This is a genomic window from Bacillota bacterium (assembly GCA_012842395.1).
Taxonomy (GTDB): Bacteria; Bacillota; SHA-98; order UBA4971; family UBA4971; genus UBA6256.
Window position 1 is genome coordinate 403,700 of the sequence record DUSX01000034.1, and the last position, 57,671, is coordinate 461,370.

Annotated in this window: 42 protein-coding genes, 1 tRNA gene and 1 riboswitch (2 of these 44 running past the window's edge); of the genes, 5 read left to right on the plus strand and 38 right to left on the minus strand. The window is 62.5% G+C overall.

Features of this window, described 5'->3' with window-relative positions:
• Positions 1–1,252, plus strand: the 3' portion of a protein-coding gene (locus GX515_11615) for a sigma-54-dependent transcriptional regulator (protein HHY33641.1). Its footprint begins 548 nt before the window's first position; only the last 1,252 of its 1,800 coding nucleotides appear in the window; the start codon falls outside the window, past its left edge; its stop codon occupies positions 1,250–1,252.
• A gap of 220 nt (positions 1,253–1,472) precedes the next feature.
• Here the strand turns inward: GX515_11615 and pnp are convergent, their stop codons facing one another.
• The 11 genes from pnp to GX515_11670 form a co-directional block, all read right to left on the minus strand.
• Positions 1,473–3,644, minus strand: coding sequence for a polyribonucleotide nucleotidyltransferase (gene pnp / locus GX515_11620; GenBank protein HHY33642.1), 2,172 nt, complete (start codon positions 3,642–3,644; stop codon positions 1,473–1,475).
• 30 nt (positions 3,645–3,674) lie between these two features.
• On the minus strand, positions 3,675–3,944 hold the full coding sequence (gene rpsO, locus GX515_11625; GenBank protein HHY33643.1) for a 30S ribosomal protein S15: 270 nt from the start codon (positions 3,942–3,944) through the stop codon (positions 3,675–3,677).
• A 274-nt stretch (positions 3,945–4,218) separates the two neighbouring features.
• Positions 4,219–5,229 carry a bifunctional riboflavin kinase/FAD synthetase gene (locus tag GX515_11630; protein HHY33644.1) on the minus strand — a complete coding sequence of 337 codons (1,011 nt, stop codon included), beginning with the start codon at positions 5,227–5,229 and terminating at the stop codon, positions 4,219–4,221.
• 54 nt (positions 5,230–5,283) lie between these two features.
• A complete protein-coding gene (gene truB / locus GX515_11635; protein HHY33645.1) occupies positions 5,284–6,258 on the minus strand; it encodes a tRNA pseudouridine(55) synthase TruB in 975 nt (324 codons plus the stop codon).
• A gap of 12 nt (positions 6,259–6,270) precedes the next feature.
• On the minus strand, positions 6,271–7,242 hold the full coding sequence (locus tag GX515_11640; GenBank protein HHY33646.1) for a bifunctional oligoribonuclease/PAP phosphatase NrnA: 972 nt from the start codon (positions 7,240–7,242) through the stop codon (positions 6,271–6,273).
• Complete coding sequence (gene rbfA / locus GX515_11645) at positions 7,242–7,619, minus strand: 30S ribosome-binding factor RbfA (protein ID HHY33647.1); 378 nt, start codon at positions 7,617–7,619, stop codon at positions 7,242–7,244. The genes GX515_11640 and rbfA overlap by 1 nt, the downstream gene beginning before the upstream one ends.
• Before the next feature lie 33 nt (positions 7,620–7,652).
• Complete coding sequence (locus GX515_11650) at positions 7,653–7,934, minus strand: DUF503 domain-containing protein (protein HHY33648.1); 282 nt, start codon at positions 7,932–7,934, stop codon at positions 7,653–7,655.
• A 94-nt stretch (positions 7,935–8,028) separates the two neighbouring features.
• Positions 8,029–11,355 (minus strand): translation initiation factor IF-2, encoded by a 3,327-nt coding sequence (gene infB / locus GX515_11655; protein ID HHY33649.1) that lies wholly within the window; start codon positions 11,353–11,355, stop codon positions 8,029–8,031.
• Positions 11,356–11,375: 20 nt separating this feature from the next.
• Positions 11,376–11,696: a YlxR family protein gene (locus GX515_11660; GenBank protein HHY33650.1), complete on the minus strand. Its 321-nt coding sequence runs from the start codon at positions 11,694–11,696 to the stop codon at positions 11,376–11,378.
• Positions 11,697–11,719: 23 nt separating this feature from the next.
• Positions 11,720–13,330 (minus strand): transcription termination/antitermination protein NusA, encoded by a 1,611-nt coding sequence (nusA, locus tag GX515_11665; protein HHY33651.1) that lies wholly within the window; start codon positions 13,328–13,330, stop codon positions 11,720–11,722.
• A gap of 376 nt (positions 13,331–13,706) precedes the next feature.
• Positions 13,707–14,234: a ribosome maturation factor RimP gene (locus GX515_11670; GenBank protein HHY33652.1), complete on the minus strand. Its 528-nt coding sequence runs from the start codon at positions 14,232–14,234 to the stop codon at positions 13,707–13,709.
• Positions 14,235–14,639: 405 nt separating this feature from the next.
• On the opposite strand from GX515_11670, the gene GX515_11675 reads away from it, so the two are divergent.
• The 3 genes from GX515_11675 to GX515_11685 all read left to right on the plus strand — a co-directional run bounded on the left by GX515_11675 (position 14,640) and on the right by GX515_11685 (position 18,522).
• On the plus strand, positions 14,640–14,906 hold the full coding sequence (locus tag GX515_11675) for a DUF2619 domain-containing protein (protein HHY33653.1): 267 nt from the start codon (positions 14,640–14,642) through the stop codon (positions 14,904–14,906).
• 116 nt (positions 14,907–15,022) lie between these two features.
• Positions 15,023–17,113 carry an elongation factor G gene (fusA, locus tag GX515_11680; GenBank protein ID HHY33654.1) on the plus strand — a complete coding sequence of 697 codons (2,091 nt, stop codon included), beginning with the start codon at positions 15,023–15,025 and terminating at the stop codon, positions 17,111–17,113.
• 197 nt (positions 17,114–17,310) lie between these two features.
• Positions 17,311–18,522, plus strand: coding sequence for a LysM peptidoglycan-binding domain-containing protein (locus tag GX515_11685; protein HHY33655.1), 1,212 nt, complete (start codon positions 17,311–17,313; stop codon positions 18,520–18,522).
• A 241-nt stretch (positions 18,523–18,763) separates the two neighbouring features.
• Here GX515_11685 and GX515_11690 read toward each other — a convergent pair whose 3' ends face one another.
• The 14 genes from GX515_11690 to GX515_11755 form a co-directional block, all read right to left on the minus strand.
• Positions 18,764–20,044 (minus strand): hypothetical protein, encoded by a 1,281-nt coding sequence (locus GX515_11690; protein HHY33656.1) that lies wholly within the window; start codon positions 20,042–20,044, stop codon positions 18,764–18,766.
• Positions 20,045–20,756: 712 nt separating this feature from the next.
• Positions 20,757–20,981 carry a hypothetical protein gene (locus GX515_11695; protein ID HHY33657.1) on the minus strand — a complete coding sequence of 75 codons (225 nt, stop codon included), beginning with the start codon at positions 20,979–20,981 and terminating at the stop codon, positions 20,757–20,759.
• A gap of 351 nt (positions 20,982–21,332) precedes the next feature.
• Positions 21,333–22,664, minus strand: a complete 1,332-nt coding sequence (locus GX515_11700; GenBank protein HHY33658.1) for a GTPase — start codon at positions 22,662–22,664, stop codon at positions 21,333–21,335.
• Positions 22,618–24,084 (minus strand): DNA mismatch repair protein MutL, encoded by a 1,467-nt coding sequence (locus GX515_11705; GenBank protein ID HHY33659.1) that lies wholly within the window; start codon positions 24,082–24,084, stop codon positions 22,618–22,620. Before GX515_11705 ends, GX515_11700 begins: the two co-directional genes overlap by 47 nt.
• The gene (locus tag GX515_11710; protein ID HHY33660.1) at positions 24,078–26,354 is read right to left on the minus strand and encodes a LuxR family transcriptional regulator; all 2,277 of its coding nucleotides are present in this window, start codon (positions 26,352–26,354) and stop codon (positions 24,078–24,080) included. Before GX515_11710 ends, GX515_11705 begins: the two co-directional genes overlap by 7 nt.
• Positions 26,355–26,375: 21 nt before the next feature.
• A complete protein-coding gene (locus GX515_11715) occupies positions 26,376–26,738 on the minus strand; it encodes an ornithine aminomutase (protein HHY33661.1) in 363 nt (120 codons plus the stop codon).
• Positions 26,738–28,165: a PLP-dependent lyase/thiolase gene (locus GX515_11720; GenBank protein HHY33662.1), complete on the minus strand. Its 1,428-nt coding sequence runs from the start codon at positions 28,163–28,165 to the stop codon at positions 26,738–26,740. Before GX515_11720 ends, GX515_11715 begins: the two co-directional genes overlap by 1 nt.
• A complete protein-coding gene (locus GX515_11725; GenBank protein HHY33663.1) occupies positions 28,165–28,530 on the minus strand; it encodes a 2-amino-4-ketopentanoate thiolase in 366 nt (121 codons plus the stop codon). The genes GX515_11720 and GX515_11725 overlap by 1 nt, the downstream gene beginning before the upstream one ends.
• On the minus strand, positions 28,523–29,584 hold the full coding sequence (locus GX515_11730; protein ID HHY33664.1) for an NADP-binding protein: 1,062 nt from the start codon (positions 29,582–29,584) through the stop codon (positions 28,523–28,525). Before GX515_11730 ends, GX515_11725 begins: the two co-directional genes overlap by 8 nt.
• A 541-nt stretch (positions 29,585–30,125) precedes the next feature.
• The gene (lon, locus tag GX515_11735) at positions 30,126–32,591 is read right to left on the minus strand and encodes an endopeptidase La (protein ID HHY33665.1); all 2,466 of its coding nucleotides are present in this window, start codon (positions 32,589–32,591) and stop codon (positions 30,126–30,128) included.
• A 427-nt stretch (positions 32,592–33,018) separates the two neighbouring features.
• Positions 33,019–34,716, minus strand: a complete 1,698-nt coding sequence (lonB, locus tag GX515_11740) for an ATP-dependent protease LonB (GenBank protein ID HHY33666.1) — start codon at positions 34,714–34,716, stop codon at positions 33,019–33,021.
• A gap of 161 nt (positions 34,717–34,877) precedes the next feature.
• Positions 34,878–36,143 carry an ATP-dependent Clp protease ATP-binding subunit ClpX gene (gene clpX, locus GX515_11745; protein ID HHY33667.1) on the minus strand — a complete coding sequence of 422 codons (1,266 nt, stop codon included), beginning with the start codon at positions 36,141–36,143 and terminating at the stop codon, positions 34,878–34,880.
• An 11-nt stretch (positions 36,144–36,154) separates the two neighbouring features.
• The gene (gene clpP, locus GX515_11750) at positions 36,155–36,745 is read right to left on the minus strand and encodes an ATP-dependent Clp endopeptidase proteolytic subunit ClpP (protein ID HHY33668.1); all 591 of its coding nucleotides are present in this window, start codon (positions 36,743–36,745) and stop codon (positions 36,155–36,157) included.
• Between the two features lie 45 nt (positions 36,746–36,790).
• Positions 36,791–38,116 (minus strand): trigger factor, encoded by a 1,326-nt coding sequence (locus GX515_11755; protein ID HHY33669.1) that lies wholly within the window; start codon positions 38,114–38,116, stop codon positions 36,791–36,793.
• Positions 38,117–38,754: 638 nt separating this feature from the next.
• Positions 38,755–38,838, plus strand: a riboswitch (cyclic di-GMP riboswitch).
• Between the two features lie 71 nt (positions 38,839–38,909).
• On the opposite strand from GX515_11755, the gene GX515_11760 reads away from it, so the two are divergent.
• Complete coding sequence (locus GX515_11760; GenBank protein ID HHY33670.1) at positions 38,910–39,053, plus strand: hypothetical protein; 144 nt, start codon at positions 38,910–38,912, stop codon at positions 39,051–39,053.
• 7 nt (positions 39,054–39,060) lie between these two features.
• Here the strand turns inward: GX515_11760 and GX515_11765 are convergent, their stop codons facing one another.
• The 13 genes from GX515_11765 to glmS form a co-directional block, all read right to left on the minus strand.
• Positions 39,061–41,730: a UvrD-helicase domain-containing protein gene (locus tag GX515_11765; protein ID HHY33671.1), complete on the minus strand. Its 2,670-nt coding sequence runs from the start codon at positions 41,728–41,730 to the stop codon at positions 39,061–39,063.
• Between the two features lie 320 nt (positions 41,731–42,050).
• Positions 42,051–42,126, minus strand: a tRNA-His gene (locus tag GX515_11770).
• Positions 42,127–42,234: 108 nt separating this feature from the next.
• Positions 42,235–43,062, minus strand: coding sequence for a carbohydrate ABC transporter permease (locus tag GX515_11775; protein HHY33672.1), 828 nt, complete (start codon positions 43,060–43,062; stop codon positions 42,235–42,237).
• Positions 43,063–43,069: 7 nt separating this feature from the next.
• A complete protein-coding gene (locus GX515_11780; GenBank protein ID HHY33673.1) occupies positions 43,070–44,245 on the minus strand; it encodes a sugar ABC transporter permease in 1,176 nt (391 codons plus the stop codon).
• A 170-nt stretch (positions 44,246–44,415) separates the two neighbouring features.
• On the minus strand, positions 44,416–45,678 hold the full coding sequence (locus tag GX515_11785) for a carbohydrate ABC transporter substrate-binding protein (GenBank protein HHY33674.1): 1,263 nt from the start codon (positions 45,676–45,678) through the stop codon (positions 44,416–44,418).
• Positions 45,679–46,336: 658 nt separating this feature from the next.
• Entirely contained in the window at positions 46,337–47,659 is a 1,323-nt protein-coding gene (locus GX515_11790) for an MFS transporter (GenBank protein HHY33675.1), read from the minus strand.
• Positions 47,659–49,671 carry an alpha-galactosidase gene (locus GX515_11795; protein HHY33676.1) on the minus strand — a complete coding sequence of 671 codons (2,013 nt, stop codon included), beginning with the start codon at positions 49,669–49,671 and terminating at the stop codon, positions 47,659–47,661. Before GX515_11795 ends, GX515_11790 begins: the two co-directional genes overlap by 1 nt.
• Before the next feature lie 405 nt (positions 49,672–50,076).
• Positions 50,077–52,029: an ABC-F family ATP-binding cassette domain-containing protein gene (locus GX515_11800; protein ID HHY33677.1), complete on the minus strand. Its 1,953-nt coding sequence runs from the start codon at positions 52,027–52,029 to the stop codon at positions 50,077–50,079.
• A 363-nt stretch (positions 52,030–52,392) separates the two neighbouring features.
• On the minus strand, positions 52,393–53,802 hold the full coding sequence (gene lpdA / locus GX515_11805) for a dihydrolipoyl dehydrogenase (GenBank protein HHY33678.1): 1,410 nt from the start codon (positions 53,800–53,802) through the stop codon (positions 52,393–52,395).
• A gap of 63 nt (positions 53,803–53,865) precedes the next feature.
• Positions 53,866–55,014, minus strand: a complete 1,149-nt coding sequence (locus GX515_11810; protein ID HHY33679.1) for an alanine racemase — start codon at positions 55,012–55,014, stop codon at positions 53,866–53,868.
• Positions 54,977–56,599 carry an NAD(P)H-hydrate dehydratase gene (locus tag GX515_11815; protein ID HHY33680.1) on the minus strand — a complete coding sequence of 541 codons (1,623 nt, stop codon included), beginning with the start codon at positions 56,597–56,599 and terminating at the stop codon, positions 54,977–54,979. The genes GX515_11810 and GX515_11815 overlap by 38 nt, the downstream gene beginning before the upstream one ends.
• Entirely contained in the window at positions 56,580–56,990 is a 411-nt protein-coding gene (acpS, locus tag GX515_11820; protein ID HHY33681.1) for a holo-ACP synthase, read from the minus strand. Before acpS ends, GX515_11815 begins: the two co-directional genes overlap by 20 nt.
• A 19-nt stretch (positions 56,991–57,009) precedes the next feature.
• On the minus strand, positions 57,010–57,671 hold the 3' portion of the coding sequence (gene glmS, locus GX515_11825) for a glutamine--fructose-6-phosphate transaminase (isomerizing) (protein ID HHY33682.1). 1,171 nt of this gene lie beyond the right edge of the window; only the last 662 of its 1,833 coding nucleotides appear in the window; its start codon lies beyond the right edge, outside the window; its stop codon occupies positions 57,010–57,012.

Genomic DNA, 57,671 nt, shown 5'->3' on the forward strand with positions numbered 1-57,671 from the left:
GAGCATGCACATGAAGGTGCTTCGCACGCGGCTTCCCGTGCGGGGCGCCCACATGAAGGTCGGCCCGCGAAAGAAAGAGGTCATAGTCCATGCCGCGCCCATCATCGTTGATGACAAGCTCAAGGGGAGCGTGGCTGTGATTCACGATACATCCGAGATCCGGAGGCTCACCGAGGAGCTTGACAGGGCGAAAAGGCTCATCAGGCGGCTCGAGGCCAAGTACACCTTCGACGACATAGTCGGCGTAAGCCCGAAGATGGCACGGGCAATCGAACAAGCCAGGCGCGTGGCCGCGACGCCGGTCACCGTTCTCCTGAGAGGGGAGAGCGGAACCGGAAAGGAGCTCTTCGCACACGCCATCCACAACGCGAGCGACCGGGCACGAGGCCAGTTCATAAGGGTGAACTGCACGGCGATCGTAGATACGCTCCTCGAGTCGGAGCTCTTCGGCTACGAGGAAGGCGCTTTCACGGGCGCGAAGCGAGGCGGGAAGCGCGGCCTCTTCGAGGAGGCGAGCGGCGGGACCATCTTCCTGGACGAGGTGGGGGCCACGAACCTCGCGCTGCAAGCCAAACTGCTGCGAGTCCTTCAGGAGAAGGAGATCGTGCGGGTCGGTGACACACGTCCCATACCCGTGGACGTCCGCGTGATAGCCGCCACCAACACCGACCTCGAGAAGGCCGTCCGCGAGGGGCGGATGCGGGAGGATCTGTACTACCGGCTCAATGTGGTCCCCATTTTCATCCCACCCCTTCGGGAGCGCATCGAAGATATTCCTCTCCTGTGCCACAGCCTGATACGTCGGTTCAACCAGGCTTACGGGAGAAACGTGAGCCGCATCTCAGAGGAGGCCCTCGACATCCTCGCCGAGTACGATTGGCCGGGGAACGTGAGGGAGCTCGAGAACGTTCTTAGCCGCGCCATCATCAACATGCACTTCAGCGAGGTAGAGATCCTGCCGCGCCACCTGCCCGCCCTGGGCAGGTTCCAGCAGGGTCTTCAGGCGTGGCAAGCAGGCCAGGCAGTCCCGGGGAAGGGCTCCGAGGCCGAAGCAGAAGCCGAGGCGCTCGGGCGGGGCGGGCCATCCGCACAGGGCGTCCCAAGCCTTCGCGAGGCCGTCGAGCATGCCGAGAAACGGGCCATCCTTCGTGCCCTTCAGGCCTCAAAGGGCAGCAAGACCGCGGCCGCGAAGCTGCTCGGCATAGGCCTCCGCAGCCTCTACTACAAGATCAAGCGTTATCACATCTCGTGAGTCCTTAGGTGGGGAACGAATCAGTCGAACGAATCAGTAGAGGGGACATAAGCATGTCATGGTCCCGCGGGCGATAGCCCCAGGGGCGTTCCGGCGCGCCCCCCGCTCAACGCGTCAGCGTCGGGTGGGCGTTTGGGCAAGGCGGGCGCGCTATTCCCGTTCCCGTTCCCATTCCCGGGGCCTCGTGTGTTCGTTCTCCGCGACCTTGCTTTCGGCGACCTTACTTTCGGTGCCTGTACCCGCCGTGCTGTTCCGGCCGCCTTGGTGCCCCCGGCCTGCGCCCAGCCTCCAACGCGTGATCTCTCGGGAGCACGTCCTTGCGCGACAGGTTTATCCGGCCCTGCCGGTCTATCTCGGTCACCTTGACCTCGATGGTGTCGCCCACCTTAACGACGTCTTCGACCCTGGGCACGCGCGTGTGCGCAAGCTCGGAGATGTGGACCAGACCCTCTCTGCCCGGGAGTATCTCCACGAACGCGCCGAAGTTCATTATGCGGGTCACGGTCCCCGTGTACACCTTTCCGACCTCGACCTCTGCGGTGAGATCCTCGATCATCTTCCTCGCTTTCGCTCCCGCCGTCTCGTCCACGGCCGCGATGAAGACCCGCCCATCATCCTCGATATCGATCTTCGCACCGGTCTCGTCGATGATGTGTCGTATGACCTTGCCGCCGGGCCCGATAACGTCGCGGATCTTCTCCGGGTCGATGTTCATCCGTATGATCCTGGGGGCGTATGGTGAAAGCTCCTTGCGCGGCTCGGGTATCACCTCGAGCATCTTGCCGAGTATGAAGAGCCGTCCCTCCCTAGCCTGGGCAAGCGCTTTCGCCAGGATATCCCTGGTTATCCCGGGGATCTTGATGTCCATCTGGATGGCGGTGACCCCGCGTTCGGTGCCCGCCACCTTGAAATCCATGTCTCCGAGGGCGTCCTCGATGCCCTGAATGTCGGAGAGGATGACGACCCGGTCGCCTTCCTTGACGAGCCCCATGGCGATCCCCGCAACAGGCCGCTTGATTGGGACTCCCGCGTCCATGAGCGCGAGCGTGGACCCGCACACGCTGGCCTGTGAAGTGGAGCCGTTCGATTCGAGCACTTCCGATACGAGCCGGATCGTGTATGGGAACGTCTCCTCATCCGGGATCATCGCCGCAAGCGCTCTTTCAGCAAGTGCACCGTGGCCTATCTCGCGCCGACCCGGACCCCTCATGGGCCGCACTTCCCCTACGCTGTAGGGTGGGAAGTTGTAGTGGTGCATGTAGCGCTTGGACTCCTCTTCACCCAGCCCGTCGAGGAGCTGCTCCTCCCCGATTGCCCCCAGCGTCACGCTGGTAAGCACCTGCGTCTGGCCCCGGGTGAATAGCCCTGACCCGTGCACTCTTGGAAGCACCCCAACCTCGCACGATATCGGCCGGATCTCGTCAACCCTGCGCCCGTCAGGCCGGTAACCCTCCTCAAGGATCATCTTCCTGACCTCTTCCTTGACGATCTTGTCAAGGACCATGGTGACGTCCTTCTCGTACAACGCGAAGTCGGCGCCGAGGCTCTCCCTCATCTCCTCGACCACAGCCATCTTTACAGCGTCGGTCCGTTCCTCGCGCGCAAGCTTGTCTTCGCTCTTGAGCGCGTCACGCAACTCGGCTGTGGCCCGCTCTCTCACCTTCGCCTCGATGTCCGGATCGGGCTTGTACAGGGTGACCTCTCGCTTGGGCTTCCCGCACACGGCCACGAGCCCTTCGATGAAGTCGACGATCCCTCGGATAGCCTCATGGCCGAACATTATCGCCTCGAGGATGACGTCTTCGGGCACTTCGCTTGCGCCCGCTTCCACCATGAGGATGGCGTCTTTGGTTCCCGCAACCACAAGCGAGAGATCGCTCTTGAGGGATTGTTCGAGGGTCGGATTGATCACGAGCTGCCCATCGACCCTGCCGACTCGAACCCCGCCGATGGGCCCTCGGAACGGAATGTCGGAGATGCTAAGCGCGGCCGACGCGCCGATCATCGCCGTGACGTCGGGCTCGCAGTCCTGCTCCACCGACATCACCGTGCAGACCACCTGTACGTCGTGCCTGAACCCTTCGGGGAAGAGCGGCCTTATCGGCCTGTCGATCATGCGGGCTGACAGAGTGGCGACCTCCGAGGGCCTTCCCTCTCTCTTTATCCACCCGCCGGGAATCTTGCCCACAGCGTAGAGTCTCTCTTCATAGTCCACGAGAAGCGGGAAGAAGTCGATGCCTTCCCGGGGCTCCTTCGACATGCACGCTGTGACGAGCACGACTGTGTCGCCGTACCGGACTAACACAGATCCGTTAGCTTGTTTCGCAACCTTCCCGACCTCAAGCGAAAGTCTCCTCCCGCCCAGAATCATATCCAGGCAGTGGTGTTCCATTACAAATCGTTCCTCCTCAAGCTGTCGCTGCTACTTCCTGAGGCCGAGCCTATCGATGATGGCGCGATACCTTTCGATATCCTTCTCCTTAAGATAGTTAAGGAGATTGCGCCGTTGACCGACCATCTTGAGCAGCCCTCTTCTCGAATGATGATCCTTCCTGTGCTCCTTGAGGTGCTCCGTGAGGCTGTTGATCCTCTCGGTGAGGATCGCGATCTGCACCTCCGGAGACCCCGTGTCTTTCTCGTGAAGCCTGTACTTTTCTATGATCGCCTGTTTCTCGCCGGCGGGTAGAGCCACGCCGATCCACCTCCTTGAACCCTATCCCCCCATCGCCAAGAAACCCGTCGGAGGCTCGAGGAATCCTAGCGCTGGGTTCATCTTGTTCTGCGGCGGCATCGGGATTGCCGCCACGGACCAATTCTATCATACAACAGATCCGTTGTAAACGACGCGCGGCGCGCTCGCGGCTCACGGCTCCTGCGACTCCACCTCCGCGGCGCAGCCGCCATCTCGCCGCAAAGTGGGTGTGGGTCCCAAAGGTCCGACCCACTAAAGGTCACGCCTTCCGCAGTCAGCTTGGGGCCGTCTTGTCCCCGTTCACGCTCGCACCGGCCGCAGCGGCCATCGTCCTATCGTCAGTATTCCCCATGTGGAACGAAGAGAGCACCTTTCGAGCGTTCTTCACATCGTTGGCGATCTGGGACGCAAGGGCGAGCGGCGAGCTGAACCTCATCTCGTCGCGGAGCCTCTCGATGAAGGACACCCTCATGGTCTCGCCGTAGAGGTTGCCTGCGAAATCCATGACGAACACCTCGATGCCGGTGACCCGGCCGTCGAACGTGGGGCGCACGCCCACGTTGGCCACCGCCTGAAAGCATCCGCCCCTGACCTCCGCCAATACCGCGTATACCCCTCGCGCAGGAACGGCCATCGTCGAGCCGATCCCGATGTTCGCCGTGGGATATCCCAGGGTTCTGCCTCGCCCTTCGCCGGGAACGACCGCCCCCTTCACGGAGAACGGCCTGCCGAGCATGGCCCGTGCACCCGCCACGTCGCCCCGGGCAAGACGCGCCCTGATCTCTGTGCTGCCCACCGGCACGCCGCCGACGGAGACCGGCTGGGCGATCTCCACGTCAAACCCGTACTTCTGCCCGAGCTCAGCGAGGACGGTCGCAGTGCCGCGTGCCCGCCACCCGAAGGTGTAGTTGAACCCGACGACCGCCGCCGTCGCGCGTAGCCCGTCGACCAACACCCCGCGAACGAATTCTTCAGGCGTGGCGCGCGCGAACGCCTCGTCGAAACGCGCTATCACCGCAAGCTCGACCCCTGTCGCCTCGATGAGGGCCAGCTTGTCCCCAGTGTCCGTGAGCAGGGCAGGGGCGAGCTGGGGCCGGATCACTTGAAGCGGATGCTTATCGAAAGTGAAAGCCACGGCGCGTGCTCCGCAGCGCTTCGCACGGACCACGCACCGCCTGAGTATCTCCTGATGCCCGAGGTGCACGCCGTCGAACGTTCCGAGCGCGACTACAGACCTTGGAACATCGATGGCGTCAAGTTGCGCAAGATCCTGTACGACTCTCACTGAAGACCTCCTAACCCCGGCTGGGCAATCCGTCGACCTCTTGCCCGCGCCCGATCACCCAACAAACACCCTTATGGGGCGGATCATCGCCCGCCTCCCAGACATCTCCAGCTTCGCGACTCCGAGGAGCTCGCCGCCAGCCCCGTGCACTCTGACGATCCCTGCGGACGAGCGGTCGCACTCGCAGACCGTGTCCGCCTCCGGCCGCTCCTGGGTCACGCGTTCGTGTTCGGCGGCCGAAAGCTCGACCTGCGCCCCGCATGCCACCTTCCGTGCGTCCTCGCCGCTCACCGCCACCGCGGGCAGGTGGGACAGCCCCGCGGCGATCGGCAACACGAGCGCGCGAAGGCGGCCCTCCCTCGCAAGCGCCTCGACCTCATCCAGGGTGTGCGCGTCCGCCAATGTGAAGCGTCCCACGCGCGTTCGCACGAGCGACCCCAGGTGAGCGCCGCAGCCGAGCGCTTCGCCGATGTCCGCCGCAAGCTGGCGGATGTAGGTTCCTGAGGAGCAGACGACGCTCAGAGTTACCCGGGCACCCACGGTGAGCGGGTCGTCCGGCCATGACTCGACACGGATGTCGTACACGGTTACGCGCCTGGGGGCGCGTTCGACCTCGATTCCCGCACGCGCAAGCTCGTACAAGCGTTGCCCTTCGTGATGCACGGCGGACACCATCGGTGGCACCTGAAGGATCTCGCCTGTAAATCGCCGGGTCACGTCTTCAAAGAAGGCCCTCGATACCTTGACCTCGCTTGCGACTTGAACGACCGTGCCGGAAGCGTCGTGAGTATCAGTGACAATGCCCAAGACCATCTCGGCCCTGTAGGCCTTCGGTAATCCGAGCATAAACCGCATGGCGGCGGTCGCCCTGCCGAGAAGCACGACAAGGACACCCGTGGCATCAGGGTCGAGCGTTCCTGCGTGGCCGACCCGCCTCTGCCCCGTGGCGCGCCTTATTCGCGCCACCACGTCGTGGGACGTCATCCCCCCGGGTTTGGCTATGACCAGGATCCCGTCGATGCCGTTCATCGCCACCCGGACCTACCTGGCCGCCATCATCTCGTATACCTTGCTCAGGACCATCTGCCGCGCATCCTCCAGAGAAGCCGCGTCCACGCTGCACCCCGCCGCTCTCGAGTGGCCGCCTCCGTCAAACGCCTCCGCAAGCGCGCTCACGTCGAAGTCTCCCCTGGACCTCATGCCAACGCGGATCTTGCCCTCCTCGCTTTCCCGAAAGAGGAGGGCCACCTCAACGCCCTTGACCATGCGGGGGTAGTTCACGAAACCCTCGGTCTGCCCCTCGTCGACGCCGAACTCCGAGAGCCACTCGCGCCTGATCTCAACCCACGCCACCTTGCCTGCGTCATCGATCTTCAGGGTATCAAGCACGCGGCCGAGCAGTTTAAGGCTGCTCAGAGTCTTGGTTTCGTACACTTGCTCGGAGATCCTGAAGGGCTCCGCTCCCTTTTCAACTAACCGCGCGGCGATGCGCAGGGTCGTCGGGGTCGTGTTCGAGAACCGGAAGAAGCCCGAGTCGGTCCCGAGGGCTGTGAAAAGGCAGGTCGCCATATCCCTATCGACAGGCACACGCATGGCGGTCAGGATCCTGTACACCTGCTCTCCGACGGCTGCCGCGCCCGGATCGACGTAATTGTACGTGCCGAACATCTTGTTCGTAACGTGGTGATCCACGTTGATCACAGGCGTGCCTGGAGGGATCTTCCCGGCGATGTCTTCGATACGATCGAGGTCGCTCGAGTCAAGGACCACGACCGCTTCGAACTCCCCTGCGATGCGGTCGGGCGTGACTATCCTGTTCGAACCAGGCAGAAAGCTCAAGCTGTCAGGCACCCCACCCGGACACGACAGGATGGAGCGCCTTCCGGTCTTCTGAAGCCCGAAGCCCAGGCCGAGCGTGGAGCCGACAGCGTCCCCATCAGGCAGCACATGAGTCGCTACTAGAAACGTGCGATAACGCGTGAGGATGCGCGCGATGTCCTCGTGACTCTCCACTAGTCTCGGCCCTCCTCTTCCTTTCCCGTCTCTTTCTCGCTTTGGATCTCCTTAAGGAGCTCGAACACCCGCGCCCCGCGCTTTATCGACGTATCGTAGCGGAAAACGATCTCGGGAGTGTGCCGCAGCCTGATACGCCGCCCTATCTCGCTACGAACGAACCCGGTGGCGCTCTCGAGAGCCGCCATTGTCTCGTCAACCTGAGCCTTATCGCCCATAACGCTAACGAAGATCTTCACGTGCCGCAGGTCGTCCGATACCTCCACATCGGTGACGGTCGCGAACCCCAGCCTCGGGTCCTTGATTTCACGAGCCAGGATGTCCGCGACCTCGGAACGGATCGCTTCCGCAACTCTCTCAACCCTGAGTCGAGCCATCTCCCATCACCTTCCGGTGGTCAACGGTGGTCCTCAAATGATGGTCCTCTCCCAATTCGTGACCTCGAGGTCCGCATCGGTCTCGACGTCGCGCAGCACACGCGAGAGAACGCTGTCCACGAGCCTCGCCTCGTTGGAGACGCAGGCGACCCCGAGCGTGCAGCGCTGCCAAAGGTCACAGTCGGCTATCTCCGCAATAGCCACGTTGTGCCTTGCCCTCACCCTGTCGCAGACTCTCTTGACGACGCGTCGCTTGTCCTTAAGAGAGGTCGCCCCGCCTATGAAGAGCTCGAGCTTCAGAATGCCTACTATCATCGCACCCTTCCGACTCACCTGCAACCCCTCCGAAGCATCGGCACGGACCCGGCTGCACGGCCGCGAACCGCGAGATCACGCGTCCGCGCAGCCCCTAGAGCTCTCGGCGGGTCTCCTCCACCGTGAAAGCCTCGATGACGTCGCCTTCCTTGATGTCGTGGAAGTTCGCAAGGCCGATCCCACACTCGTACCCCGTGGCCACCTCGGGGACGTCGTCCTTGAACCTTTTCAGCGATTCGATCCGGCCCTCGTGGATGACCACGTTGTCGCGGAGGACTCGTGCCAACGCGTCGCGGGTGATCTTGCCCTCGCTTACCTTGCACCCAGCCACGACACCAACCTTGGGTACATGGAAGGTAGCCATGACTTCGGCGCGCCCGACGGTCACCTCGCGCCTCTCAGGCTCGAGCAAACCTTCCATGGCGGCCTTCACATCGGCCGTGGCGTCGTAGATGATGCGGTAGAGTCGGATATCCACGCCGTCACGCTCGGCCATCTTCTTCGCGTTGGCATCAGGCCGCACTTGGAACCCGATGATGATGGCACCTGATGCGGATGCCAGCATGACATCGCTCTCGGTGATCGCACCCACGCCAGCATGGATCACGTTCACCTTCACCTCGTCGGTGGAGAGGTGTTCCAGCGACTGGCGGAGCGCCTCGACCGATCCTTGCACGTCAGCCTTGATGATGAGATTGAGCTCTTTCACCTCACCTTCTTTGATCTTGCCGAACAACGCCTCCAGGCTGACGGGGCGGGCTCCCTGGATCTCCTCCGCCCGCTTCCTCTCAAGGCGTCTCGCAGCGAGCTGCTTGGCCAGCTTGTCTTCGGACACAACGTGAAGCACGTCGCCGGCCTGTGGCACCTCCGAGAACCCAAGCACCTCCACGGGCATGGAGGGCTCTGCGGCTTCGACCGGCTTCCCCTGGTCGTCGGTCATGGCTCGGACCTTCCCGAATACTTCGCCGGCAACGATGGGATCGCCCACGCGAAGCGTTCCCTTCTCCACGAGCACGGTGGCAACCGGTCCCCTTCCTCTGTCGAGCCGCGCCTCTATTACGGTGCCCTTCGCCGGTCTATTCGGGTTGGCCTTCAGCTCCCTCATATCCGCAACCAGCAGGATCATCTCCAAGAGTTCCTCTATGCCCTGCTTGCGGAGGGCGGATATCTCCACGGTGACCGTGTCGCCGCCCCATTCCTCGGGCACGAGACCCTGCTGGGCGAGCTCCTGCTTGACCCTGTCGGGCTGGGCGTTCGCCTTGTCTATCTTGTTTATCGCGACCACGATCGGTACCTTGGCCGCCCTGGCGTGATTAATGGCCTCCACGGTCTGCGGCATCACGCCGTCATCAGCTGCCACCACAAGCACCGCTATGTCTGTCACCTGAGCGCCGCGCGCGCGCATCGCCGTGAACGCCTCGTGACCGGGCGTGTCTATGAAAGTGATCTTCCTGCCGCCGAGCTCCACTTGGTACGCGCCGATGTGCTGCGTTATACCGCCGGCCTCCTGCGCGGTTACATTGGTTTGGCGAATCGCGTCGAGAAGCGAGGTCTTCCCATGGTCAACGTGTCCAAGCACCGTAACCACGGGCGGCCTCGGCTGGAGAGCCTCCGGAGCGTCAGGAACGTCCTCGATCCCGAATTCGCGAGCCTCCTTCTGCTCCAGCGGCTCGACATCAAAGCCGTGCTCATCAGCGACCAAGCTCGCAGCGTCGAAATCGATCTCCTGGTTTATGGTGGCAAGGACTCCCATGGTCATCAGGGACTTGATCACCTCGGCAGAGCCGATACCGAGCTTCTCGGCAAGCTCGCCAACGGTGATCCGGGGCGGGAGCGCGATCTTAGTTTGCTTCTTCGGGTGCTCCCGTCTCTTCGCAGCTGTCGCCGGCTGCACGGTGGCTCCTCGTTTGGGCATCCTCGCTCTGATGATAGCCTCCGCTCTCGCCTCACGCAGCTTCTCAGCGCCCTTGCCGGTCTTGATGAGCTCGAGCCTCCGTTCCGTTGGGCGCTCTCTCCGGTCCTTGCGCTCGTCCTTGTGTTCCCTTCTCGTCTCGGGCTTCTCGCGCCGCTCGACAGGCGCGGCCGAAGGCTTCTTAGCCTCCGGAGCCGCCGGACCTTGGTGACCACCATGGGCAGGACGGGGCCGCGCCTCCGCGCCTGCCTCAACACCTGCCGACGGACGGACTGACTCAGGGCGCTTGACCGCGGGCTGTCTTGGACCGCGCTGGCTCGAGGGGCTCTCGGCAGCCGCCGAGGGTTGCGGCTTCTCCGCACCCCGGACATGCTCGACCGCGCCCGCCGCGCCGGCTCGCTCTTCCTCAGGAGGCGTAAGCCCGGCGGCAGACAGAGCTTCCTGGTGAACCTTTTCAGCCGGTGCGGCGCTCGCGCCGGTCGGTGCGGGAGCGCTCGCGCTGGCGGAAGCTGCGGCCTTTGCGGTAGTCTCTCCCTCGCTTCCGGTCACCCGCACAACCTCTGGGGCCTTCTCCGGTGCCTTTGCGGCAACCTCCGGTGTCTCAGGCACAGCCCCGGCAGGGGCCGGCGCCTGAGGAGCAGGAGTCGTCGCGACCTGCGCAACCTGCGGAGTAGGCTTTTCCGGCTGTTTCCTGTGCACAGCCGCGTCAGCGCCCGCAACAACGGAAGGAGACGCGGAGGCGGTCCCAGCGGCTGTCTCCGGCGCCCGACGCTCCGGTGGAGGGGGCGGCACACTGGGGCGAATCTGCCGCGGCCTCCTCAGGACATCGGGTCTGCCATGCGCAGCACCGGGAGCCGTAGCAGGCCTCACGGTCGAGGCGCCAGCTCCAAGACCAGGCCGGGTGGGTTGAGCCTGTGGCCTCACCCCGGCACCGGGCACCGTGGGAGCGATCTGCGTCGGCCAATGCCTTGCCGGACCTGGCTTTTGAGCGACGGATGGAGCCCCTGCTGGAGTCCACCGCCGGTCCTCGCGGTCATGAGGCCGTCCGTGTGCCGCTCCAGGTCTCGTCTCGCCAGCCGGTCTCGGCGCCCAGCCCGGCCTCTGCGCAGATACGGGCAAGGCACCGGGATGACCTCCCCTCGCGTCGCCCGCAGTGGGACGAGGCCTGGCCGGACCGTGTGCCGACACGCCTCCGCGTGAGGCGGTCGGCCTCGGCAGAGGCACGGGCTTCGGCTTCGGTTTCGGCTTCTCACGGGCCGGCTGCTGCTCTTTCGGCGTCGGCTTCTCCTCCTCCGCGGCTGGCTGAGCACGTCCCGCGGCCGCGTTCTCGGGCTCCTTTCGCCCTTCCTTCTCCGCAAACCTGTTCTTTATGAACCTGACTACGTTGTCCTCCAGGGCGCTCATATGGTTCTTGTCGCGCACGCCCGACTCGGCGAGGAGATCAAGGATCTCCTTGCTGTTCTTGCCAAGCTCGCGTGCGAGCTCGTATACCCTGGTCTTCTTCCCCATACACCCACCACCTTCAAATCTTAGCGGCCTTCGGCGGGAGGCTTTCCACTCGTGAGCGAGGAGATCTCACGCATGAGGCTCTCCACCACTCCTTCTGGCACAGAGGCCTCGAGAGCTGCATCCAGCCGTTTGCCCTTCAACGCTAGCTCGAGGCACTTCGGGTCGGGGCAGATGTATGCCCCCCGCCCTGAGCGTTTCCCGGTGGGGTCCACCTCGATGACACCCTCCGGTGTGCGCACGATCCTGACGAGCTCCCTCTTGGGTCGGACCTGTCTGCATCCCACGCACGTACGCTGGGGAACCTTCTTTACTCTCTGCTGACGCGCCTTACCTCTCGCCATTGCGGCAATCCACCCGCCCCGCCTCACAGATCTACGTCCAGGTCCAGGTCATCGTCGAAATCGACGTCACGCTTGGACTTCTTCGGCACGCGGGTCTTCTTCGGTATCTCCTCGTCCAAGACCTCGTCTCTCTTCGCTTTGTCTTTCTTCTTGCGCCGGCCCGTAGTACCTTCGCCCGGGCCTTCCTTCTCCACCTGTTCGCCGCCCCTACCCGATGCTTCTGCGCCTGATGCTTCTGCGCTCGTTTCGGTGACAGGCTCCGGCCGCTCAACCTCCTGCTCGTTCGCCTCGGACGAACCCGCAAACGCGCCCGCCTCAGCGGATCTCGGGCCTGAAAGCTCTACCGCCCGCTGCGATTCGGCAAGGCCTGCGGTCTCCCCGGCCTCGGCAGCCTCTCCGGTCTTGGGCTCGTCGTGAGCAGGCGCGGCTACATCCGGAATCACGTCTGGCGTCGCAGGCGGCAACTCTATCTCAGGCTGGGCCCGGCCTGCCGTCTCGGGCGCGGCCGGGCTCTCCGGCACGCCCTCGCAGGCCTCGGCGCGTGGCTCCTGCTCCCGCGCGGCCTCCTCTGCGGCCAGGCGTTCCTCTTCCTCCTCGAGCGCTCGGGCCTGCGAGTCGCTCTTGATGTCGATCTTCCACCCGGTGAGCTTGGCCGCGAGCCGGACGTTCTGGCCTTCCTTTCCGATCGCCAGGGAGAGCTGGTTGTCAGGCACGATCGCCCTGGCGATGTGGTTCGCCTCGTCGACGCGCGTCAAGATGACGCGCGCGGGACTCAGAGCGTTGGACACGTAAATGCCCGGATCATCATGCCATTGAATGATGTCTATCTTTTCGCCCCGCAGCTCAGCGACGATCTTCTGGACCCGCATCCCCCGGGGGCCAACGCAGGCGCCTACGGCGTCCACATTCGGGTCATACGAAAGCACCGACACCTTGGCCCTGCTGCCAGCCTCTCTCGCAATGCCTTTTATCTCCACGGTCCCATCGTATACCTCAGGCACTTCGAGCTCCAACAGCCTCTTGAGAAGCCCTGGATGGCTCCGCGAGACGACCACCTGAGGCCCTTTGGGCGTCTTTCTCGCCTCCACGATGTAGACCTTGATCCTGTCGCCGAATGAGTAGTTCTCCCGTTGCACCTGCTCAGATGGTGGCATGACGGCCTCCACTCGGCCAAGGTCGACGATGACGTTGCGCATTTCCCGTCGCTGCACGATCCCCGTCACCACGTCGCCTTCCCTATTGCTGTACTCCTCGTAGATGACACCCCGCTCGGCCTCGCGGATCTTCTGCACCACCACCTGCTTGGCGGTCTGTGCCGCGATGCGCCCGAATTCACGGGGCGTGACCTCGACCTCGAAGACGTCGCCGATCTGGTGCGTCGGATCGACCGCCCGGGCCTCGTCCAGCGATATCTCCTGCCTGGGGTCCCGCGGCACCTCCACGACGTTCTTGTGAGCGTAGACGTTGATATCACCAGTTTCAGGGTCTATCTTCACCCTGACGTTCTGGGAAGAGCCGTAGTTGCGCTTGAACGCGGAGACCAGCGCTGTCTCAATTGCCTCAAGCAGCGCAGCGCGCGGGATCCCCCGTTCTTTCTCAAGTTGCGTGAGCGCCTGAATGACCTCGGAATTCATCGTAACCCTCCTCGCCACCCGGCGAATTATCCCGTATTCCGTATCACAAGCCGCAAAATGCGGGCATTCCGCCCGCCCACCGAAGACCACGATCCAGGTCTACCCGCAGCCCAAGGCCCCAAGGCCCCAAGCAGGTCACCGGAAGTCCGCCGCGCCGCTTCTCGGCGCACAAGTCCCGCTCAGGGTCGCCGGCCTTGCTCTCCAGCTCCAGGCCTTGCCCTCCAGGGAGAAGACGCCTGCGGTGCGCCTCACCGAATCTCGCGCACGCTCCGCCCGAATTCCAGCCGCCCGGCCGTGCGAGCACCGGCAATCCTGGTACCGCCAAGAACCCCACAAGAAAGAGATGAAAACCCGTGGCACCGTGCCGCTCAGACGCCTAGACCTCCACAACGAGCCTCGCGTGGCTGATCTTCTCGCGTGGCACCTCCACCGTGCGCTCTCCCGTGTCGAGCCTGACCTTCCCGTCGGCCACGCCTAGAAGCCGGCCTTCAAGCGACTTCCTCCCGTCTACGGGCGCATAAGTCGTGATGAGCACCATGCGCCCGCGGAACCGCTCGTAATCACTCTCCCGCCTCAAAGGCTTCTCCCCCGAGGACGAGACCTCCAGCACGTAGCTCTGGGGGATCGGATCGAGCTCGTCCAGCTTGGCGCCGAGCTCGTTGTTGAGCCACTCGCAATCATCCATGGACACTCCCTCGGGCCGGTCGATATATACCCTGAGGTACCACTGCCCGCCTTCGCGGACATATTCCACGTCTACGAGCTCAATCCCTTTTCCGTCCAACATCGGTCGCAGGATCTCCGTGACCAGATTCTCGACATCCTCAGCTTTCACGTGATTTCCTCCTCTGCTCGAACCCACAGTTCGAACGCACAGTGCAGGCCTCACGAGCCTGGTCTTCATCCCGGGCCGGGCCGCGTCGGGCCGCGTCGTGCAGGATGAAGCCAAACCACCTCACAACACGAGAGAGTGGGTTTCCCCACTCTCCACAATTGCTGCGACGTTCACAGCGCGAAGGCTCTGCCTTAGTATAACACACCAAGCGCCGCCGCGCAACAACAGAGGGCCGCAGGGGCGGCAAGGGGCCGCAACCTGCACGGATACAAAGCTCCAAGACCGTGTGTAAGGTCGCGAGGATTCCAAAGCGGCTGGCGGCGGAACGAGCTACGGTGCGCCTGAAGGCCGCTGGGCGGCGTGAGAGCTGTGGAGAACGCCCCTCGAACGGTCTCCATCTATCGCAGGGGAAGAAATCCGCGCGCAGAGCATATGATCGCTGTGACACGGCACAAAGCATCGGAGGCTTGTGGGATGGCAGAGGAAAACAAAGTGGTTGCGGCCATGGCGTGTCTCAGGGCAGCTGGCGCGCTCGTCGAGATCCTCGGCGCGCTGCTCATGCTCAAGTGCAGCCGGGTCTCTGCAGCCCTAAGGATCAACGCCGTTCTGGGGCTCCTGGGCCCCGCCGTCGTTGCGCTCGTGTGCGCGCTGGGGCTCTCGGGCATCGCGGGTCGCGTGTCATGGGTGAAGATGTTTATCATCCTCTGTGGCTCCATGCTGATCGTGGCAGCAACTAGGTAGTCCTGGCCCGGTGCGCGCCCCGGACGCCATTCTCTTGAAATCAAGCAGGTCCAAGTGTAGAATAAGGAAGGCAACAGAAGATTGGACGAGCGTTCGATAACAGGGAGGAGATGTTTTTGAAAAGATACCGGACGGAAGATCTCCGGAACGTGGCCCTCATCGCCCATGGCGGGGCGGGTAAGACCAGCCTTGCCGAGGCGATTTTGTTTGACGCCGGCGCGATCGACAGGCTCGGTAAGGTCGACGATGGAACCAGCACGATGGACTATGACCCGGACGAGATCAGACGGAAGATCTCCATTTCCACCTCGGTAGCTCCCCTCGAGTGGAAGGGCGTCAAGATCAACCTCATCGACACCCCCGGGTACGCGGACTTCATAGGCGAGGTGAAGAGCGGGCTGCGCGTGGCGGACGCGGCGCTCGTGGTTGTTTGCGCCGTCTCCGGCGTCGAGGTGGGAACAGAGAACGTGTGGAAGTTCGCCGACGAGCGGCAGCTTCCCAGGGCCATCGTCGTCACGAAGCTGGACCGCGAAAACGCCGATTTCTTCAAAACCGTCGATGCTCTGCGAAGCACGTTCGGCAATCGTTGCGTCCCCGTTCAAATCCCCATAGGGTCTCAGGACAGCTTCCGAGGAGTGGTTGACCTCATCACGATGAAGGCTGTCGTGTACGAGGACGGGTCGGGCACCAAGTTCAAGGAAGCGGATGTGCCCGGAGAACTCGCCGGGCGGGCGCAGGAGCTCCGGGACACGCTCGTCGAGATCGCAGCGGAAAGCGACGACGAGTTAATAGAGAAATACCTCGAGGGCAACGAGTTGTCCCAAGAGGAGATCGTGAGAGGGCTCAGGGCTGGGGTGATGCAGAGAAAGGCGTACCCGATCCTGTGCGCATCTGCGCTGCGGAACATCGGCGTTCAGCCTCTCATGGACGCCATCGTGTCCCTGTTGCCTTCGCCTGCGGACGCCGGCGCAGTTGAGGGTCAAGTGCCGGGGTCCGGAGAGAAAGCCGAGAGGCCTCCCGAGGACACCGCGCCGCTCGCGGCCCTCGTATTCAAGACCACGGCGGACCCGTTCGTGGGCAAGATCAGCATGTTTAGGGTTTACTCCGGCACGCTCAGATCAGACTCCCAGGTGTACAACATCACCAGAGACGCGCAGGAGCGTATCGGCCAGGTTTTCTTCATGAAAGGAAAGCAGCAGGAGCCCGCGGGTGAGGTGGGCGCTGGCGATATCGCGGCCGTGGCGAAGCTTTCAGTGACGGGCACCGGTGATACGTTTACGGACAAGGCGAACCCAATAGTGCTCCCGGCAATAGACTTTCCCAAACCCACGCTGGCGATGGCCATGAAGCCCAAGAGCAAGGGTGATGAGGACAAGATCAGCAGCGGACTTGCGAGGCTCGCCGAGGAGGATCCCACGGTCGTCGTCAGGCGGGACGTTGAGACGTCCGAAACCATAGTTGAGGGCATGGGTGAGGTTCATATCGAGGTCATCGCGGAGAAGCTGAAGCGCAAGTTCGGCACAGACGTCGTCCTCGAGACGCCGAAGGTGCCCTATCGCGAGACCATTCGTGGCACCGCAAAGGTCGAGGGCAAACACAAGAAACAGACCGGCGGCCGAGGCCAGTACGGGCACGTGTTCCTGGAACTTGAGCCGCTGCCGCCCGGCGGAGAGTTCGAGTTCGTTGACAAGATCTTTGGAGGCGCTGTGCCCAGGCAGTACATCCCCGCGGTAGAAAAGGGCGTCAGAGAGGCTCTCCAGGATGGGGTGCTCGCGGGTTACCCGATGGTTGACATCAGGGTCACCCTTTACGATGGTTCGTATCACCCAGTAGACTCGTCCGAAATGGCCTTCAAGATCGCGGCGTCAATGGCGTTCAAGAAAGGCGCCCTCGAGGCACACCCGGTGCTGCTCGAGCCCATAATGAACGTCCAGGTCGTGGTGCCTGAAAGCCAAATGGGGGATGTCATGGGTGATCTCAACAAGAGGCGTGGGCGGATCATGGGCATGGAACCGCACGGTAGATACCAGGTCATCAAGGCGCAGGTGCCCATGGCGGAGATGTTCAAGTACGCCATAGATCTGCGCTCCATCACGGGCGGCCGTGGGTCTTACTCCATGGAGTTCTCTCATTACGAGGAGGTTCCCGCACAGATCAGCCAGCAGATAATCGAGAAGGCGAAGAAAGAGAAGGAACAGCAGGGTTGATGGATAGCGTAGGCGGCACGCCACAACGCGGCGCCGTGCTCTAGCTGTTCTGAACGCCATCTCTTCACGCGACGACATCGGGGAGCTTGCCTCGGGCAGGCTCCCCGACAGCATGATCGGGCCCGTATAATAGCGACGGCTGCAGGGAATACGAAAACCAGGCGCGGGTTGCGAATTGGACCTAGGAGGTAGGGCTCATGCCTCTTCTCACTTATGATTCGCCCAACACCACCAGGGTTTTCGGAAGAGGACCGTACCAAACGAACGTCGCGGTAACGCAGCTTGTGTTCGGACGGCGATCCAATGCGGTGATACTCGCAAGCTCGGAGCATCCCTTGGACGCCGTGGCAGCCCTGTCGCTCGTCCATCAGCCGATCGACGGACCTGTGCTCCTTAGCCACCCGGGTGGTCTCGACCCCGTCGTCTTGGACGAGGTGCGGAGACTGGCACCAATCGGGGCAGAGGGACTTGCCCAGGTGATCATGATCGGGGCGCTCGACAGCGCGATTGAGCAGCAAGTGGCTTCCCTTGGCCTGTCGGTCATGAGGCTCACCGGTATCAATGCGTACCACACGGCGGCGGAGATCGCAAGGTTTCTTGGCTACCCTCGCGACGTGATGCTGTTGTCGGGGGAACACCCGCTTTCCGGCCTGTGCGCAGGCGCAATGGCGGTGCACGGTGGCGTGCCGGTGCTGTTTACGCTCAAGGATGCCCTGCCACAGGAAACGGTTGCCGCGTTACGCGCCTCAGGAACGTCCACGAACGTCTTCATTATCGGGAACCGGGAGCTGATATCGGACAAGGTCGAGGAGACGGTGCGCGACCTCACCACGGGGACGGTTGGACGAATCTCGGCTGAGGACCCGTTCGAGCTCGCCGTAAGGTTCGCGAAGTACCGTTCAGCAGACGGAAGGTTCGGATTTGGAAAGAACGACAAACAGGGCCATGCGTTCACCTTCGTGAACCCGGGGAGATGGCAGGACGCGATATCCGGCGCGATCCTAGCGCACATGGGGAAACACACCCCGCTCCTTTTCTGCCGCCGGGACGACCTCCCTGCGGTCGTCCGCGACTACCTCCTTCGGATCAACCCGGCGCAGGGCAGGCCGGAGCCTCCCTTCATGCACGCGTTCATCGTGGGAGATCTCGACGCCATATCCGCGTCGGTGCAACTTGAGATAGACGAGACGATATCCATAGACAGAAAGGCTGATCACGAAGTCGTTCACACTGTCGCACCAGGCGACAACCTTCTCCAAATCGCAAGGCGCTATGGCGTCCCGATCCGCGACATCGCCAGCGCGAACCAACTGTCGGGCGAGACCGGCCTTGCGCCTGGATCGCGACTGCTCATTCCCTATTCGGTGACGGGGTCGCCTCCCGCGCCGCCAGCGCAGGAGCTTCACTGAACCCGATCCCGTCGGATCGTCGCCCTAGATATACCGCTACAAGCTCGGGCTGCCTTTGAGCGCGCGAGCGCGAACCCTGCCTGGGGTCGCCGGTTTGCCCCTCCCCTCCGGGAATGGCGCGCTTGCGGCGTCCCTCGTTCGGATTTGACGTGCAGGTTAGCAGACTCTCTGCGCCCCATCCTGCAGGCATTGGCAATCCTAGCCTACTCAAGCAATGATACGAAAACCTGTAGCGCCATGCTCAGAATCTGTACACGAGGGTGATTCCGGATTCGAACCCGTGGAGGTTTTTCGCCGGTCTGAGAGGGTACTCCCGGCGCTTGATCTCGGCCTCGTAGGCCACGTCAAGATCGCGTGACAGGGAGTAGGAGAGTCTCCACGTGGCCGTTGCCTCGTGATAATCGCCATCTCTTTCCCCCGAGTCGGTGTAACCCCTTTGGACGAACGCGCATCCGGCCCGCAAGGAGAGGTTCTTGCTCAGGGAGGTCTCCGCTTCGGCTCCAACGCTGCGAGCCTTGTATTCGTTTTTCGGGGACGCAGGCGCCTTGCGCTCGAACAACGCCCCTTCAAGAGTAAGGGTGCCAAGCACCGTCTTCTTCAGGCCGAGAGACATGGAGAGCTCGCGGTCGTGGTGGTCCTTCGCTGCCGCGAACGGGAACCGCTTGTCTACGTCGGAAAGCGCCACGTCTACCGAAAGGCGCGCCACAGGGTCCCACGACAAGGCGACCTCTCGGGTCGTTTGGTCGTAGGTTCGCCCCGTGGACTCGGGGTACATCGCGCGTTTTCGCTCGATTCTGACCCGCCCCTCCAGAGCCTTGGCCCGTTCGCCCGCAAGCTCGAGCCAGCATGCCGTGGTGGCCGAGCTCTTCTTCGGTTCGACCCAGTAATCCCTGCTAACAACGTCGAAGCCCGCCAGAACCGACACCTGTGATACCGGGGCCATCTTCAACTCGCCTGCCACTTCCCGGCGTTCGTGGTCGCTCTCAGGTCGGGCTGGATACGCGGTTTGCTCTCGTTCCCACGCAAGGTTCGCGGACAATCCGGTGGCAAGAGGCTTCCACCCGAGCGCCGCCCTGACAATCGTCGAGATGCATTCCCTCCCCTGGCCGGCAGAGTCATCGGACTCGACCGTTCTGCTCTTCCTGGCGTCAAGGTCCAGGCTGAGCCCTCCCCCCATCTTGGCTGCAAGGGCCGCGGCCGCGTAGCCCAGCGCGCCGCGCCCGTCTGGAGCAGGCCGTGCGCCAAACGCGACATCGCACGACATCCCGCCGACGGACGGCAGGCGGAGCTTGCCGTCGAACGCCATGTCCAGCTTCATCCCATGGTTCGCGGGATCCTCGTGGAAAGAGAGGACCTCCAGCGTGAACTTGCCGCTTAGTCGCGCCGCCCCCAGTATCCACCAGCCGCCGGGATTTTCGTCGCCCGCCGCCGTCGCCTCTCCCGGAAAACAAGTCAACCACACCGCGAGTGCACACGCGACCACGCAGCCCAGCCTGATAACGCCCGCCTTGTTACTACCCATGCCCGCCGTTGCCTCCCCGATAGTGCTGAGGGTCGAAGCGCGCAGCCTGCGTCGGCCCCTACTGACCGATGGCCTCCGCTGACTCATGGACAGGTGTCTCCATAATACCATGACCTGCCATGGATGCCAATCCCACTTTCGGGTGATTCTCCCTTGCACTGGCAACGGCTTCTCGCCGCCAAGTAAATGCAAAGACCCCCCGACGCAGCAGACATGCGCGCATCGGGAGGCCTTTTAAGCGCCGACTTGACTCGTCTCTATCTAAGTATGTCGCCAAAAGTGCGCGCTACTCTCCGGCGGAGGGGATCCTGTCTAAGGCTATCGGCTTTGCCCTCCGGGGACCGCGCGCTTGCAGCGCGCCTCGTTCGAATTCGGCGCGCAAGCCTGCCGAATTCTCCACGCCCCGTCGTGCAAGCACCGGCAACCCTAACGCCGTCAAGAAAGGAGACGAAAACTTACGGCGCCATACTTAGAGCAGATCGCCACAAGCTCGCCATACTTACATCGCAACGCTAAGGTCCTGTCCGCGATTGCCGCTGCCGTCCTCAGGGGGACGGCGCGCTCGCGGCGCGCCGCCTCGTCAGGATTCGGGGCCTTGAGGCGCACTTGCGCCATACTCCATGCTCCCAAGCCGTGCAAGCACTCGCAACAATCCAGGCGTCCCGGGAACGGGAGGCGAGGATTCCCGGCTCCGCAAAACCCAGAGCCTCACCTATTTGCGCTTCTTCACAAGGCCCAGCGCCACAGCTTTTGCATAGTCCTTGCAGTGCTCGCAGTCCTTCCAGCAATCCAAGCACCCCTCGTCGGAATCCCAGCAGTTGTCGTGCCTGGCATAAACAGGGCAGATGAGGTAAAGGCTCGCAGGACACCCTCTCAACTGCCTGCAGCTTCTCAGGCTGGCAACGGACACTCCTTCCGGGAGCTCGACCTCGGCCACGCGTTATCACCCTTTCATGTCAGTTGGCCCAGATGTTTCCCCCGGTGGGAGTGTATCACAGGGCACCGCACGCGTCAACTTGGCCGCCGCCCAGCCCCACCGCCTTCGGCCGCGTGCTGCTGGCTTCCTGGCCTCATTCGCCGGTGTGCCCTCTACACGAGATGAGCTCTCGTTTCGTTGCATGGCGGTGTGCGGCTGCCGACGCTTGCATCACGGGTCTAGAGGATTTGCCCAGCTCGTGCGCGGAATTCGGGCGAAGCTCGCCCCGAGTGCGCCGTCCCCGGAGTGCAACGCCAGCACCCCCGCCACGACCACCGCTCCACAATGCAGCGCCGACTTCCGGCGATATGCTTAGAACAGCCTGCCCGTGAACCTTTCCACGATTATCTCTTCCAGGGTCGGATGCCCGATCTCCTCGAGCTCATACCGCACCCGGAGCGCTGGCTTGGTTATGTTTATCACGCGGCGTAGATCGATAGGCGTGCCGATGACAACTACGTCCGCGGGTGTCCTGTTGATCGTCTCCTCCAATTCCCTTATTTGCTCCCTCCCGTAGCCCATGGCCGGCAGCAATGGTTCCAGCTCGGGGTATTTCCTCAAGGTGGCCTTGATGGAGCCAACGGCGTAAGGCTCCGGATCCACAAGCTCCGCTGCTCCATGGCGCCTAGCCGCTATCACGCCCGCACCGTAGGTCATGCCGCCGTGGGTAAGGGTAGGACCATCCTCGACCACGAGCACTCTCTTTCCGCGTATCATGTCGCCCTGTTCGAGCACGACCGGGGATGCCGCGCGGATGACCACAGCCCCCGGATTGATCTTCCTCACCGCGGCCTCGACCCGGTCCACATCGTCGGGTTTCGCGGTGTCGACTTTGTTCAGGATGACCACGTCAGCCATGCGGAGATTGGTCTCGCCTGGGTGAAACGATGTCTCGTGCCCGGGCCTGTGCGGGTCGGCAAGGGTGATCAGGAGGTCCGGCTCATAGAATGGCATATCGTTGTTGCCGCCGTCCCAGAGCACAACCTCTGCCTCTTTCTCCGCCTCCCGCAGAATCGCGCCGTAATCGACGCCGGCGTAGACCACGAACCCCCTCGCGATGTGCGGCTCGTACTCTTCGCGCTCCTCGATCGTGGTGTCGTATCTGTCGAGGTCCTCAAACGTTGCAAACCTCTGCACCCTCTGCTTTATCAGGTCGCCGTACGGCATGGGATGCCGGACCACAACGGTCCTTTTCCCGTGTCTCTTCATGATCTCCGTCACCCTGCGCGTCGTCTGGCTCTTGCCAACACCCGTCCTCACAGCCGTTACCGCAATGACGGGCACCTGCGACCTCAGCATCGTGGTGGTGGGGCCCATAAGCCTGAAGTCGGGCCCCTTCGCAAGCGCGACCGACGCCTTGTGCATCACGTCCAGGTGAGAAACGTCACTGTACGCGAACACAACCTCGTCCACGCCGTGCTTCTCTATGATGGCCGGGAGCTCTTCCTCGGAGAGGATCGGGATCCCGTCCGGGTAACCGTCGCCCGCGAGCTCGGGCGGATATCGTCTCCCCTCGATGTTCGGGATCTGTGTCGCGGTGAACGCCACCACCTCGTACTCTTGGTTGCCGCGGAAGAATGTGTTGAAATTGTGGAAGTCACGCCCAGCGGCGCCCATGATCACTACCTTGGTCTTGTTGGCCACTTGAGACCTCACTCCCGTCTTTTCTTGAATGATACGGGCTCTCGCGAACGCCATGACAGCCCGCGAGCCCCAAGCTCCGAAGCATTATCGCTACGGCGGCGTCTGGATGGAATCTCGCAAGCACGCCGCATGATGCCATCACGTAGTCCCTGTCTATCACGCACCTCGCGTCAGGCGGCGGAAGGAGCCGGGTGTCACCCCGTCGCCCTTTCGCGCCCTCCAATATGAACCCGCCGCCCGGCAGCCTCGCCACCGCCCCGCCGGTCCCGATGATCCACTTGACCTTCGTCAGGTCCTTTCCCTCGGCCACCGTCACCCTGCCGAGCGGGCCGTACAGGTGCCGGACTTGGCCCGCATGGCGCCGAACTGCTATCTGCGCGGCCTCCGCGGCGAGCGCACGTGCAAACCGAAGCCCCTTTTCCGTCGAAGGCACCGGCTCGAGCTCCTGCAGCGCCTCGACGGGATCAAAGCCAAGATCCTGTGCAAGCTTATCGGGACCCACGAGGTCGACAATGTTCGACGCGTTGATGAAAACGCCCAGATCGCCCTCAACCGTGCGCTTGGCAACAGGCTCTGGGCTCGTCAGGATCTTCGCGACCTCTTCCGATCCTTCGGTCACCGAGTGCACGTCAGTGGTCGCTCCTCCCACATCGATGACCACCAGGTCCCCAATCGCCTCATACAGCAGCTTGGCTGCAGCCATCACCGCACCGGGCGTCGGCATGATCCCGCTGCTCACCACCTCGCGCACGCGGGCCATTCCGGGAGCGGTCACGATGTGCTCCTCGAACACCCTCTGGATCGCCCGCCTTGCAGGCTCGATGTTCAGGACGTCTACCCGAGGGTACACGTTCTCGACGATCGTGACTGCCGTCCCGGCCCCGTCGAAAATGGCCTTTACCTCGCCCTGGATAGCTCTGTTGCCCGCGTATATCACGGGCGCGCCCATGCGCGCCGCAGCGATGAGCCGGGCGTTGCGAAGAACCGTGTCCCTGTCGCCGAAATCCACACCCCCGGCGAGCAGGATGATGTTCGGCCGAACCTCGCGGAGCCTGGCCAGGTCGGTGTCAGACAGCGGTCCCGCGGTCACCATCCTCAGGATCGCGCCGGCCCCGAGCGCGGCTTCCTTTGCGGCCTTGACCGTCATGTCGTATACGAGCCCGTGGACGGTCATCCTGAGGCCACCCGCCGCGCTCGACGTGGCGAGGAGCAACTTGTACCCTACTTTCTCCGCGCCGAGACAGCGAGCGAGATCTTCCATGGCCCTTTCCAGGCCCAGCCAGACGTCGCCTTGCCGAACGCTCGTGAGCGCCCGGCCTTGCCCCAGGAACACCGGATTCGGCCCGCCAAGCCCGTCGAAGGCGTTCACCAGAGTCGTAGTGCTCCCGATCTCTGCAATCAATGCGTCTACGTTTAACATGCCGGGGCCCCCGAATCCGTGCCCTCGCTCGAGCCTCCGCCTGGGCCTGGGTCGTTTCTGCCCTCTGAGTGCGCCTCCTTTTCTTGGAGCGTCCGCACGAGGAAGGTGGCTACGTCTATGCCGCGGGTCCCGCGCCCGAACCCGGCGTCCATTCCTGATTCGGTTGCGATGTCCCGCGTGACCTGGGTGCCGCCGGCGACCAAAAGCACCCTGTCGCGGATACCCTTTTCGACACACAGGCTAGCGAGCTTCTTCATGTTCATCCTGTGGACATCGGCATGGGTGATTATCATGCTTGCGAGGATCGCGTCGGCACCGACCTCGATCGCCGCGTTCACGAGTTTTTCAACAGGGCAGGACGTTCCCAGGTAATGGCACTCGATCCCGAAGCCCTCAAGCCCGCCGTGCTTTATGTCTAGTATCTCCCGGAGCCCGACAGAGTGCTCGTCCTGGCCCACCGTGGCCGCGACGACCTTGACGCCTCCTCTCCGCCTCACGAACTCCCTGATTTCGTCAGGCGAAAGAGGCTTTTGTGACTCTGGCGTCTTGAGGCTCGCGAGGTCTATCCCGAACGTCACCCTGCCCTTCACTTCCACCAGGGTGCCCTCCGCTGGATGCATGACCTCCTTGTGGATGACCTTGGGCTCCTCCAGTCCGAGCCTGCGCGCGGTCTCGAGCGCCGCCGCCTCTGCGCGGGCCTCGTCGATCGGCCAGAACATGGTCATGGTCACGACCCGGTCCGCAGCCCACTCGACCTCAGGATAAACCAGGCCCGGCGGCCCGGCCTCCAGCGTCGCGAGCCTCGTATCGACGTTGTCCGTGGGGTCAAGTTCATCGACGTATACTATCTTGTCGGGGTTGCACAGAGTGCATCCCCCGATGAGATCGCATGGCCGGTCCGCCCTCGTTCCCTCGGGGAGATGGTTGTCACCGAAGTGAGCGCACACCGGTGCCATATAGTCTGCGTCGCGCGGCACTATGGTCCCTGCCGCCACGCCCCCCTCGGGGTCTCGCGCTATCCCGTCGCCGTTGCGCTCCGGATACATTCCGGAGTCGACGAAGAAGCCTTGCCGCACAGCCTCGAAGTACCCGCCGACGTCCAAGATCTCCTCGAGGAACAATACCGCCCGCTCGGTGATCTCGCGCGCTTTCCGCTCCAGCTCGCCGTTGGGGTCGTCGTCAAGCTTCACCATGTCTCGCAGCCCGTCAAGCCCGATGAGCACCTGTTTGGCGGTGGCCAGGGCAGCGATGTTGTTGTAGTGCCAGGGGACGTTCCGTCCCTCGTCAGGCGTGATGGTGCTCTGGATGTCGGCGCTTGTGAGCCTCGATAACACGAGGTTAAGAGCGTGGGTGACGGTCGCCTCGCGCGTGGACGATTCTATGTACTTCGTGTTCATTTGGGCCCGGAACCTGTACCCTGCGAAGAGCCTGCGAAGGGCCACAGCATACGGCAGATCCAGGCGCATCTCTGGCGCAGGCGGGGCCGCAGGAGGGACGGTGGACAGGCATATGTTCTCCTTCGCCATCCCAACTTTCACTGAATAGGCGCAGTTGATGGCATGCTGCACCATCAGCTCAGGCGTGACCTTCCACGCCTCACGGGCAGTGGCGTTCGCATTGTGCGCTCCGTCGATCTGCGCCATGCCGGCCCATTGCATCAAGGTCTTGGCCACCGCCGCGTCGACGAATGACCGGTACATGTTGACGTTCCTGTACAGCACGTTGTACTGCGGGTCCTGGTGTGCGCCGTTCACGCCCTCCTCGGCGAAAAGCACGGCGATCTCTGGGCCCGCCACACCACTCACATACGAGTGGAAGTTTATCGGCCGGCCTACTTCGTCCTCGATGAGATCCAGTGCCTTGCGCGTCGCACGCACCTGTTTTCGCGTGATAGGGACACCGCCCACCCCTTCCGGAGTGCCTTCGATGAGCCCGTCGAAATGGCTTTGACCGATGGTGCGGATGACCATTATGTGATCCGCCCCGTGCCAGGCCGCCATCCTCATCCGCCTTATGTCATCCTCGAACCGGCCCGACGCGATCTCCGTGGTCACGACCACCTCTGGCTGGGGGTCTATGCCACCGAAGTACTTCGCCGCAGGAAGCGCCACAGATCGATCCAGTGGGCGCGATATCTGGCGGTACTCGAATGGTCCGACCTTTGTGCCGGGCGGTAGCTTCTCACGCCAGACCCAGCCTCGCCGCCTGGGTCTGTAATGCTCGAGATCGCGGAGGATCTCCCGCACGTCCAGCTTCTCGTCGGGCCGCAGCGTCGCTCCAGCCACGTCGCCTCACCTCCCGGCACCGAAGAGGCTCACAGCCTCGTCCCACATCCTGCCCTCGGCCAGGGCGACGCCGGCCTCGCGCACACTCATCCCTCGGGCGGTCGCGAGCTTCCACACCACGTGGCCCGCGCCCTTGCCGAGAAGGCCTCTCTCGACGCACCTATCCACGATGGCTTTCGCCTCCAGGCTGGAAAACCCCATCCGGAGGAGAACCGACCTTTCAATCGAGGGTGAAGTGTGGGTGCGCGCAAGCTCCACCAAAGGCTGCACCACTTTGTCCGCCAGCTCCCAAAAGTACCTCGCGAGCTCTTCATCGCTCATGCCGGCGAGATGCCGACGCCTCTCCTCGAAATCATCAGGCCGAACCATCACTCTGGGACCTCCCCTCCCCTTTGCAGCTCGCGGATGGTTTCCTCGACGAAGCCCACGGTCGAATTGGTATCATCAGCGAGGAACCTCACGTCCTCCGCGGATATCTGCCGACCTTTTGCGCAAGACAAGGCATTCCGTATGTAGGACCTGCGCATGTCGGCGAGGGATACGTCCTTGACGTGGATCTGCGACGGGTGAAGAGGTATGACTATCCGTTTTCCGGGGACGTTCTCGCGGGGATCCCCGCGTCTAATCTCGATCCCCATCTCGCGCGCGAACGAAAGCTGCGCATAAGGGTGCTTCCCTGCTCCCGTGTACTCGGTCTCCTGCACGACCACCACCTGGTCGCGATCCATCTCCCGCGCTACGGCGATGGCAGCGGCGAGCGACGTGTTCCCCGCGGGACCTCGCTCCATCCCCTCGAGCTTCGCCAGCATCTCGGTGACGTAAAAGACCTCGCCCTGGGTCACGGTGACGTACCTGTCCATGTAGCGCAGGGGCCTCGCGGCGTTTCGAGGAACATCCGCCCTATCCGGCCACGTCGCAAATGGAATCCCGAAGCCCGTGTGCCCGGTCGTAAAGGATTTCCTGTTGAAATCGGTGTCGCTGGCCATGTGAAGCCCGAGAAGGTCGACGCTCGCAGCGATGACCTGAGTGTGCCGGCACCCCGCCTTGCGGAGACCCCGCGCCGTTCCGGTAACATTCCCGCCGCCCGCGTGGGTCACGATGACCGCATCCGGGAAGCGCCCTGTCATCCGCAGCGTCTCCGTGCCCACCTCGTACCCGAGGGTCTCGATGCCCGCGACGCTAAACGGCGTATAGAGGGAAGCGTTGAAGAAACCTGTCTCCTCGAGGAGCCTCAGGAAGACGTAGAAGAGCTCGGGCCCCACTGTGAGCTGGTGGACTTCGGCCCCGTACGCTTCGCACGCCCGTCCCTTCTCAATGATCTCGGGCTGGCCGCGCCCCTTCGAATCGTAGGTTTCTTGCACAATGATGCACTTGAGGCCATGCTTAGCGGCCTGCGACGCCACGGCTGCCCCGTAATTGCCGCTGGTTGCGGCTATGACCCCTGGATACCCCTTCTTCTTGGCACAGTACACGGATACCGACGCGCGCCTGTCCTTAAAGCTCCCCGACGGATTCGCAGATTCGTCTTTCACCAGGATCCGGGCGCCCTTGCCAGGAGCGGATATCCGCCGCACCACCTCGGTGATGTTGCGGAGCTCGACCAGGGGCGTTCGCCCGACGCTCGTTTCTTCCTGGATGGCGTGGACTTCGTCGAGCGTGTACCCGACCTCGTCCATCATCCCCTCGTAATCAAAGGCGATCGCGCCGAGCTCGAACTTCTCGTAGTCGATGCCCACCGCCGATCTCATGATGTCTTGGCGCCTCGCCATGACATCCGCGTAACTCGTGCCGGGCATCACGGTTCACCACCCTCTTTGTTCCTCCCGGCCTCCCGTGCGCCGAGAAGCCCCCATAGTTCCTCGCCAATGTGGAGGAGCTCGGGCACGGGCCTAGCAAAGGAATGGGGGTACGGAGGATTCACCGCGACCAGCCGTCCCCTGACCTTTCTCCCAAGCACCGTGGTGATCGTCACCTCATCTCCAACGAGCGCGTCGTGGTCCAGATACCCCTTGATTCGCAGCTCCAAAGGAACCTTCTGGGTGTCCTCGGGGACTTGCGGGGCCCGCTCGCCAGGTTTCAGAATGATCGAGTGCACCTGCACGTACTCCCCGGACCGCACGCGCTTGCTGTTTTCTGACTCCGGAACGTTCACGTCACACATGCTCCCTGCGTCCTCCCTCCCCCCGGGCGAGCTTCGCTATGTCTCCCATGAAGCACGCGGGCACACGCAGGTCTTTCATGGTGACAAGGCCGGGCTCCGCATTCAACACATGCGGGATCATGTTCACCGCGATGGCGATCGTGCCGGTGCCGCCCGGGATCTCCGGCTTTATCGCTAGGTTCACGGGCGGGGTGCCTTCGATCCAGATGTAGTCCCCGGTCTCCACGCCCTCCAGACCCGGCAGAACCTGTTGCGGATGTTCGAGGGTGATCACTTCCTCCCCGTTCATGAAGGCATGAGCCGTGTGGTTGCAGCCCGCAACCATCCCCGGCTTCACGTCGACGTAAGGCGTCTTGCGCCTCGTGGCCGAGACGATGGGCTCGCGGGTCTGCCGGATCTCGTCAAGCTTCCACCCGAGCGCATCCGCGATCATACCGCATGACTGGACAAACCCGATGTGTCCGACTATGGTGCCTTTAGCAAGCCCATCTCTGAACTCCTCGACGGTGGTGCCCACGCCCTGGGTTCGCATGACCGTCGGCCCGAAAGGAGAGAGGTCGTTGACGCGCCTGGCCTTCACTCTTCTGACCCCGGTGCAGATGCCGGTGAGAGCGATTATGAGAGTATCGAGGACAAACCCTGGATTGATGCCCGTGCCGAGCACGCTCACCCCGTACTTGCGCGCAAGCTGGTCGATCTCTGCAGCAAGCTTCGGGTCGGTTTGCCAGAGATACGCCATCTCCTCCGCCACCGTGATGACATCCGACCCCGCGGCCATGGCCGCGTCCAGCTGGTGATAGATCTCTTTCGCAAACGACGAGGTGGCGTGAAGCACCACGTCCGCGCCCGCCTCGAGGGCTTCCTCCGGATTGCTCGTGACCCTCACGCCAAGCTCGCGTCCAACCCCGAGTACCTCCCCCAGATCGCGCCCTGCTTTCTCTGGCCTCGAGGCTACGGCCCCAACGATCCTGACTCCTTTACGCTCTAGCAGGGCTCTCGCCATGCCGGAGCCCATCGCACCGAGCCCCCAACACACCACCGTGACATCGTCCACTGCGATCACTCCCCCTTGCATAGTTCCTGGTGAGCTGCGCAGCACCGAACCGGCAGCCGCAGCCTACTCGCTGCATACTCTGTCAACTGGCCGCACCGAACCGCGAGCGGCGCGCCTCGTGCCACCGTTGCCTCACGCATGCTTGGATGACCAGCCCGCTCGGCCGCATCTATGCAGCTATGCATAATTATGCACCCACTGCATACGCGCGGCCGAAAAATGTGCCGCCTCCCCCACTCAGATGTTCGGCAGCTTCCCGCACTTAGGTTCCCTAGTTTTCCCTATGGTATTCTACTCGATGCTCCGGATTCCTGCCCCACCAAACGTGAGAGGGAAGCGGGAAGCCGTGGGCGGGCGGAACTCGCGGGGGCGCAGGTGGCAGTGCAACCGTGCGAGGTGCGGGCAGGCCGTTCCGGAGCAAATCGAGGGATCGAAAGCGAAACGGGCCGCCGAAACGGGCCGCCCATGAACGGGCGGCCCATCCTCAGGAACACGTGACACAGCTAGCTTCGGGAAATCGGGGGTATCTCCACGTCCTCACTTAGCAGGACTCGTAGTAGAGCTGGTCCGGGACCGGTGCGGGCGGACCGTCCTGAACAATCGCTGGCAGCACCCGCTCTTCTTCGTCCTCCGCGTTCCGCTGCCCCTCGCACAGCTCGTCCCGGCGCTGAAGCGCGACGTCGAGCACTTCGTCCATGTGCTCCACGAATACCAGCTTCATGTCGTCGAGGACGCTCTTCGGGATCTCCTCGGTGTCCTTGCGGTTCTCGCTGGGAAGCACCACCGTGAAAACCCCCGCCCGGTGCGCCGCTACGACTTTCTCCTTCACGCCGCCCACAGGCAGGACCCTTCCCCGCAAGGTGATCTCGCCGGTCATGGCGATGTCGCACCTCACCGGCCTGCCAGAAAGGGCGGACGCGAGGGCGGTCGCCATCGCGATCCCGGCGGAGGGCCCGTCCTTCGGTATAGCGCCCTCAGGCACGTGGATGTGCACATCCCGGTCCTGATAGAAATTGGGGTCTATCCCGAGATCATCCGCGCGGGACCTGATGTACGTGAAGCCGGCCTGCGCGGACTCCTTCATCACCTCGCCCAGCTTGCCCGTGAGCGTGAGCTTCCCGGTACCTTTCATAACCGAGACCTCGATGGCCAGGATATCCCCGCCCACCTCTGTAACAGCGAGACCGGTCGCAACGCCCACCCTGTCCTCGGACTCGGCGACGCCGTACCTGTACTGCGGTATGCCGAGGTACCCTTCAACGTCGGCTGGCCCCACAACTATGCGAGCGCCCTCGGCGTCAGACGGCGCGCTCACCACCTTCTTCGCGATCTTCCTCAATATCGAGGAGATCTCCCTCTCGAGCCCGCGCACCCCCGCCTCCCGGGTGTACTGCCTGATGATCGTCCTTATGGCGTCCTCGGTGAACTCGATGTTGTATCGCTCGAGCCCGTTCTCCTTCAACTGCTTCGGCACGAGGAAATGCAGGCCGATCTGCACCTTCTCTTCCTCGGTGTAGCCTGGTATGGAAATGATCTCCATGCGGTCCGCAAGCGGCTTGGGGATGGCATGGAGCACGTTCGCCGTCGTTATGAACATGACGTCGGACAGGTCGAACGGGATCTCGATGTAGTGATCGCCGAACGCGAAGTTCTGCTCAGGATCAAGGACCTCGAGAAGCGCCGACGAAGGGTCTCCCCGGAAGTCGTAGCTCATCTTGTCTACCTCGTCGAGGAGGATCACCGGGTTCTTCGAGCCAGCTTGACGCATGGCCTGGATGATCTTGCCAGGGAGCGCACCTACGTATGTGCGACGGTGCCCGCGGATCTCGGCCTCATCCTTTATGCCGCCCAGCGAGAACCTGACGAATTTCCTGTCAAGCGCCCGAGCTATGGACTTGCCAAGGGAGGTCTTGCCCACGCCAGGCGGCCCGACGAGGCAGAGGATCGGGCCCTTGAGCTTGCTTGTAAGTTGGCGGACGGCCAGGAACTCAAGGATGCGCTCCTTGACCTTCTCCAAGCCGTAATGATCCTCGTCAAGGACCTTGGCCGCGGCCTCGATATCCAAGCGGTCCTGGGTTTTGCGTGTCCATGGGAGAGCCAAGAGCCAGTCAAGATAGGTTCGCACCACGACAGCCTCCGCAGCCATGGGAGGCATCTTCTCGAGCCTCTCCACCTCACGGAGCGCCCGTTCCTCGACTTCCTTGGGCAGGTCCGCGGCAGCGATCTTCTCGCGGTATTCCTCGCCCTCCTGGGACTTGTCGTCCCGTTCGCCGAGCTCCTTCTGTATGGCCTTCATCTGCTCGCGGAGGTAATACTCCTTCTGGGTCCTCTCCATTTGCTTTCGCACGCGCGAGTTGATCTTCTTCTCAAGCTCGAGGATTTCCATTTCCTTGAGCAAGATGGCGCACAGTCTCTCCAGCCTAAGCCTGGGAGACGCAGCCTCGAGCACCTTCTGTTTGTCCTCCGTTCGCAGAGGCAGATGGGCCGCTATGTCGTCAGCGAGTCTCCCTGGGTCTTCTATTGTTTGGACGGATGCCAGCACTTCGGTGGGTATCTTCTTGCCGACTCTGACGTAGGACTCGAAGTACCCAAGAACGCTGCGCATGAGGGCTTCGGTCTCCTTGGTCATGCGCTCGGAAACCTCGAGGGGCTCGATTCTCACCTTGTAGAACGGATCGACCTGCGTGTACTCGGCGATCCTCGCGCGTTGCACGCCTTCGACCAGCACCCTGATGGTGCCGTCCGGGTACCTGGCGAGCTGTTTGACCTCAGAAATCGTGCCGACCTCGTAGATCTCCTTCGGCGTTGGCTCGTTCACCTTGGCCTGCTTCTGAGCCGCAAGAAGGATGAGCCTGTCATTCATCATCGCGTCTTCGAGCGCGGCCACAGACCTATCTCTGCCCACGTCGAGCGGAACGGTCATGAACGGAAACACGATCACGCCACGCAATGGGAGAAGAGGTACCAAGTCCCTCGTTCTTGCTGCTTTGGTTTCGTCCTTTGGCATGCTGCATCTGCACCTCCTCGGCTACTCAGGTGGACTCGTCCCCGCTTCACACCACGAGCGGCACCGCGCCGCGTGCCCGCGTCCCCGCGTCCCGATGGGATGCTCGGCGATCCGCGGCCGGCCCGGGCGCTCTCACTAGTCAGTGTATTCTGCCCGGCCTGTCCGATTCCTGCCCTTGGCTGCGCGGGCGGGCCGCACCCACTTCCCCTGCGTCCCTTCTGGGCCGTCCCGGTTCACGATGCGCTGCGCCTGATCTGACAGTGCGGGCGTGGTGAATGGATGGCGTCCAGTGGCTGAGCATCCAATGGCTGGCCGAACACAACAACGAGAAAACGAGGAAAGCCCTGCCTCACAGGCAAGGCTATCACAGAAGCAGGCATTATGTCAACGCGGGGCAGCTGTCAGTTTCTGTAACAACGAGGAGACTCTAGCAACCTGCAGACACGCCTGCAGCAACTGCCTGCTGAGGCCGGGTGCCGGTCCCAAGACACCCTGAGAGCGTCCCTGTCTCGACGACCATCGCCGCCTGTACCACCTCTTCGATGCGGTCCACAGGCACGACGGTGATGTCTTCCCTCCCGCCGAAGCTCTCCTGCCAGTTGTCGCGCGGGATCAGGACTTTCTTGGCCCCGGCCAACGCCGCGGCCTCGACTTTGGCCACGATCCCGCCGACTGGCTTCACATAGCCCCGTATTGACACCTCTCCGGTCATGGCCAGTTCGTTGTCCACAGCACTCTGGGTGATGGCCGAGTAGATAGCCGTCACGATGGCCACCCCTGCCGAAGGCCCGTCGAGCGGGATCCCTCCCGGGAAGTTCACGTGGATGTCGTAGTCCTCCGGCCTTACCGCGAGGAACTTGCGCAGGACGGTGATGACGTTCTCCACGGAGCCCCTCGCCATGCTCTTCCGCCGCATTATCCGCCCGGTCTCGCCCATCTCCTCCTCGTCGATGAGGCCGGTCGTGATGACTTTGCCAGTGCCTCTCTCCACGGGCACGGCTGTGGCCTCGATCTCCACGAGCATCCCATTCATCGCGCCGTACACAGCAAGCCCGTTTGCGTACCCGACTTGAGGAGCCGAGGGAACCTTCTTGAAAGGCCTCGGCGAGTACTGACCCGAATTCACCACCCACTCCACGTCCGCCCTGGTGACGACCTGCCGCCCTGATGTGAGCGCGGCGCCACCCGCGATCTGAAGGATGTTCACGGCGTCGCGCCCGTTGGAGGCGTATTTCTTAATGACCTCGAGCGCGCCCGTCTCTAGCACGAAGCCAGCTTTCTGAGCCGCGTTCGCGGCGATGATCCCGACCTCGTCCGGGGTCAGGGCCCTGAAGAAGACCTCGATGCACCTGCTCCGGATCGCCGGCGGGATCTCCTCCGGAGACCTCGTAGTCGCGCCGACCAGGCGGAAATCCGCCGGGAGGCCGTTCTGGAATATGTCGTGGATGTGCTGTGGGATATTCGGGTCCTCCGAACTATAGTAGGCGCTCTCCAGGAAGACCTTTCTGTCCTCAAGCACTTTCAGCAGCTTGTTTATCTGAACTGGATGAAGCTCGCCGATCTCGTCAATGAAGAGGATGCCGCCGTGGGCCTTCGTCACCGCCCCTGGCTTGGGCTGCGGGATGCCCGCTATCCCCAGCGGACCAGCGCCCTGGTATATGGGGTCGTGGACCGATCCTATCAAGGGGTCCGCTATCCCCCGGTCGTCGAATCTGGAGGTGGCGCCGTCCACCTCAACGAACTTCGCCCACTGCTTGAAAGGCGAGCGCGGGTTCTTCTTTGCCTCCTCCAGAACGACCCTTGCAGCGGCTGTCTTGCCCACACCCGGGGGTCCGTACATTATCACATGTTGCGGGTTGGGTCCACAGAGAGCAGCCCGCAACGCCCGGAGCCCCTCCTCTTGCCCAATGATATCCTTGAGCGTCGTAGGCCGGGTTTTCTCTGACAATGGCTCCGTGAGGGATATGCTCCGCAGCTTTTGGAGCTTCTCCATCTCCTTGCGGGACTCCCGGTCCACAGCGATCCTGTTCCCCTGCTGCGTTCTCAGGAGGTTCCAGAAGTACAGGCCTATGACGATCCCGAAGAAGAGGTTGATGAGCCCGAACACGTTGCTTGCGAAGTCCATGGGAAAGCCGCCTCTGCCATGCTGGATGGGTGTTTCTCACGCTTATTATGTCCATGGCGCCAGCGCTTAAGTGCAAGGCCAAAACATCAAAAAGAAAGGAGGCCTTTGCCAGGCCTCCCGTCACAACCCAGAGGAGCCAGACAACGTGGCCCCCTGTCTTGCTATGCGGTTTCTTCCCTTTTCTTCGCCGTCTTCCGCTCCTGCAACACCAAGGTAGGCTTCGCCAGGCCCTCCACCACTTCCTTGGTCACGACGACCTTCTTGACATCTGTCCGTGATGGGACCTCGTACATGATGTCGAGCATGATCTTCTCCAGGATGGAGCGCAGCCCCCTCGCCCCGGTGTTGCGCGTTATGGCCTGCTTGGCCACGGCCACGAGCGCATCCTCGGTGATCTCTAGCTCCACGCCGTCCAGCTCGAACATCCTCTTGTACTGCTTCGCAAGCGCATTCCTCGGTTCTGTGAGTATCCTCACGAGGGCGCGCTCGTCGAGAGCGTCAAGCGGCACCACCACGGGCAGCCTGCCTATGAACTCGGGAATGAGCCCGAACTTGAGGAGGTCTTCAGGCATGACCTGCCTCAGGATATCGCCGATGTTCGCATCGACCTTGGGCCGGAGTTCCGCCCCGAAGCCGAGCGTTTTCTTTCCTATTCGGTTCTGTATGATCTTCTCAAGCCCCTCGAATGCTCCCCCGCATATGAACAAGATGTTCGTCGTGTCTATCTGGATGAACTCCTGGTGCGGGTGTTTTCGACCACCCTGCGGAGGGACGCTCGCGATCGTGCCCTCGAGGATCTTCAGGAGAGCCTGTTGCACGCCCTCGCCGGACACATCGCGCGTGATCGACGGGTTCTCGGACTTCCGCGCTATCTTGTCAACCTCGTCGATGTAGACGATGCCCTTCTCAGCCTTCTCGATGTCGTAATCGGCCGCCTGGATCAGCCTGAGCAGAATGTTCTCCACGTCCTCGCCGACATAACCCGCCTCTGTGAGCGAGGTGGCGTCGGAGATCGCGAAGGGCACATTCAAGATCTTTGCCAACGTTTGTGCGAGCAACGTCTTCCCGACGCCCGTGGGGCCGAGCAGCAGGATGTTGCTCTTCTGAAGCTCCACGTCGTCGACCCGCGCATTCGCGCCGATCCGCTTGTAATGGTTGTACACCGCCACCGCTAGGGTCTTCTTGGCATCCTCTTGGCTGATGACGTATTGATCCAGGATCTCCTTGATTTCCTTGGGCTTCGGGATGTTGCCCAATTCGACATCCGCTTCTTCGCCCAGCTCTTCCTCGATGATCTCATTGCAGAGCTCGATACACTCGTCGCAAATATAGACGCCAGGCCCGGCTATGAGCTTCTTCACCTGATCCTGAGCCTTGCCACAAAACGAGCATTTGAGCTGGCCTTTTTCGTCGCCGAATTTGAACACCCTACCACCCCCTACTTCTTCTTGGTCCTGAAGATCTCGTCTACGATGCCGTAAGCCTTCGCCTCCTCAGCCGACATGAAGAAATTCCTGTCTGTATCCGCCGCTATCTTCTCCATGGGCTGTCCTGTATGCTTCGCCAGGATCTGCTGTGTTATCTCGCGCAGCTTGACGATCTCCCTCGCCTGTATCTCGATGTCGGTGGCCTGACCCTGGGCTCCACCAAGCGGCTGATGGATCATCACTCTTGAGTATGGGAGTGCGTACCTCTTGCCCTTCGTGCCCGCCGCCAGGAGGAGCGCCCCCATGCTGGCGGCCATGCCGATACACGTGGTGGCGACATCAGGCTTGATGTACTGCATCGTGTCGTATATGGCCAGCCCGGACGTGACCACGCCGCCAGGGCTGTTGATATAAAGGTTGATGTCTTTGTCCGGATCCTCTCCCTGGAGGAACAGCATCTGGGCGATGACGAGGTTTGCGACGTCATCGTCTATTGGGCCGCCGATGAAGATGATCCTGTCCTTCAGAAGCCTCGAGTATATATCGTAAGCCCGTTCCCCGCGGTTGGTCTGCTCTACGACGATCGGGACAAGATTCACGATCGACCCCTCCTCCCTTGCATCCTGATCATATGTCGGTTCTCGCGCTCACTCGCCACTGGCGTCGCCCGCGCCGCCCGCGAGCTGAACCAATCGATCTATCGTCTTCTCCCTGACTATTGTCTCTTCTATATTGTGAATACGCCCTGTCCTTGTCAAGAGTTCCCGTACCTCGTCGACGGGCCGGCCTTGACGAGATGCGATCTCGGCGATTCGCGAGTCTACTTCGTCGCGACTGGCGGCAAATCCTTCCGCCTTGCTTATGGCATCAAGCACCAGATCGGCCTTGACCAGTGCCCTAGCCTCATCCCGATAACTTCGCCTGAGCGCTTCCTCGTCCATGCCGCACGCGTCCAGGTATCCTTCGAGCGTCATGCCCTGCTGGGCAAGGTTCTGAGTGAGATCCATGATCATGGAGTTCACCTGACGATCCACGAGGGCCTCAGGGACATCCACCTCGGCTTCCTGCGTGATTCTATCCACGACCGCCTTTCTGTATTCCACCTCGGCCCGGCTCTGCGCCGATTTCTGAAGTCGCTCCCGGATGTCTCGCCTCATGGCGTCCAGGCTGTCGTAGCCGCCCACGGCTTTGGCGAACTCGTCATTCACTTCAGGCAGCTTCCTGACCCGGATATCCTTGATGGTCACATGCGCCTGCGCTGGTTTTCCCGCAAAAGCCTTGTCCGGGTAAGTCTCCGGCACGGTGGTCTCGATCGCCCGCGCCTCGCCGCGCTTCAGCCCGATGAGGCCCTCACCAAGTCCTGGAAGATCCTGCTTTGGCGCTGCCTCCACGGTTAGATCCTTGCCGCCGCCTCTCACCTCAAGAGGCTTGCCGTCCGAGACGAGCTTGAGGTCCACAGTGACGAGGTCCCCCGCCTCCACGGTATCGCGGGCAACCGGCTCTGCCGTGGCCCGGTTTCTACGGAGAACCTCAATGTAACGGTCAACCTCGTCGTCGCCGACCTCGGGGACCGTCTTCTCCACCCGTATGGCGCGATAGTCCGGGAGCTTCACCTCCGGCCTCACGAGCACCTTCGCCTTGAATCTAAGCGGCTTCCCCTCTTCGATCTGCTCTATGTCGAAATCGGGCTCGTCCACGGGGTCGATGCCCGTTTGTCTCACGGCCTCCACGTACCCGGTCGGCACGAGGCGCTTCAACGCATCCTCGTACAGCGCCCCCTTGCCCAACCTCATCTCAAGGATCTGGCGCGGGACTTTGCCCTTCCGGAAACCGGGCACCGTGACGCGCTGGGCCAGCCTCCGATAGCTCTCGTTGAGCGCCCGGTCGACCTGGGCCTCATCCACCTCGATATCCAAGTGAGCGAAGTTCCCCTCTATTCTCTCCACCGCAGCCTTCACCATATTCGCCGCCACGAAGCCACGGGACCTTGCCGCCCCGGGCGATCGGCAGCCTCCCTCCTCTTCGATTGTCCTTCGTCCGCCTTCCGCCGCGGTTCAGCGCAACGCACAAAAACAATACCTCGGTAGGCGCCGATCCAGCGACCGCCGAGGCAGTGTCGTGCGACTCCTTCGGCCGTTGGTATTCTAACACGCGTGCAGGACGTTGTAAAGGCAGCCCTAGCCGACCTACCTTGCCCTGACGGGGATCTCGTGTGCTCCTACCCGGTAGGCGGCTGGTTCGGAACTCCTAAGGCTTTCGTCCAAGTCGTCTATGCCAGCCTGCGGCTGACCCCATCGAAAGGATGTAGATGGCAGCCATCGATCGTTTTCAAGGTAGTCGCCCATGGTGGCCAGGTGCCGCCGCCACGGAGGGATTGAAAACGACAACTGAGTGCTACTTTCAAGACAGTCGTCCGTGACGGCGGGCTGCCGCCGCCATCAAGAAGATGAGGCTAGCGACCGCCGCCCGTTTTCGGGGTAGAAAGCTGTTCCCTGTAGAAGGATATGTGACGGAGGCAGCGAAATACTTTTACGAGAATCAATATAGCCTATGTTGCATATAGCATCGAGTCATTCGAATATACAGACAACAACTTTGCGTCCTGCAATGGGACGTGCGTGGACGCTATGATCACGGCCCTATAAGCGGTCGCTTCGGGCCGCGGGAGCGAATAGCGAGACCGGCCACGCACCTGTTTAGGTGTGTGGCCGGTTATTTCGCCCCTGCAGGTCCGCGGGCACACCAATGGGATCGGGGTGAAATGGGATGGAACTCGCTCGAAGAGCAAGGCGCTGGTGGCACCGGCAGCTCATAATCAACCCGGGTCGCGTTGATTCCTGGCTCGTGAGCCTCCTCAGCATCCTCGCAACGGCTGGCATCGTAGCGGTGATCGTGCGCTTCATGGGGTAGCCGCTTGTCATCTTGTGTTCCGAGGCACGCCGCGAAGCCACTTGGTGACTTCCGTCGAGCCCTCTTCGCGCCACGCCCCGCCGAGCGAGGCGAGGAAGGTGAAGTACGGGCTGGGCCCACGGGGCTTTCCGTTGTTGGCCGCGTGCCCGGTAAGGAAAAGCGCCTTCCTCGCCCTGGTTATCGCGACGTAAAACACCCGACGCTCTTCCGCGCCTTTCCTTTCCTTGAGCGCGGGGTACGAGGGGAATTCATGCTCCGACAAGCCCGCCACGAAGACGATGTCGAACTCGAGCCCCTTCGCCTGGTGGACGGTGAGCACCCTCACGCGCTCGTCGTTGGGATCCAGACGATCCACGTTTCTTGCGAGCGCCACGAAGCCGAGAAGCGACTCGAGGGACGAAAGGGCGTCCAAGTCTGCGGAATCGCGATTCTTGAAGACGCGAAGGAGCTCTTCGAGGTTGGCGAGGCGTCGCGCTCTCTCGGGGTCTCTCGCATAGTACTCGCGCAGCCCCGACTCGTTGAGCACCCGGTCGAGCAACTCGTGAGGTCGCAGTCGACCCAGTTCCCGGCGCAGCCTAGCCACCTCTTGCGCGAGAGACGAGAACGCGGCACCTACATCCTTCACCGCGCGCATCCTTTCGGGGGCCGTGGCTCTCACGAGCGGCGCGAGACACGTGATAATGCTGCAGGTCGCCTCAACGTCGTCCGCCGCCCGATGCGTGGGCAACGCCGCCACGTTCAGCCTCCGGCACAGCGCCTCAAGGGAAAAGTCGTCACCGCCCAGAAAGCGTCGGGCCATTTCAAGAGTATCGATGTACTCGGCGAGGCCACCCGTCCCGAGGCCCAGGCGTTGCCGGTACGCCGCGAGCATGCGCGCGTCGAAGCCCACGTTGTGCCCGACGAGCACACTGCCCGCTGCAAAACGATCGAACTCTTCGAGCGCACGCCGCGGATCCTCGCCGTTTGACGCAAGGAACGAGTCGGAAAGCCCGTGGACCTCTTCCGACTCGCCGACGCTCACCGTGTTTCTCAAATACCGGTGGAATCGCGCTGTCGCCTTGCCCTTTTCCAACCTGACAGCCGCGAGCTCCACGATCTCGTCAGAGGCCGGGTCGAGCCCGGTGGTCTCCGTGTCGAACACGGTGACGACGCCTCCCCCGAGCGCAGCGAGGAACGTGCCAAATGGATCTCCTGTGGTAAGGGTCGATTCGGCCACCATATCGGGGAGACGCAGGCCGGCCTGTTCTGCCTCCAGAACCCGTGAAACGGTCCGGTCGCCGATGTTGCGTGGAGGACGTTGCAGGATACGCCGGAAGCTACGCCCGTCCGCTGGGCTGCAAAGGAACCGGAGGTACGCCACGGCATCCTTCACCTCCTGGCGCCGGAAGAACTCGTATGCCTCCACGGTGAGGTGAGGAATGCCGTGTTTCTGGAGCGCTTCGGAAATGGCCGCTCCCCGGCTGTTGGCCCGGGTAAGGACGCCTATCCGCCCATACGGGACACGGCCCGCCGCGTCACCACCCGGCCCGACATTGGCGAGAGTTCGGATCTTGCGGGCGATCCAGTCCGCCTCCGCCTCGCTATCGCGCCCGAAATGCACGATCACCGGGTCTCCAACGTCGGCTGACGGGGCTGGTTGCGCCACGCCGCGCACGCTGTACTCCCGGGCCACGCACCCGGCCAAACCCACGAGCACGCGGGTCGCCCGGTGATTCCGCGTGAACGAGAAGTCCCTGGCACCCGGGAAGTCCGCACGGAAGCTGCTCAGCACTTTGTCGGGCATGGAACCCCGCCACTCATAAATGGTCTGGTCAAAATCGCCTGCAAGAACGAGGTTCCTCGAGCGCCAAGCCAGCGCTCGCACGATCTCATATTCCGAGAAGTGGGTATCCTGCATCTCGTCCACCTGGATCATGGAGAAGCGAGATTCCCAGCGGCGCCGGATGCCGGGAACGAGTGCTAGCATCGCACGGGTGAAGTAAACGAGATCCCCGAAGTCAAAGGCATGATTGGACGCGAGCTCGCGTTGGTACTCAACGGCTAGCGTGCGGTACGCCGCGGTGAGGCCTTGAAAGACATCGTCGGCCACCGTGCCCAGCGAGAGCGCGGTATGAGGTGCCTCGCTCTTAGCTCTCTCGATGACATCATAGATGTCGGACACCTTGGGCTCGCGGTCGCCACGCCTGTACGCCGGTGCAACGACGACCGGTGCAGGAGGGCCTCCGCGCCGCGATATCTCGCCTGCCGTCCGCCTCAGGATGGATCGAAGGATCTCGGCCGAGTCTTCGTCGTCGAAGATGGTGAAATCCGAGGGGAGGCCCATCGTCTTCGCCTCGAGTCGAAGCATCCACGCGCACAACGCGTGAAAGGTGCGGACCACGACTCTCTTCGCGCGGTCGCCGCAGTGAACCGCGACGCGCTGACGTAGCTCCTCCGCAGCCCGGTTGGTGAACGTGAGGCACAGGATGCGAGACGGCTCCACCCCGCGCCTAATCGCCTCGGCCGTCCGCTCTGCCAGGGCGAGGGTTTTGCCCGTTCCCACGGGAGCATGGAGGACCGCGCAGCCATCCTGAAACTCAACGAAGGCCCGCTGCTCGTCATCGAGCTCGATGTCTTCAGGCACGTTACGCCCCGCCGCGAGGGTCACAGCCCTTCCGGACAAGCTTCTACTAGGCATCCCCTGACCCGCCATCTTGCCACGCCACCTCTTCGGCAGCGCCCCGGACCCGGCCGATACCGGGAACCGGGGCCCGTTCCGTCAGCCAGAATAGCTATTGGTGGCTAACTTCGACGGGTTCTGGGGCTATCCTGCCACGGCAGGATAAATCTGCCTGAGCGCGCCACGCGTCGAGTCCGGGAGTAGTACAACTCCGAATGCCTCGGAATGACCCCAGGGCAGACGAATGCAGCCCAAAACATGAAAACAGGCGACGGTTAGGCAATGCCAACCGTCGCCTGTTTGCGTTTTCCCAGCGTACAAGCCCCGTAACAACAGGATGGGGTGGATGATGGGATTCGAACCCACAGCCTCTGGAGCCACAGTCCAGCGCTCTCACCATTGAGCTACATCCACCGCAAAACCTTCGTCGCCCTCATGCCGCGACACTCACAGGATACCACAGAAATCCCGACGCGTCAAGGCCGCACAGCCGCGCAGCCGCGCACGCTCGCGGCCGCGCCTTCATCCTTTCAGCGCACCGGCGAGGAGCCCGCGGATGAAATAGCGCCCCAAGAGCACATACACCACAACTGTTGGCAGCGCCGTCAAAACGGACCCCGCCATCGGCAGGTTCCACGATACTGCCTGACCGCCGGCCAAGTTGGCCAAGGCCACGGTTATGGGTTGAGAGGCGGGCCGGGCAAGCGTTACCGCGAAAAGGAACTCGTTCCATATCTGCGTGAACTGCCATATCGCCACCACGAGGAAAGGCGGGCCTGATAGCGGCAGGATAAGCCACCTGTATATACCGAAAAAGTCGGCGCCGTCGATGAACGCAGCCCCGAGGAGCTCGTCGGGGATCTCCGCATAGAAGCTGCGGAAGAGCAGCGTGGTTATGGGCAGGCCGTACACGACGTGCACCAGGACCAGGCCCGGAAGCCCCCCGTAGAGCCCGATCCCCCGCATGAACTGGAATAGAGGTACAAGGATGCTTTGGTACGGTATGAACATGCCGAACACCACGAGAGGCAACACGAAGCGGGCGCCAGGGAAGTCCCACTTGCAGAGCACGTACCCATTGATGGAGCCGAGCGCCGCAGAGAGAAGTGTGGCGCTCACAGAAAGGATTATGCTGTTCTTGAGCGACGGGGCGAAGTTCTTGACCGCCGTCACGTAGCTTTCCCAGTAAGGACGCGATGGGGGAACCCAGGCCGTCATGAGGTTTATGTCCGCGGGCGCTTTCAGGCTCGTAATCACTGTGAGGTACACAGGTATGAGGTAAACCACCGCGAGGAGCACAAGAAGCGCCTGTAAGAACCATCTGCTTACTCTTGCACTGCGCCCGTACATGAGTTCATCAAGTCCTCCCCGTCCGGAACGATGCGACCAGGTAAGGCACTATCAGCACGGACACCATGAGCAGTAGAATCACCGCGATGGACGCGCCCTTCGCCAGCTCGTTCCCGCGGAAGGTCGTCAGGAACATCAGGATGGCGGGCACGCTCGTAGGGGCGTTGTCCGGTCCTGCCATTGCGAACACGAGATCGAAGATCTTGAGGGCGATGTGTCCGAGCACTATTATCGCGCTCCACGTGATCGGGGCGAGGAGTGGAAGCTCCACGTATCGGTACACCTGCAGTGTGTTCGCGCCGTCCACCCGCGCCGCCTCGCGTAGCTCGTCCGGGATGGTGCGAAGGCCGGCGAGGTACAGCGCCATGGTATATCCTGACATCTGCCATGCGGCCGCTACGACCACTCCGATAAGCGCCAGGTTGAAGCCATGAGGCTCAGGAAACGGCAGAGCCTTCAATTGCGCCGCCCCTCCCAAAGCGACCCACGTCGCCAGCACCAGGCCTGGCAGACCCGTGATGGCGGCCGTCCGGAAGCGCCTTCGCGCTGCGGACCACGCCGCCCAGGCAACGAGCGCAAGCGCCACGACCATCACGACAAGTCGAGGCAACGCCTGCCAGTCGAACTGGAGGACTTGGTCCCGGCTCGTGAGCCAGAGGAAGTCCGCGGGGCGCAAACCCACGAGCGTAGGAAGCACGTTCACGCCGCCCCTGGGTTGAAGGAGCCATCGCCAGATAGTGCCCGTGACGATGAACGAAAGCGACATCGGAAAGAGGAAGATCGTGCGGAAGACCGCTTCGCCCCGGATGCGCTGGTCGAGAATGGTAGCGAGAAGGAGGCCGAGCGCAAGCGAGGCGGCAACGAAGAGCACCGTGAAGAAAAGCATGTTCACGATGTCCTGCCTGAAGCGCACGTTGAGAAAGCCGCTGAAAAGGTCGCGGTAGTTGTACGCCCCCATGAAATGTATCTCGGGCTTCAACGCGAGGGCAGCTCCCTTGCCCCAGTCTGTGAGGGAGATATACACAGTCTGCGCGATGAAGCCGTACACGAATACAGCCAGGAGAGCGAGGGATGGCAACACGACGAGTATGGCCATGACCTGGTCGCGCCTGGACCGCACCAACCCCACCCCTTTCCAACCGAGTCCGGCGTCGGCCCGCCGCGCGGTCTCAATGCCCGCCATGACTATCGAAGCTCGATGCTCGTCATGACCACGACATGGCACGCCAGCGGGCCGAGCGCCGGAGATTGACACCGGGCTTCGCGGGCCCGTCGCTCTGCTCCACCGCGTGTCCGGAAGGGGCCTCGGGACACGCTGGTGAGTCTCACGTGGCGGCGGGCCCGCCTCATGACTCACTTCCCTATGCCGGCCTGAATCGCGATCGCCTGGGCCGCGTTCGCCGCAGCCTCAGGATTCCGGCTATTGAGGAAGATCTCGATGACCGTCGCGAAATCGTTCATGAACCGCTCGTTCGCTACCACCCCGTGGATGAGGCTTCCCACGATGGCGTTGGTCCTCCAGTCCTTGGCAGCGCTTTGGAGGTAAGCGTTGTACTTGGACAGGTCGCTGTCCACCCGTGGGCTGATAGATCCCTTGAGCGGGTTGAAGATGTCCTGGGCCTCCCGGCTTCCGAGCATCTTCAGCCACGCGAGGGTGTTGTCACGGTGCGGAGCGCCCACCGGAAGGCCGAAGGAGTCGGAAAGCATCATAAACACGCCTGAAGTGCCGGGTGAGGGCGCCCAACCAAAGTCCTTGCCGGGCTGCAGCTTGAGCGTGGTGACCATGTAACCTGCAGCCCAGTCCCCCATTACATTGAACGCGGCCTGCCCCTTCACCACCATGTCTGTGGCTTGCTGCCACGACAGCGACGGCGCGTCTTGGTTGGTGTACTCGAGCACCTTCCCGAACGTCCTCCACACGTCTACGACCTCAGGGCTCTTCCACGACAGCTTGCCCTGCCAGAGTGCTTCCCACTTGTCCTTGCCAAGGCGCGCGAGGGCGACGCTCTCCCAGAGGTGGGTGACGGTCCAGTTCTCGCCCAGGGAGAGCGGGATCACGCCCTTCGCCTTGAGCGTCGGAGCGATAGAAAGGAATTCGTCCCATGTGGCAGGGACTTTTACCCCCCACTTCTTGAGGTTATCTGGTATGTACCAAAGCACGTTGGACCTGTGGACGTTGACCGGAACGGACCAGATGCCCTTGTCGGTGCTGAGGAGTTTCAAGAGCCCCTCAGGGAATACGGACTTCCAACCCTCTTTAGCGTAGAGGTCGCTGAGGTCTTCCATGCGGCCGGCCACGACCCACGTGCCGATGAGCTCCTGTCCGGCGTGAACCTGGAAGGTGTCCGGCGGTTCGCCGCCCAGCATGCGCGTCTTGAGGACGGCCTTCGCATTTACGCCGGCCCCGCCGGTCACGGTGGAGTTGATGACTTCGACACCAGGATGCTGCTTCTCATAGAGCTCAATGAGCGCTTCCAGCGCGGGGCCTTCGTCTCCCGCCCACCAGGAGAAGATCTCGAGTTTGCCGCTGGCAGGAGCCGAACTCGCCACGGCGCCCAGACACGCAACCAAAGTCAGGCCAACCACGAGAATAGCGAGGCACTTCGACGTCCTCATCATCTATCCCTCCTGACGAATTGGTATCCGGGAGCAAATCCTCTTCCACACTCGCGCCACTTCGAGCCACGTGAATCCTGCAGGTCCTGGAGGTTCCAACGGCTCTCGGGCCCGCGTCGCACTACGGGACCCTCGACCGCCGGACTGATTGCAGCCGACACCACCCCCTTCGACTTCAAGTTGCTCGCGGGCAGCGTGCACGCATCAACTGGATGGGCTGCCTCTCAACTTCGTCCACGGCCTGGCGGAGCGCCATGATCCCGTCCGCCACCACGCACGACCAGCCCACCCCGCCTTGTTCATCTAAGTATGTCGCCAAAAGTTCGCGCTACTTTTCGGCGGGCGGTCCTGCCTGAGGCTATCCTATCGGCCTTGCCCTCCGGGGACGGCGCGCTTGTGGCGCCGCGCCTCCGCCGCGCCTCGTTCGGATTCGGCGCCTAGGACGGCCGAATCCTCCACGCCCCGTCGTGCACGTACCGGCAACCCCAACGCCGTCAAGAAAGGAGACGAAAACCTGTGGCGCCATAATTAGGCGCAGGACGGCTGCCGATGACGCAGCTCACTGGACGTTCATTAACGATTTAAACAAAGTCGGCCAAACACTCTCCCGCGCCTCACACCGAACAAGCTTATTTTCGACGCCTGTTGCCTAACTCCTTCATGCGCTCACCCCAGCCCGCGAGAGCTTCGCCCGTTTCTCCTGCAAGTACCGCCCCAGGCTCCGGAGATCGCCGTCGATAGTCAACGCCATCGCCGCATACAGCACGGCGCACGGTATCCACATAAAGACCGCGAACAGCATCGCGTACAGGTAGCCGTGGCTGCGAATGAGCATGCCGCCTAGGAATGGGCCTATTCCCCTGCCCAGGCTGTCTGCGATGTTGTGGATGCCGAAAACCGATCCCCTCCTTTCGGGCGGGTTTACGTTGATGAGCATGGCCTTGATGTTCGCAGACGGAATCGTCACGATGACCCCCGTCAAGAAGCTCGCGACGACCGGTATCATCAACGCTCCCAATCCCATATCCGGCCTGAGCTGCATGTTCATGATGACATACCCAGGGCCCACCCCAGCCAGCACGGCGCCCGCGCAGAAGAGCGGGAGCGCCTTGGGGAGCCTTTGGAATATCCTGTCGCCTGCCCATCCGCCCAAGAGCCCTCCCGCAGTCGCGCCGAGGCCTAGAATGAGCGTAAGCGTCGTCGCGAACTCTTTCGTGAAGCCCTTGCCTTCGTAGAAGGGAATGAGAAAGAACGGGATGAGCCCCCACGGGATAGATCCCGGTATACCCTGCACAAATCCCAAGAGATTCGTCTTGTTGGTGAACACGGCCTTGAGGTCTCGCAGCTTGATCCTCTCCGTGTATTCAAAGCCCTGCTCCAACAGATCAGCAAGCTCCTTCTCACGAGCCCCTCGCTTGGGCTCTCTGGCTATGATCAGGAACACCGGCACGAGAACGAAGTTCGGGGCCGCAGCGAGCATGAACGGCAAGCGCCAGCCATATGTCCCGGCCAGGAAGCCCGGCATCACCTGCCCGAGCATCTCACCGATGCCCCAAGCCGTGCTGACGAACGCTACCGCCGTAGCCCTGTGCTCGGTGCTGAAGTAGTCCCCCACCAACGAGAAAGTGATCGGGAAGATTCCGCCCACCCCGAGGCCTGTGAGGATTCTCAAGGTCAGGAGCTGCTCGTAAGTGGAGGTAAAAGCCTTCAGCCCCGTCATGAAGCAAGGTATCTCGCCGAGCAGCACGGTGAACGCGAGCAGCTTCTTGCGCGAGAAACGATCGGTGAAGTACCCGAAGAACATGCTCACGAGCGCCCCGAGGATCGTGAACGCCGAGCCTATGATCCCGATCTGCCTCTCGTCTATCTGGTACTCAGCCATGATCTCGCGCACGACAGGGTTCATGGCATTCTGATCCGCGAACAACCATACCGAGATCATGACCAAGACGGCTAGGGTCCACTTCTCTCTCTTGGACACTACCTGCTTCCCCCTTTGCGCGCTCTTATCACCCGCATGCCCAGGACGCGCTCGGGAACCACCGTTTCCCCATTGACCCTGTAGCTGTCCTCGCCCTCGGGCACCCCGACGTACACGTCGCACCTCCTGCGCGCCCGCTCATGGTACTCGATCACGATATCGCTGCCATCCACAGCGATCCTCGACACCTCGCATCCGGGAAACAGGTGGCCCGTGCTTCCCACGACCGAGAAGGCATCCTCACCGGCCCTCAAGAAACACTTGGATTGATATGGCCTCAGGTTGATGCGCGCACCGCCTGGGGCGAAGCCGTCCTCACCGAAATAGACGCCGGGTCCTAGTTCGGCCACTCCCTCGCGCGCCTCGAGGTTCGCGAAGACTTCATAGCGCCTCTCCTCTATGGTGAACTCCACGTGGACCACGCCACCCGAGCGCTCGACGCGGTGTATCCGCTTCTCCACCACGGGAAACTGCGAAAGATACATTTCCAGCTCCTGCGTGGAGTAGGCGCTGATGTCGTCAGACGTGAACACCAATGTCCCGAACACGTGGTTGAGCAGGAACAGCGTGTACCGTTGGTCCGCGCTGAGCCTGTTTCCCTCGCTCCTCAGAATGAAAACGTCGGGATCGCTGCCGAACACGTTGCCGTTCAGCTGCCAACGTCCGATCACGCTCCGAAGCGCGTTTGCCGTGGACACCCTCTCGCGATACCCGAGCCACCTCAGAAAGCGGTCCTCCCACGTAAGAGCCACGTCGCTGCCCACCCGGCAGTAATCGACCCGGCCGAACGCCGGGCCCAGTGGCACCCCGCAGCCGAGGATCACCCTGTCGCCCGCGGCTTTCCTGAGGAAGTCCATGGCCTCGGTCATTACCTGACCGCGTGGTCTTCCGTCCCGGTGGATCAGCGCGACGGCGTAAAGAAAGTCCAGCTTAACCATGTCGAAGCCCCACGCGTTCAGGACCGTGTCGAACACCCGGGCTAGATAGGACCTCACCGCGGGATTGTAGAAATCGAGGGCATAAAACACCCCGCTCCAGTTGGGATTGAAGCCCGCCCTCACGAGTCTGCCCCGCGCGTCGCGCAAGAGCCACTCTGGGTGCTCGCGGAAGACGATAGACCCTTTCTCGCAGACGAAGGGCGCAAGCCAGAGGCCCGCCTTGTATCCCCGCGCTTTCACCTCGTCGGCGATGGGCTTCATGCCGCGAGGGAACTTGTGATTCGCCACGAGCCAGTCGCCCACGGCGTTCTCGTATCCATCGTCTACCTGGAAATAGTCGATTGGGATGCCCCGGCTCGCGAGCGCATCGAGGTTTGCAAGCACGATGTCCTCGCTTATCCTGGTGTAGTAATTGTACCAGCTCGTCCACCCTGAGCAGGGGCGGGGACGGGGGCGGGAGGGGGTTCCGAGCTGCTCGAAGTACCCTCTGAAGACGTCTTCTTCGCTTCCGGACGCCATGTAAAGCTGGAACGCCACGACAGGCGACTGCATCCTGACGCCCGCGCAGTCCTTCGCGACACGCAACATCCCGGCACGCGCGTCGTACACGAAAAGGGTATAGCCAGCCGCCTCCGAGAGAGAGCCCACAAACACACATTCGCGTCCCCGTCTCACATAGGTGTAGGTCCACCCATGCGGGTTGCCCGACCGGCCGCTATACCGGTGGAACGCATAGTCTCCGTACGGCCCGAGCAGCGGCCGCGCCGCAGCCCTCACCCCCTTCAGGCTTTCCGCGGGGTCGAATTCCCGGCTTTCGGTCCAGCCCTGGAAGCCGTTCACGTACACGCGGTCCTCGGAGGAAAGACGCACCGGTATTTCCAGGGATAGCTCGTCCAAAACCATCTCATCCGCCGGTTCGATGGTGAGGGAAAAAACCACCTCGTTGCCGAAGCCCTGAACGCGCGGCGAGATCAAGACGTCGGTTCCCTTGAAGCCAGTCAACCCATCGAAGACCGCCGTCTTGCGCGTCCCGCCCACTGAATACCTGAGGCGCCCACCTGTCACCTCTATCATGGCACTCGCCTCCTGGAGCGAAAAGCCTGCGGGTTGTGACGGCGCAGGGCGAGGGTCGCGCCCAGGCCTTCTGCTTCACCGGAAGGATATTTCTTGCAACTATCGCGAATTCCTTCACAAGTCGCTCGTAACCCCTGTCATCCCCGCGGTCCGCACCTGCCCGCTCGGTGGCAACAATGGCTGCATGAGGCGCTGCTATGGCCTAAGCATGAGGTCATTAGTTTTCTCTCGTTTTCCGAGGTCTTGAGTTGCCGGTGATTGCACGAGGGGTGTCAAAATCCGGCCACTTGCCAGACAGGCCGGATTTTGCCAAGGTGCCCCGCTCGGGGCGCCGTCCCCGAGTGCAACACCGGCAACCTTGCACGGCGCGCGTACTCCCTGGAACCGGCGATTACTTATGACGATCTACTTCGAGTTCCTCGACGCCACCCTCTGGGCAACCGAGATGAACTCCTCAGTGAGCTTCTGGTACTCGGGGTCATCCTGGCTGACCTCGGCGAGCCTGGATGCGAGGACGCTCAAGCGGTTCTCCAACAACAACCGCTCGTCCTCAGAAAGGGCGTTGGCAGCGGCATTGTCACTAGCGTTCCCTGGGGTGTCGCGGTCAACGGCCCAGGTCTCGGAGAAAGGCGCTTTTTTGTTCTGGCGCGCTTCGCCCCCACCGCGTTTCGCGGGTTTCATGGAGTCCTTTCGCATATCGCGGTCCATACAGGGCGCGTTGCCCTTGAGGACCCTGAGGTAGTCCTCGTAGCTCCCAAGGTAGACTCGCACCGTGCCTCCCTCGAGCGCAAAGATCTTATTGCACACGCGGCTCAGGAGATACCTGTCATGCGACACGAGGATGAACGTGCCGTCGTAGTCCTCAAGGGCCTCCTCCACCCGCTCCCGTGATGGAATGTCTAAATAGTTCGTTGGCTCGTCGAGAAGGAGGAGGTTCGCATTGGAAAGGAGCATCTTCAGGAGAGTGAGCCTCGCCTTCTCCCCCAAGCTTAGCAACCCGACGCGCTTATGAACGGAGTCACCTGAGAAGAGGAAGCATCCGAGCAGCAGGCGAACCCGTTGCCGTTCGCCTCCTGCTGACAGAACCTCTTCCATGACCGTCCTCTCGTCAGCCAGACTGGCGAGCTCCTGGTCAAAGTACGCAACCCTCACGGAAGGCGAGACCCACATCTCGCCCTCTGAGACGCGTTCATAACCGGCAATGATCCTCAGGATCGTCGTCTTACCGGCACCGTTTGGCCCCACGAGGCCCACCTTGTCGCCCCGCGCCACAGCGAAGGACGCTCCCGAAAAAACACAGCGCCCGCCGTAGGACTTCCTGATGTCGCTGGCGGTCACCATGTGCCGGCCTGACTTCCCGTCCGACGTCAACTGAAGCCGGATTGACCTGCCGGCTTGCGGACGGTCGACCCGTTCCGTCTCCAGGCGCTCGAGCCTCCTGATGGTCGCCTTGGCACGTCTGGCAAGCTTCTCAGCCCGGTGGCGGTAGAACACGTCAGACGACCTGATCTCGGTGTTCTTCCCCGCGTCGCGGTGAGCGCGGCGGAACCACTCCATCTGCCTCGCTATCGCCTCCTTGAGTTTCCGGGATTGCTTCGCTTGTTCCAGGTATAGGCGCATTTGGCGCTGAAACCGCTCCTCCATGGCCTTTCTGTACGACGTGTAGTTGCCCGGAAACGATTCAGCGCCAGCCGGACCGAGCGCGATGACCCTGGACACGGTCTGGTCCAGGAAGTACCGGTCGTGCGAGACCACCACAACGGTGCCCGGAAACGCCCGGACATACCCTTCGAGCCATCTCAACCCGTTTTCGTCCAGGTGGTTTGTGGGCTCGTCCAGAAGCAGACAATCCGCGTCCTCGAGCCAGAGCCTGGCAAGGGCAAGCCGCGTCTTCTCCCCGCCGCTCAGTGTGCTCACTGGCTGCTCCAGGCCATTTTCCACGAGCTCGAACCGCGACAGCGCCTCCATGATCCTGCCTTCTGCTTCGCAGATCTCTACGCCAGAGAAGGCTTCGACGGCCCTGCCAACGCGATTGGCATGGTCAGCGTCGTGAACCCATCCGGCATCGAGCTGCTGATAGCCGAGACCCCGGACCAGCTCGGTGCGAACAGTCGCATCGGGCGCAAAGCTCATGTCCTGGGGAAGGTACCCCACCCGCACGCCTTCGCGAAAGAAAACGACCCTGCCCCGGTCAGGCTCGAGAGAGCCTGCGATGATCTTCAAGAGCGTGGTCTTTCCCGCGCCATTCGCACCCACAACGGCGAGCTTCTCGCCCTCAACCACGCTGAAGGACACGTCCTTCAGGACGTCCCGGGGCCCATATGACTTTCCCACATGTTCGACGGTAAACAGAAGCATGCCCAACCCTCCTTGGAGCAAACGCCGGGAGAGCCGGAAGGCAGGAGCCAGGTGCGCTGGCCGCACGCAACGCACGCAAGACGCCGCGCGGGAGCACGGCCATAGACGGGCCGTGCAGCATGAGATGCCCGGCGCGCCATAGCGTGAGAGAATGTGATAAGGGTGGAAGACAGGTATATAGTATATACGTGTAGAAGGACGGATCAACCTTAGAAAGACCTGCCGCGCAGGCTCCCCGACATTCGCCGTGCTTTGACCATGCACGTAAGTCATATTCCGTTGGCTGGAGGGTCTACCTGTTCCTCATGGCAGTCTTCCTGGCTGACCTCCGTCACATCGATATGGGACATGGGGTTCCGTAGGTCATACATGGATCGCCATGCGGTGGACGGCCTCAGCGGCCTCGCCGATGGCCTCCGCAAGCGTGGGATGCGCGTGTATGGTCCTCGCAAACTCCGCAACGGTCATCTTCATCCGCACTGCCATCGTGGGTTCGGGAATGAGCTCGGTGGCATGCGGGCCGACGATGTGGATCCCGAGGATCCTGTCAGTGCTCCCGTCGGCGATGATCTTTACAAACCCCTCGGCCTCTCCCATGGCAAGAGCCTTGCCGCTCGCCGTGAACGGGAACTTCCCAACTCTTACGTCGAAGCCCTCCTCCTTGGCCTGCCGTTCGTTCAACCCGACGCTTGCCACCTCAGGCGAGGTGAAGATGGCGCTCGGCACGGCCGCGTACGACATGCGCCTGTCGGCGCCCGCTATGTTTTGGGCGGCAACGATCCCCTGCGCCGATGCCACGTGTGCGAGCATTACCTTGCCCACCACGTCTCCGATGGCGTAAATACCTGGGACATTCGTTGCCATCTGGTCGTTCACGACCACCTCGCCCCTCTTACCGATCTCAACCCCCGCATCCTCGAGACCAATGCCCTCGGAATTGGCCCTTCGCCCGACGGACAAGAGCACTCGCGCCGCCGAAAGGCGCTCCCCGTTATCGAGGACGGCCACGGCCTCGTCCCCCTCAACCGCGATGCGCTCGATCTTGACGCCGGTGCGAACGACGACCTTCCGCTTTTTCAAGGAATCCGCCACGGCCGCAGCCGAATCCGGGTCCTCCATCGGCAGTATCGTTGGCATTATGTCAACCACTGTCACCCGGCTGCCCAGGCTCGAGAAGATGAACGCAAACTCGCACCCGATGACCCCGCCGCCCACGATGAGAAGGCTCTCGGGCACATCCTGGAAATCAAGGGCTTCATCGCTGGTGATCACAACGCGGCCGTCGTACCCAAAGGATGGAAAGATCACAGGCTTGGAGCCGGTCGCGATGATTATATCGCGCGCTCTTACCTCGGCCGGCCCCTCTTTCGCGTCGACTTCGATCCGCCCGGGACCCATCATCCTGCCGGTACCCGCGATGACCGCAACCTTGTTCTTTTTCAGGAGAAAACCTATTCCAGCCCGCAGCCTCGCGACGACCCGGTCCTTGCGCGCCACCATCCTATCGAACCGCGCCCGCGCTTCACCCCCGCCGCAGTCGCCGCCTTGGCCGCCGAACTCCACGCCGAACTCGGCGAGGCGTTTAGCTGTTTCGAGCGCCTGCACGCTCGCCACGAGTGCCTTGGTGGGAATGCATCCCCTGTTCAGGCAAGTCCCACCAAGCTGGTCCTTCTCAATGAGACACACCGACCGTCCGAGTTGCGCTGCCCTGATGGCCGCGACATACCCACCTGGGCCTCCGCCCACAACCGCCACGTCGAACTCGGCCAACATCCAACACCTCTTCCCAATGAGCGGTCTCTCGCGCGCGCCGCCCCTTCCTGTCAAGCCCCCGCCTTAGGGCTGCGATGTATAAACCCGCGGCACACGCTTGCTTATGGCGCACACCACTTCGTAGCTTATGGTTCCCAGTCTATCAGCCACGTCTTCGGCGGTGATCTCCTGGTCCCCCTGCGTGCCTATGAGGACCACTTCTTCTCCTACCTCGACATCGAGGCCCCCTGTGTCCACCATGCACTGGTCCATGCACACCCGCCCCACTATAGGGAACCTCCTCCCCCTTATCAACACCTCGCCTCGGTTCGAGAGGCCGCGCGAAAGGCCGTCCGCGTACCCCACCGCGAGCGTGACGACGACCGTGTCTTCCCTCGTGACGTACGTCGCGCCATAGCCTATCGGCGTGCCGGCAGGCACTCTCTTCACGAAGCAGGCGCGTGTCTTGAGGGAAAGGGCGGGACGTATCTCCATCTCTCTCTTCAGCTTCTGAAATCTTTCGGTGCTGAATGGCGAGAGGCCGTACATGAGAATCCCCAATCTCACGAGGTCTAGCCGAGCCTCAGGCATGTCCAGACACGCTGCGCTGTTCGCGGCGTGCCGAAACTGCACATCCACTCCGGCGGCTCGAAGCGCGTCGATCACATCCATAAACCGCGACAGCTGTTCTCGCGCGAACGACTTGTCATCCGAGTCGGCCGTGGCGAAATGGGTGTATATGCCTTCGACCTCGATGTTCGGCAGCATCGCCACGCGTCTCACGAAGCTTGGGGCTTGTCGAGGCAAGACACCGATCCGGCCCATGCCGGTATCCACCTTGACGTGGCATTTGCCCTTTTTCCCTTCCTGAGTGGCAGCCACGGACAACGCCTCGGCGAACTCGTACGTGCTCACCGTGCAGGAAAGGCTGTACCGCAGAGCCCGCCGCGCCTGGCTCGGAAAGAGCTGCCCCAGGACGAGGATCGGGGCAATGATCCCGCTCTTTCGGAGCACCACACCTTCTTCTACAGAGGCCACGCCGAGCCATGTGGCACCGCTCGTGAGAGCAGTCGTCGCGACCTGGACGGCACCGTGGCCGTAGGCGTCGGCCTTCACCACAGCCATTATCTCCGGCCCAGGGCCGATCCTCTTCCGGATCGCCGTTATGTTCCGCCCGATGACAGCGAGGTTTACCTCAGCCACGGTGGGCCTGTCTTGCTGGTCCTCCCACATCCATCTCACCTCTCTCGCCGGCCGAGCTCGGGCTCTTAAGGCCTGCGAGCCTGACCAGCGCCTCGGGCACAGACTCCAGGATGTCTCCGGCGATCATACCCATCTCTCCGCGCCTTGCCGCGGCGATGTCACCAGCCAACCCATGCACGTATGTACCGAGGACGGCCGCCTCGAAAGCGCCGACGCCTTGGGCGAGAAGGCCAGCGATCAACCCTGTGAGCACGTCCCCGCTTCCCGCGGTGGCCATTCCCGGGTTCCCTGTCGGGTTTATGAACACTTCTCCCGAAGGTGCGGCTATCACGGTTCGCGCGCCTTTCAAGACCACGACCTTGCCCCACTGGCTGGCAGCCTTCACAGCAACCGCGAGCCGATCCCTCTTGATCTCCTGGACCGACAGCCCAGTCAGCCTGGACATCTCCCCTGGGTGCGGCGTGAGCACAATGGGAGCTTTCGAGGTCTTCAGAGTCCCCGGGTCCTGCGCTATCGCGTTGAGAGCGTCCGCATCGATGACCGCCGGCACGGAGCTCGTCATCACTATGTTTCGGACGAGCTGCGCCGTCTCGCTGTGCATCGAGAGCCCAGGGCCCATCGCGAGCGCCTCGGCACCTCTCAGAATGCCATCGATGAGCGCCTGGGCTTGCAACGACACGCTCCCGGACTCGGTCTCAGGCAGCCCGCGCGTTATGACCTCGGTGAGCCGCGAGTGCATGATACCCTGCAGGCTCTTCGGCACCGCCAACGTCACCAGGCCCGCGCCGGACCGCAAAGCGGCCAAGCTGGCAAGAGCCGCCGCCCCTGCCATCCCCTGGGAGCCCGCCACCACGAGCACCCTGCCAAAGGTCCCCTTGTGGGAATCGGGGTCCCGCACGGGCAAATGGCGCCGGATCTCATCGGCTATGGAAAGGTTGAGCTTGAGCCGCTCGTCCGTGAGATAGGCCCGAGGAATACCAATGTCTGCGACTATAAGCTCGCCGGCGTAAGCTGCGCCAGGGTACAAAAGGAGGCCGGCTTTGGGAAGACCGAATGTAACGGTGTATCCGGCCCTGACGCACGTTGTGGAAACCCTTCCGGTGCTTGCGTCGAGCCCGGAAGGCACGTCCACCGCCACCACCGGCCGCCCGGATTCATTGATCGCGTCGATCACCTGGCCCAGGTATCCGTTGATCTCGCCCTGGAACCCGGTCCCGAAGATGGCGTCCACAACCACGTCGGACACGGATACGGCGACCCGTGCCCTGTGGACGTCCTCCGGACCGATCTCCTCCGCGTCGACTCCCATGTGTCCGAGGACGTCGAGGTTGGTTCGGGCATCGCCCCTAACCTCGTCACGTTTCCCAAGAAGGAAGACCTTCACCCTGACCTGGGAGTTCACGAGGTGGCGCGCGGCCACGAACCCGTCACCGCCGTTGTTGCCTTTGCCCGCGAACACGCACACCCGACGTCCGGCCATGCCCTCGAGAAGTCGTTTGACCGCGTCGGCCACAGCCCTTCCCGCGTTCTCCATGAGGACTATGCCAGGGATGCCTGCCTCCTCTATGGCCTTCCTGTCGATCTCGCGCATCTCGTCAGACGTGACAACCTTCAAGCTTTCCACCTCCGACTCCAGCTCCGAGGGCGACGGCGACAGCCACGGCCGTGTCCCGGGTGTGGGCTATGCTCACCTCGACGTGAACGACCCCGAGCCGGGCGGCTACCTCGGCCGCTCGTCCGGTCAGACGAACACGGGGCTTGCCGGAGGGTTCCTCGACGATCTGCACCTCGCTCCAACCAAAGCCGCGTACCCCCGTGCCCAAGGCCTTGGCCACCGCCTCTTTGGCCGCGAACCGGCCGGCGAGACCATCGTAACGCCCGCCGCGCTCGCCCGCCGCGCACCCCATCTCTTCCGGGGTGAACACCCGGCCGACCAGTCTGTCGCCTTTACGTTCCATTAGTTCCCGGATGCGAGCCACCTCTACGATGTCCACGCCCAAGCCCACGACGTCCGTCGAACTCACCTCACTCGACCGTGACGCTCTTTGCGAGGTTCCTCGGTTTGTCCACGTCGCAGCCCCTGGCGACCGCCGCGTAGTATGCGAACAACTGAAGCGGGATCACTGCGAGAACTGGGGCCAGGTACGGGCTGGTCCGCGGGATATAGATGACGTGGTCCACGGACTTGCAGATCTCCTCGTCGCCATCCAGAGCCAGGGCGACCACGGTTGCGTCGCGCGCCTTCACTTCTTTGATGTTGTTGAGCATCTTCTCGTACACGTCACGCTGGGTCGCCAGCGCGATGACAGGCACGCCCTTGACCACGAGTGCCAGCGTTCCGTGCTTCAGCTCTCCCGCTGGGTATGCCTGCGCGTTGATGTATGAGATCTCCTTGAGCTTGAGGCTCCCCTCCATGGAGACCGCGTAGTCCAGGCCCCTGCCGATGAAGAACATTTGCTCCGCCCCATGGAGCTTCTGGGCGAGCTCCCGCACGACGCTGTCTTGGCCAAGCAGGATCTCCTCGGCGTACATGGGGAGCTTCTCCATCTCCCGCACGATCTCCTGCTCTTCTTCAAGGGTGACGGTGCCCCTGCGCCTCCCGAGCCCCACCGCGATGAGGGCAAGCGCCACGAGCTGGGTCATGTACGCCTTGGTGGATGCTACAGCGATCTCTGGGCCTGCCCAGG

Coding starts and splice junctions, on each gene's coding strand:
- pnp (HHY33642.1), bottom strand. CDS start 3,644: ATGGAACACCACTGCCTGGATATGATTCTGGGCGGGAGGAGACTTTCG.
- truB (HHY33645.1), bottom strand. CDS start 6,258: ATGAACGGCATCGACGGGATCCTGGTCATAGCCAAACCCGGGGGGATG.
- rbfA (HHY33647.1), bottom strand. CDS start 7,619: ATGGCTCGACTCAGGGTTGAGAGAGTTGCGGAAGCGATCCGTTCCGAG.
- GX515_11650 (HHY33648.1), bottom strand. CDS start 7,934: ATGATAGTAGGCATTCTGAAGCTCGAGCTCTTCATAGGCGGGGCGACC.
- infB (HHY33649.1), bottom strand. CDS start 11,355: ATGGGGAAGAAGACCAGGGTATACGAGCTCGCACGCGAGCTTGGCAAG.
- GX515_11660 (HHY33650.1), bottom strand. CDS start 11,696: ATGGCGAGAGGTAAGGCGCGTCAGCAGAGAGTAAAGAAGGTTCCCCAG.
- nusA (HHY33651.1), bottom strand. CDS start 13,330: ATGAATTCCGAGGTCATTCAGGCGCTCACGCAACTTGAGAAAGAACGG.
- GX515_11670 (HHY33652.1), bottom strand. CDS start 14,234: ATGAAGACCAGGCTCGTGAGGCCTGCACTGTGCGTTCGAACTGTGGGT.
- GX515_11675 (HHY33653.1), top strand. CDS start 14,640: ATGGCAGAGGAAAACAAAGTGGTTGCGGCCATGGCGTGTCTCAGGGCA.
- GX515_11685 (HHY33655.1), top strand. CDS start 17,311: ATGCCTCTTCTCACTTATGATTCGCCCAACACCACCAGGGTTTTCGGA.
- GX515_11690 (HHY33656.1), bottom strand. CDS start 20,044: ATGGGTAGTAACAAGGCGGGCGTTATCAGGCTGGGCTGCGTGGTCGCG.
- GX515_11705 (HHY33659.1), bottom strand. CDS start 24,084: ATGTTAAACGTAGACGCATTGATTGCAGAGATCGGGAGCACTACGACT.
- GX515_11715 (HHY33661.1), bottom strand. CDS start 26,738: ATGGTTCGGCCTGATGATTTCGAGGAGAGGCGTCGGCATCTCGCCGGC.
- GX515_11720 (HHY33662.1), bottom strand. CDS start 28,165: ATGCCCGGCACGAGTTACGCGGATGTCATGGCGAGGCGCCAAGACATC.
- GX515_11725 (HHY33663.1), bottom strand. CDS start 28,530: ATGTGTGACGTGAACGTTCCGGAGTCAGAAAACAGCAAGCGCGTGCGG.
- lon (HHY33665.1), bottom strand. CDS start 32,591: ATGCCAAAGGACGAAACCAAAGCAGCAAGAACGAGGGACTTGGTACCT.
- lonB (HHY33666.1), bottom strand. CDS start 34,716: ATGGACTTCGCAAGCAACGTGTTCGGGCTCATCAACCTCTTCTTCGGG.
- GX515_11760 (HHY33670.1), top strand. CDS start 38,910: ATGGAACTCGCTCGAAGAGCAAGGCGCTGGTGGCACCGGCAGCTCATA.
- GX515_11765 (HHY33671.1), bottom strand. CDS start 41,730: ATGCCTAGTAGAAGCTTGTCCGGAAGGGCTGTGACCCTCGCGGCGGGG.
- GX515_11775 (HHY33672.1), bottom strand. CDS start 43,062: ATGTACGGGCGCAGTGCAAGAGTAAGCAGATGGTTCTTACAGGCGCTT.
- GX515_11780 (HHY33673.1), bottom strand. CDS start 44,245: ATGGCGGGCATTGAGACCGCGCGGCGGGCCGACGCCGGACTCGGTTGG.
- GX515_11785 (HHY33674.1), bottom strand. CDS start 45,678: ATGAGGACGTCGAAGTGCCTCGCTATTCTCGTGGTTGGCCTGACTTTG.
- GX515_11795 (HHY33676.1), bottom strand. CDS start 49,671: ATGATAGAGGTGACAGGTGGGCGCCTCAGGTATTCAGTGGGCGGGACG.
- GX515_11800 (HHY33677.1), bottom strand. CDS start 52,029: ATGCTTCTGTTTACCGTCGAACATGTGGGAAAGTCATATGGGCCCCGG.
- lpdA (HHY33678.1), bottom strand. CDS start 53,802: ATGTTGGCCGAGTTCGACGTGGCGGTTGTGGGCGGAGGCCCAGGTGGG.
- GX515_11810 (HHY33679.1), bottom strand. CDS start 55,014: ATGTGGGAGGACCAGCAAGACAGGCCCACCGTGGCTGAGGTAAACCTC.